Origin of the sequence: Mesorhizobium sp. M0571 (assembly GCF_040320985.1) — a bacterium.
Taxonomy (GTDB): domain Bacteria; phylum Pseudomonadota; class Alphaproteobacteria; order Rhizobiales; family Rhizobiaceae; genus Mesorhizobium.
This window is the reverse complement of sequence record NZ_JAMYQT010000034.1, coordinates 1-53,175: the sequence shown is the minus strand read 5'-3', so window position 1 is coordinate 53,175 and position 53,175 is coordinate 1. Positions and strand designations below refer to the sequence as shown.

The following is a 53,175-nucleotide window of genomic DNA, read 5'->3' as shown; positions in this document are numbered from 1 at the left end:
GATCTCGGCGGGAAAGCGGTGGCGTTTGTAGCTGATGAGCGCGTCATTCATGGACCGGCGTCTACCCCAGCGACTCCTCACAAGAAGTTACCGTGACATCGCCTCCTTCGGCACACCTAGCCCTAAAGCAAAATAGTACAGTACAAACACACCAGCCCCGGTAAATAGCAACAGGATCATGATGCTTCCGGAAAGAGCGATTACCCTGCTAGTACTTCCCACCAACACTGTCGCCATCAGGGGCTTTCCATCTGAGCCTACTTTTGGAATCTTGTTGCCCATGGCGTCCTTTTCCATCACGGACAAAGAATCTTCCTCAGAAAGAGCTTCCCCAAGAGAAAATGTGGATTCTGAGACGGCCCGGCGAACATATCCAAAGCCCATCAACGCGAACAAGAAGACGGCGCCGATAACACCGTAGACAAGCCAGATGTTTGGTGCTGGAACCGGTACATCTTGGGCAAGAGCTGTCTCTGAACCTTGCAACAAAGCCACAAACGAACAAACCACAGCAGTAAGCTGCCGCATTCACCGCCCCCCGACAATATTTCTTCGCAGCTGAACCGTACACTGGGGTGGCTACAATAGCAACCCCCATGCAGCAGCTATAGTTTCTTCGACCTTCGCTATTGCGTTGTCTGACCTTCCTCGAATAGGTTTGCTTGATAGAGACGACATAGACGGGGGGCGTCATGGAATCGGGCTTTGTCTCAATCGATGCGTTTCAATTTCTTGATGTTCGCGCGCCTAGGCCGGATCGCGATAGTCGCCACCAATATGTTGTAGACCGGCGGATATTGGGTTTTCCGGAAACTTCCTTCGAGACAGTTCTGAAGGGATTGGCCCAGGCGAAGCCTGCCACCTATCAAGTTGACCAGGTGGCTGCGGCCAGTCTGCCGAACCTCGCGCGAAACGTGATGAACTTGAGCGGGGGATATCTGGATGCCGTTAATGAATACGAGGAAATACTGTTATCCAAACAGACATCTCCCGAGATGGTTCTGGCGAAATTCAATGCTTTCCTCACCGCACATAAGGGGGCGGCGAATGACGCTAACTATTTAATTACGCCTGCCTCCAAGGCTTGGGATTTGTATCTGGCGTCGGCAATCCTATCGATATATGGAACAGTGACCGACCCCACCTTCCTCAGTACAGTTTCATCCGCACTGCGTATCGCAGCAGCGATTTTCGCCCTTCAAAAACAGGCGGATGATCCGCCAAATCTAGCCGCATTTGCTGTCGCATCAATTGCGATAGGGACGGACCTCATTGACACGAACCACATACGCAGTCTGAAGCCAATCGCCCCGCTACCGGCCGGGGATACCTCCGCTCGCGAACTGCAAAACAGCTTGCTCGGAAAGCTGCTGGCCGCCGAGTTGGCGCTCAAGGAGCTCAGGCGAGCTTTGATAGACGGAATCGCGATAATCGTGGCGGCCCCGGCTCCTATAGCGCCGGTCCCTGCGGCACCATTGCCGGGAGGCATCGCCATAGTGCCGGCTGGTGACGTCGCGATGTCCAAGACCGCCAAGTTTGATACAGCGACCATTCCGAACACGTCGCTCAGCCCGTCCACCAGGGCGCTATTGGTTTCGGACTTTAGCGCGGTCCAGGGCGCAAACAATGTAGAGAACGTGGATATTGTCCGGACGATCGCCAAGCTGGACCAGCGTGTGATCGATATCGGGCGCACGACGTTCGGCTTGGGAAGCGTCGACGCTATTGGCACCATAAGCAGCCAGATGAATATTCTCGCGGAGGAACTGGCAAGGTCGGGAAATATACCGACAGCGAAGATTGCAACATTGCCGCTGGCACTAGCGCCTCCAAATTTCGCGCGCCCAGGCGGAATCGGATCGCTTGCCGTCAATGCCAACGTTCGCCCCCTGGGTGTCGGAGACCTGAAAACCGTAAAGCAGAATTTGCTTCGTTATGAAGCTGGCGAGGTGGGGCACGTTGAAAATGTCCTTCAGGGGCAGCAGAAAGAACGGTTACACTCTGTAAAGCAGAAAACAGAAGAAACGATAACATACGAACAGGAAAAGTCTGTATCTACTGAAAAAGACCTTCAGACAACTGATCGATTCGAAATGAAGGATGAGTCGTCCTCGGCAATATCTGACAAACGCCAGAACGAAGCCGGCGTCACTGTATCCGCGTCATACGGCGCGGTTTCTATTTCCGCTAACACCAAATTTTCGGACAGTTCGTCTCACGAACAGAGCAGTAAGATATCCAGAACTTTTGCCAGAGAAGTTGTCAACAGGTCTGTCGAAAAGGTCCAGCAACGCGTTCGTGAGGAGAGAATACGGAAGACAACTTTGGAGATCGAGGAGACGAATCGCCACACTCTTTCTGCTCAAAATAAAAATGTAGTTGGGGTATATCGCTGGATTGACAAGTGCTATGGGGCCCAGGTCAATGTTTATGGCAAACGACTTATGCTAGAGTTTCTTGTGCCAGAACCTGCAGCACTTTATCTTTATAGCCAGACAATCAAGTCAACCGATCCAAACGCCGTGCTTGAACCTGAGCCCCTGATAATCAAGTCCAATCAAATCACCCGGTCGAATTACACGGGTATTGCGAGCAAGTACGGTGCTGAGGTCGAGAACCCTCCTCCATCGATACAATTGGCAAGATTTGCGACGCGAACAAATGCAGATACTGCCAAAACGGCTCTTACCCTGGCTGACGGTTGGATTGCGACTTATGCCGGCCCAGGCGCCACTTGGTTGGGTACGGCGGGCAGCAGTCTTTACGTGCACATTGGGGACGAGATCTGGGACTCGAACGACGCGAATTGGCCGATGCGATCCCTGTCTTATGCCTCGAGTGGTGAAATTCCGCTCATGGTCACCCCCTTCCGCGCCACCACCTATAATGTCAATGCGACAGTGGTGTCGGTTCCCAGCGATTTCCTGTTCGAGCAGTGGCAACTGAGCACCTACAAGGCGATCTTGGAGGCTTACCGCTTACGCGTCTCTGAGTATCAGGATTATTTGCGGTCGCGGCGCCCCTCAGAGACGGTGATGACTTTGAAGCCCGACAAAGAGGCACGGGACATCGAGCGGCGTGAACTTCAGCGCGCCTCGATTGAAATATTGACGCTGCAGCACTTTGCCGGAATGGGAGCGGTAGTAAATAATCCGTCGACTGACTGGCCGGAGATCGACTACGCGGCTGCTCGCAACCAAGGCGACTATGCGCTCTTCTTTCAACAGAGCTTCGAGTGGGAGCAGATGACGTATGTTTTTTATCCATACTTCTGGGCTCGCCAAAGCGAATGGAAACAAAAACTCTCAGCGGACGGCGGTGACGCCTTGTTCTCGAGGTTCCTGAATGCCGGCTTTGCGAGGGTGGTATTGCCGGTTCGTCCGGCCCACGAAGGGGACGTGCTGTATTATCTGGAGACTGGGGTTCGTTGGGGCGGAACCGAGCCTCCCATACTCGGCGAACCAAAGTTTGTTAACATAATCGACGAGATCAAAGAGAGCTTAGATGCGCCCGATTCAGGTGTACCTGACGGTGATCCATGGCAATTCAAAATACCGACCTCCCTGGTGATACTCGATGAGAACGGCAAACTGCCTGAATGGCCCGTGGCGTTTCCTGCCTCGAAAGTCTTCGTACCGTCCGATGAAACTTGTAGTGGCGTCCCGTACAACGCGGCGCAGTGGCCAAACGCCGCTCCGATTGCCGACGCCATTCGAAAGTTGGGTTACGCTATACCTCAGACGGGAGACCCGGAAAAGCACTTAAAGGAGTCGAAATCCATCCTTCGCGCAATGCAAGTCCGGTTCAATCAGCTGGGTGCAGAACCTCTCTTGGGTCGCCCCCTTAAGATAGATGGAATCGTCGGACCTTGCACCCTGCGGGCACTCACCCACTTTGACGCGATGCGCAGCGCGGGTTCGTGGCCAGGCGTCTGAGCTGGGCAAGGTGATCACATGCGGAGGCACACAATTTGTGTTGGGGTGGATTACGAATTTGGGGGAGCGCCGTTTGCAGAGTTTGCCGGGAAACGGCGTGAAGGGATCCTGGCGGGAAAGAAGCGTGGCGAAGACCTCGTCATAGATGTCTTTGATGTGCGGAAAGGAACGCGACAGACCACTGAAGTTCGATGGTCAAATGGAAAATATGCAGTTGTAAACTCAGACCCAAAGAAGATTTTCGCTCCGGTTTCTAGAAAATCGTACCGATCGGAGCAGACAAAGGACCCAGTGACAGGTCTCTTAAAAACCCATTATTACTTTCTCGACGGCCAGCCGGACGTGATGTCGATCGTAGACATCTACAAACACATATATGCCATTGCGGACAAAAATCCTGGCACGCTTCAGGAGGTCAGCATATTTTCGCATGGCTGGCATGGCGGCCCCATACTTGTTAACAGCTTCGATGACCTTAGGGAGGATGCGAACGATCCGTCGCGGCAGTCAGGAATACGCGATCCCGACGACAAAGATGGCCGGGCTGGCAAGGACTTCATCAGCCCTACGATGTCGCCAACACAAGCCAAGCTGTTTGCAAAGGCTTTTACAACAACGGGCTATTTTTGGATTTGGGGGTGTAATTTTCCGAATGCAGTGAATAAATTTCTGTCGAAAGTAGAGCGATCTTATTCGAGTATTAAGGAAACAGATGTGGTCAAACTGTCGAATTTGACCAAAGAGGAGATTGAGGCAACAGTTCAACTGTCGTCGTATCTTGAATTTGATCCGCAAAATCTGATTAAAACAAGGAGCTTAAAAATTCCGTTCCCTGTTCTAAAAAAATCACTTTGGGCAATTTTGGCGCAATCTTATCCCTTTCGCTTGGCGGCTGCGACTGGGGTGACAGGAATTGGCGCTTTGGTGGGCACTTATGCAGAATACTACCAGGGCGATCCGCCGATTATGGCAGTGAGTTCTAGGACATGGAAACATGTGGAGTTTTACAAGAAGTATTTGAATATAGAGGTAGATGCGGAAGGTCGACGTTACGGCATTTACTCATCGAGTATGCTCAATTCGTTCTAGTGCATCGATGACCTGAGACCCTGAACTTCCTCCAGATTTGGTAGAGTCCGTCGACCAAGGAGACGGACGATGCGACCCTCACGGTTCACGAAAGAACAGATCATCGGAATGCTGAAGGACAGGAGGCCGGTGCGAAGACGCCGGATGTCTGCCGCAATAACGGCATCTCGGCAGCGACTTTCTATAGGTTCAAAGCGAAGTTCGGCTGCATGAGGTGTCGGACGCACGTCGCCTGAAGGCTCTAGAGGACGAGAACTTCCGGCTGAACAAGCTGCTTGCCGAGCAGTTGCTGGACAACGCGATCCTGAAGGATGTCGCCGCAAAAAAACGGTGACATCCGATGGGAAGCGGAAGGCGGTGGTTCATGCCTGCGAGGTGCATGGGCGAGCCAGCGTCGGGCGTGCCAGGCCTTCAAGATCGACCGTTCGACGGTGCGCTATACCCAACCGTGCGGACGATGAACCGTTGCGCGAGGCGATGAAGGCCGTCGCAGCGGAGCGACGGCAATTCGGCTACTCGCTACGATGGTGGATGGCGTGGTGTCGAGCGCGTTCGTCATGGACGTTGCTCCTTGGCCATCACCCGGGCGACGGCGTCGTAGAAGGCCAGCGGGCGCTGAGCGACCCTGTCGCCCGAGCCATGAAGAATGACCTCGTCGTTCCTCAGTCTTTGTCGGCGCTTGTGGACGTGGATGTTGCGATGACCCGGCTCGACATGACGCTGGTGCCGGCCTTCGAGAATAGGATGGGCGGCAATCAGTGCGCCGTCCTCGAAGATGCGCAACTCTTCGGCCAGCGTGTGTACCTCGACGACACGGCGCCTGGTGGCGTCGGGCACGCTGTAGAAATTGCCGCCGACGCTGACCATGCCCTCCCGGCTGATACGTCGCTCGAGCTTTAGGACCGATCGGAACGGAGCCAAAGGCAGCGGCCGCAGCGCGGCCCGCTCCTCGGCGAAAGCTTCGTTGACAACACGCCTTGTGGTGGCGTGAACCCTCGGGTTTGCGACCGTGTCCAGCCAATGACGCAACTGGGCGTTCAGGTCTTCGAGATTGCGAAAGGACCGGGCCAGGAAGAAGTCCTCGCGAATGTAGCGGAACGGCCGCTCGACCTTGCCTTTCGTTTTGGCGCGGTAAGGCCGACACGCCTTGGGATGGAAACCATAGTGGCGGGCAAGATCGACGAGGGCACGGTTATAGACGATGCCGCTGGTATCGCCTTCGCCGATCACAGCCGTCTTCATACGGTCGTAAAGCACTTCGCGAGGAGCGCCGCCCAGCGCCTCGAAAGCCCCAGCATGGCAGCGCAAGACAGTCGGCAGATCCTGGTGGACGACGAAGCGTGCCCAGATAAGGCGACTGAAGCCAAGCACCATGGAGAATAGCCAGACGATTCTCGGCGTGGTCGGCTCATCGGTAAAGACGACATTGAACTGGGCGAAGTCGACCTGCGCCTGCTCGCCGGGCGGGGTCTCGAAGCGAACCTCGTATCCACGCTCCGCCCGCGGCAGGACGGACGTCGCGCAGGAAGTCGGTGACGGCCGTGTAGCCGCCGCCATAGCCGAGGTCCTTCAGTTCCCGGAAAAGCCGGCTGCCGGTGAGTCCGGGATATCGCGTGACGCGTTCGCGAAGATAGGCCGTGAAGGGATCGATCACCGCCTGACGCGGCTTGCGTGGTCCGTAGGCCGGAGCCTCGAGCCCGCGCGCAATGTATTTGCGCACCGTCTTGCGGTCGATCCCGCTCTCCCTGGCGATCGCCGACACCGACAGGCCCTGCCGATGCAAATCCAGTATCATCATCATCTCCCCGATCTTGATCACCGAAATCCCTCTCCCGACCATCAGGAGAAGCATCAACGATTACGCGCCGCCGGTCTCCCGGAGCGCGCTCCGGAAGACCGGCGGCAGCGCTATACTGGGGAAGATTCAAACAGCACTTCTGGGGAGTATTGAGCTGGCATCGACAAGGGGCTCTACCGCTGCTCGGGTTTCATCTTCAGGCTGCGACGCAAGATCGCCTCGGACGGCCCTGGGCCGATGACTCTGAAATTTCGCAGCGGCGACTGGCTGAAGGCGGGTGCCCAGTCATTCCAGGCGAGGTCGGGCGGCGGAATCAAGTTCGAGGAAGATGTCAAGGCGCGCCCGGCTGCGGGCGGTCTTCAGTTCATCCCCCTGTTCAGCCGATCGGCCGACATGAAGACGGACCAGGCGCCTACAACTGTCGGCGAATGCCTCACTTGCTACAAAGAATTGGGGCCGGACACATTCCCCGATCCCTCCGTGGATCTGGCGCTCGTCCGCGGTTTCGAGGCCGCGAGGAGGTTTTTGAAGGCGCGGAACTGCGGCTGTCCGACGGGGTCGACGGCGAATGCGCGTTCATCCTGTGGTCCCGCTCGGGCGGCGATCCCGAGGAGACGGTCGCGGCCGAGTTCAGCGCCCGCTACGAATTCAAGGGTAAGGGCCGGTCGGCCAATGTCGCCGCCCGAGCCTGGAGCGCGTTCGCCGCGCTCTGCGCAAACGGCGATTGGGCCGACCCGTCGGCAAGCACGAAGAGACGTCCTTCGTCGACGAAGAAGCCTGAGGACATCGGGCGAGCCGGTCACCGCTCACCAGTCGCAGAAGCTCTGGTTGTTCTTTACAGGAACGGAACTCGAGTTCTGCAGAACGTCCAGCAGGAAACCCAAATCCGAGACCGTACGACTTTCCTCGACCTCGCAATCGGCGAGCGGAGTTGAAGCGTTGGTTCGTCTCTTCGTCGCCGTCACGGATGGATCCTGGTTCGATATGTTCGGAGCGTCCGCACCGGAAACGTCAGCAAGATTTCCGCTGATCTCGGCATAGATGAGCGAAGCAGAGCCGGCTTTTACACCATTCCTCGCGTTTACGGAGCTTGCCAAGCTCAAGGACCTGACCTGGCGCCTGGAATGCGCGTCACCATCAGCCCGCCCTCGGGTTGCGGTCGTCTCTGAAAGGCCTTTCGGCGATGAACGAGGCGTGCTCGTCGGGGTCGTCTCGGCAGCCGAGCTGTCGCGCTATCTTGCCCAGGTGGGCAACGACCTTTGGAAGACTCCTTTCGTCCTCGTCGGGCGCGAGCGTGTGCTCGCCCGCCCTGCACTCGCCAAACGCGAAGCGGCGGCCGGCTCCGGCCGGAGCATCGATGGTCTGCAAGGTCCTCTGTTCCAAGTCGATCTAACCGAGATCGTAATGCATGAAGCTGACGAGCCAAATGCCGTCGTCGATCTCCTTGATTCCCAGCCTCTGACCGGCGAGCACGGTCGAGACGTTGATCTTCTTCCTGTGCATGCAGATGCGGCCGCAAGCGGTAACCAGGATGTCGCGGTCGTGGAAGGGGTATTCCAGTTCCGGCAGGCCGTCGTAGGCTCTTGAGGACGGCGTGTAGAGCTCGGCCGGGGTGCGCATGGCGAGCGCCTCGTGTGGCCTTTCCTCATTGAATTCGCTGATGAAAGCGTCGAACCTCGCCTGCTGCTGGAGAATGTTCATGCCGGGCGGCCTGGTCGTCTCTTTCTTTGCCTGGTCGTCTCTTTCTTTAAGGTCAGATGCATGCGCTCGTGGCGGCCGTTCTGTTGCGGGTTGCCCGGCTGGATGCGCTCGATGACGATGCCGAGCCTGAGCCAGAACACCGACAGGCGCGAGAGATTGTAGAGGCCGTTAGGCGAAGCGAAAGGGAGCCCGTTGTCGGAGCGGATGGCGGCGGGCAGGCCGCGCTCCCTGAACAGCCGCACGAAGGCCTCGATGACCGGCGTCTCCTTTGTCGATTCAAGCGCTTCGCAGGCGAGCACATAGCGCGAGATCTGGTCGGTGACCGTCAGGGGGTAACAGTAGCTACCGTTGCCGAGCCTGAACTCCCCCTTGAAGTCGGTGCACCACAGATCGTTAGGGGCGGCGGCTTGCGACAATGGCGTGCCCACGGCCTTGCTCGCCCGGTTCCTCTTGCGGGCCTGGCTCACAAGGCCGTGACGGTCGAGCACGGCATGCACGGTGCTTTTGGCCGGGATACGCACATCACCGGCGAGCTTCCTGACCAGCAAGTCCCTGATCTTGCGAGCGCCCCAATGCGGCTTCTCGCGCTTGGTCTCGACGATCAGCCGCTCGATCTGCTCGGGCAACTGGTTGGCGTACCTCACCGGCCGCCGCGAGCGGTCGCAAAGCGCCTCCAGCCCTTCCTCCCTATAGCGGTTGAAGATCTTGTAGCCAGTCTTGCGCGAAATCCCGAAATCCCGGCACACATCGCTCATGCCTTCTCCCTCGAGAAGGCGGGCAACGAAACGTAGACGTTCCTCCATCACCGAACACTCTCTCCACGGCATCAACACCTCCGGCCAAAAGCCAAAAGTGTTACCCATGTGTCCGGTACAAAACGTCACCTATGTCTCCGGCCGCGCATCTCCGACTATGGCCCCGTCCCCTGTACCGTAGGCTTCCATTATCCTGGCATCGAAACGCGTCGTCAGCGGTGGACCGCGGTGGTATCGGCATCGGCGGCTTGGCGCTTGCGCTCGCCATCGCAATCCTAGTTGGTCGGGACCTGGGGCAGCCGATGCTCGGTCTCGCCCAGGCGGCAGCAGGCGTCGAAGCACTCGATTTCGCCGGCGCCTGGCACGCTGCCGTGAGGTCCTGTGTGGGAGATCAATCAGGCGGCCGGAGCCGAGCGCATGGCCGAAGGCCTTGGCTGGGTTTGAGACCTACCTGCCGAACACTGGTACGCCGCCGGTCCAGGCTTCCCAGCTTAGCTGTGGGCTGGCGGTTCTGCTCTAAGCAGGGCGATACAAGGACGCAACGTAGCTTTTATCGCTATCGGATAGGCCGAAACCCGGGTGTGTCTCCTTGCCCTGAAGGAACAAGCCTTCCGGAAACGTATAGTTCATAATAGAAAATGGATCATACGGACGAGACCCCGGGTACGTCGCCTTCCCAAGTACATTCCTAAAAATTACCTCTGTCGACCATCCGGCTGTCGTTTTATAGTAATCCAATACCGCAGCCTCATTAAAAATAGTGCCAGCCGAAGGATTCTGAAATTCGTGGGCCAGACCGAGGGTGTGTCCAAATTCGTGTAGGGCTACTTGCGTTGCAATATTAGAGTCTTGCGTTTCTGCGAGAGTCCCATAGTTGAGAGTCGGCTGGTCTATCCGTATGCCCAGAGCATCGGTCCCAATGTATGACCAAGACCCTGGTTCTTTAAATGAGATTCTGACTTCTGCTTCGTTTGACTCGACCTCAGTGATTTTCAAGTTAACGTTCTGCTTCCATTGGTCAATCGCAGCCCTGACAATCACCTTGTCCTTCTCTGCGCCGTCGAGAAAGTGGAACCCCACTGTCGATCCATTCGCCCATAGTTTGCCGCGAGCAGCATTGATCCCGCGTTCTTCTCTCCCCTCTTTTGCCGCAACCGCTTCGCCGGGACCAAGCTTGGGAAACTCGTTCACGAGCCCTATGGCGAGCTCTTTCTGCCCGCGGATGAAGATGATTAGTTGTTTTACTTCGCTTACATTCTTCTGTGTCTCATCCCTATGAACAATGATCTCTTTCTCCAAACTTTCGACCCGCTTAAAAGTAGTTTCGATGTCGACTAACTTTTGATCAAGAGCTAATTTAGATTTTTCAATCTCAAGGAGTGCTTCCTGACTCGCAATTTTAGCTTCGGCAGATTTCTCGCTCGCGTCCTTTATATCTACGGCATACAAATACACGCCAACAAGTACAAAAACAGCCAGCACTGCGCCGACGAACTTTGAGAATCGGATAAGGCCTTTATCCATAACAAAGACGGTGGTACCGGAAGGATCCGGAGTCGAATCGAACGACGTTTGACAGTGGGGGCACTTGCGGGCCCCGGCCTTGAAGTCTTCCATGCAATAGGGGCAATTTGGCATCGTGGGCTCAAAAGAAGTGGCAGTCCGACATCCCCTGATGGTCGGCTTGTTGAGCTAGGCCGATATTGCCCAGGTGATGGAACGCGCTGACAATAGCAGACGCCGGGGCCCCCCGATAGCCATGGGTGCGTCACGTCACCGGATCCGCCTTCGTTCGGACGGCGGAAAGGAGCGCTGCGCATTCGCCGATGCCGAGTCGACGCCTACGAATGCGGATATGTCTCCAATCATCTGCCTTCTCCTGTTCAAACGGGCAGCTACTATGCTCGCCCTGTTCTGGCGCTCGAAGGCGCAACTCCCCACGGGGCGTCGGTCGCAGCCAATCCATCGGGGCACTCGGCCCCTCTAGGCGCTCACCGCGCTGGATCACCAGGTGCCTCCCGACAAATCGGCCCGCGGGCTCACCATAGACGCACCGCAGGGAGCATCATGATTGGAACAGGGATCACCCGCCCGAAGTCGAAGCCGAGGGTCGGCGCCGATCCGCGTATGCGAATCCGCGTCGATCCTGCACGGAGCGCGGCCCTGGCGGCGCGGAGCAAGGACGGAGAGACCGATTTTCTCCTTGTAGGAGACCTTTGCACAGAAGCCGAACGATGATTCTGTTGCGGTGGTCGAAGCAGGGAGATTCGGGATGGCGGATCGTGTTTTGGGTCAGTTGAGTCTGGCGGACGGTCTGGCGGACGGTCTGGCGGCACCGGACGAGACGATTTTCGACTTGGTATCGAAGGAACTGAATTGGGCGCCGATCCGAACATTGCTGGGTCAGCGCAGCGGTCCCGGCTCGGGCAACACCAGCTATCCGGCGGAACCGCTGGTGCGCCGTCTTTTGCTGGGCATGTGGCATGGGCTGAGCGATCCGGCGCTTGAAGCCGGTCTATCGCAAAGCTCCGTTCGGCAATCTCACGCTCAGTGCCGATATCGAAAAGGAGATCAGTGCCAGCCGTCGACGCGGCTGGCGACATCGGAAAGGGAGGATGCACTTATGAGGGCAAGAAACCGAAGGCTCATAAGGACAAGCGAAATACCAGCGTTCATTGATGAGGTGATCAAGGCGGGCTGCGATATCTGCGCTGTCGGCCACGATAAATACGTCATCGGGGACGCCGACCTATCACCGAGTGAATTGAAATGTGCGTTGCCGGAGCTGAAGCGGATCGAACAGACCTACGGCGATCGAGATTTCTTGATACGAGAGATCTCCGCCTATTTACGCTCGATTGGCCGCTATCTCGAGGTTGGTTCGTCAGCGAAGCACTGGTCGGAGAATGCGAAAACTCGCCAATGATCGCGCGGGGAAATGGGCCGGATGCGGTGACCTTGCCCCTCTGATCTAATCCGGTTTGAAGTTCGTTCTGGCCCATCGAGAGGACCAGGACATGAAACGTAGCCGCCTCTCTGAAGAGCAGATCATCGGAATTTTGAAGGAACACGAGGCCGGGGTGTCGGTTGCCGATCTGTGCCGCAAGCACGGGGTCAGCGACGCCTCGATCTACAACTGGAAGGCCCGCTTCGGCGGGATGGATATCTCCGAGGCTCGGCGACTTAAGGCGCTGGAGGACGAGAACACGCGGCTAAAGCGGCTTCTGGCCGACGCGATGCTCGACAATGCCGCGTTGAAGGATCTTGTGGGAAAGAAATGGTGACGCCCGCGGCCAAGCGGAAAGCTGTCGCTCGCCTGAAGGAAGGCTTCGGGATGAGCGAACGGCGGGCGTGTAAAGCCATCGGCTGTTGCCGCATGACGGTTCGCTACGAGACCAGCAGACCGGACGACCGCGAGGTTCGCGAGCGGATGAAGGCGATCGCGCAGGAGCGTCGCCGGTTCGGCTACCGGCGTCTTCTCGTGATGCTGAGGCGGGAGGGCCTGGTCGTGAACCACAAGAAGCTGTTCCGGCTCTATCGGGAGGAGAGGCTCGCCGTTCGCCGCCGTGGCGGCCGCAAACGGGCGATCGGGACCAGGGCGCCGATGCTGGTGCCGCTGAGGCCCGACGAGCGCTGGTCGCTCGACTTCGTATCGGACCAACTCACCGACGGGCGCCGCTTCCGCATCATGGCCGTCGTCGACGACTGCACGAGAGAGTGCCTGGCACTCATCGTTGATACGTCTCTCTCGGGCATGCGACACAAGCGAAATCCTCGACCTGATCGCCGCCCAGATGAAGGTCATCGAGATCGCCCGGTTCAAGAAATCCTGTCGCTGCTGCGAAAAGATGGTGCAGTTGCCCGCGCCCAGCCGCCCGATACCAGGCAGCATGGCTGGCGCCGGCCTTCTGGCTTACATCCTGGTCTCGAAGTTCGACGATCACCTGCCATTGTATCGCCTGAACGAAATCTTCGCCCGCATGGGTGCCGACATCCCCGACAGTACGCTGGTCGATTGGTGCGGTCGCGCAATGCAGGTGCTTCAGCCCCTGATCGAGCGGATCGGAACCGTGATCATGGCCAGCGACCTTCTCCATGCTGACGATACCCCGATCCGGGTGCTGGATCGCTCCATGCAGGACAAAGGGCTGGGGAAAGGCGTAAAGAAAGGCAGGATCTGGACATATGTCCGCGATCAACGCCCGTGGGCGGGCGGCGCTCCGCCTGGCGCGGTCTACTACTTTGCTCCGGACTGGAAGGAAGACCACGTCCTCCGCCACCTCAGGCAGACAAGCGGCATTCTCCAAGCTGACGGCTACAAAGGCTATGGCAAGCTTTATGAGCCTGGAGCCGATGGAACATCCCGCTTCCGAGAAGCGGCATGCTGGGCGCATTGGCGACGCGACTTCCATGATATCTGGACCTCGAACAAATCCGAGATCGCACGCGAGGCTCTCGACCGTATCGGTGCGCTTTATGACATCGAGCACGGCATTGCGGGTCAGCCTGCCGATACCCGCCTTGCCGCACGTCAGAAGCATAGCAAACCAAAGATCGGAGCATTCCGTGTCTGGATCGAAACGCAACTGACCCGCATTCCGGGCAAGAGCGATTTGGCAAAAGCCTTCCGTTATGGCCTGAGCCGCTGGCCATCATTCTGCCTGTTCCTCGAAGACGGCCGCGTCGCCATGGACAACAATGCCGCCGAGCGAGCCCTGCGCCCGATTGGCATCTCGGGGTCATTCTGCCCATGTTGGGCAGGAGGTCGAGGTCCATTACCGTTGGCACCCGTATTTCGGACGTCGGCTTCGCTGCGAGAACAGCGAAGAGCGCGCCAACGGCCGGATCATTCATCTCGTCGTCGCGCCCGGCCATGTCATTACCGCTCCGGCCTGGGTGATCGATCCCGTGGCTTGCGCGGCGATGGATTTGGGCTCCCCGCGCGTATCGCTTGCCGCGCTGCTTGAGCTTCACAAGCTCTTGATCGAACGCCGTTTCCGGCGAGGCTCTCCGGATGATTTCACCATCGCGGAGGCGCAACATGAGAAGCCTGCTACCCCCGACACGATCTCTCGTGGTCGTTCGCCAACTCAGCTTGCCGCTCGACTCGCAGAAGCTGAACGGGCTGAGTTCAGCGCAACGGACCATAGTGATCGCCCGGCTCGCCAACGTATTGATGGCCGCCGCCGGCGTGGCAACGGAGGAGGAGAGCTGCGATGACGAGCGGTAATCTGATTCCGACTGCCGTCCTCAAGCGCAAGGCCGTCGTCTATGTGCGTCAGTCCACTCAGGCGCAGGTTCAGCTCAACCTTGAGAGCCAGCGTCGGCAATATGAGCTTGTCGACGTCGCGCGGCGCTGGGGATTCCGCAAAGTAGAGGTGATCGACGAGGATCTGGGACGAACCGCAAGCGGGGCTGTGGAACGTCCCGGTTTCGAGCGCCTGGTCGACGATCTGTGCACCGGCCATGTGGGCGCCGTGCTTTGCCTGGAGGCGTCCCGCCTGTCGCGCAACGGGCCGGACTGGCATCGGCTGCTAGAGTTGTGCGGCGAAGTCGATGCACGCGTGATCGATCTGGACGGAGTCTACGATCCGGGGTTGCCGAACGACCGCCTGCTGCTCGGTATGAAGGGCAGCATCAGCGAGTTCGAGCTCGGCGTGCTGCGTGCCCGCATGTACGAGGCCGCCCGCGCCAAGGCACAGCGCGGGGAACTGCGCATCTCCGTGCCCTTCGGCTATGTCTGGCACCGCGATTACGGTCTCGGGTTCGATCCCGACATGCGCCTGCAGGAGACCATTCGCCTGATATTCGCGCGCTTCCGCGAACTCGGCAGTGCGCGCCAGGTCCTGATCTCGATGATCGACGATGGCGTGCATTTTCCCAGACCCTCCGACGGCAAGAAGATGGTGTCCTTCGACTGGGTTCCGATCCGCTACCGCAACGTGATCTCGATCCTGAAGAACCCATTCTACGCCGGCGCCTATGTCTATGGTAAGAGCGAGAAGCGCACTGAGATCGTCGATGGCCGCGTTCGCAAGAGCTATGGCCATTACAAGCCGGCTAGCGAGTGGGCGGTGGTGCTCAAGGACCATCACGAAGGCTACATCGGATGGAGCGAGTACGAACGGAACCAGGAACTGCTCGCGGCCAACGCTTATGGCAAAGCCGGCGGCGTCAAGTCGGGCCGCGGCGGTCGCGCGCTGCTCCCGGGTCTCATCTCTTGTGGTCGATGCGGGCGAAGACTGGTTGTCATGTATGCCGGACGCGGCCAAGGTTATCCGGTATATCGCTGCGAGCGCGGCAACCTCATGATGGCACAGGCGCGATGCATGTCGTTCAACGGCTTTCGCACCGACGCGGCGGTGACCCGCGAAGCGCTGGAGGCGGTTGCGCCGATGGCGATCGAAGCGGCGTTGGAGGCTGAACGGATGCAGCTGGAGAGCGAGGCCAGGCGCCGGCAGATGATCGAGCTGGACCTGCAGCAGGCGCGCTACGAGGCATCGCTCGCCGAGCGCCGCTATGCGGCCTGCGACCCGGAGAACCGGCTTATTGCGGCCCAGCTCGAGAGGAGTTGGGAAGCCACGCTCAGGCGCGTGGCGACCTGCGAGGCCCGGCTGAGCGAAGTCCAGCGTGTGGACCCTGTCGACGGGGTTCCGGACTTCACGGGCCTCGCCCACGATCTCAAGGCCACCTGGAATGCGCCGGGTGTCGACATGCGCTGTCGTCAGCAACTGCTGCGCGCGCTCATCAAGGACATCGTGGCGGATGTCGATGACGATGCGCGCGACGTGATCTTGACCATCCACTGGCATGGAGGCCAGCACTCGCGGGTACGGGTTCGCAAGCCCAAATCCGGAGAGCATGGCCAGCGTACGCCTGAGGAGGCTCTGGCGATCATGCGATCCATGGCAACCCGGTGGTCGGATGCCGAAATCGCTGCCACACTCAACCGCATGGGCATGCAGACCGGTCAGGGGAAAGACCTGGACCGCGCGTCGCGTCCAATCGTTGCGCACGGTGCACAAGATCAGCGGCTATCGCTCGTCCGACAAGAATGGCGAGTGGCTCACTATGTCGGATGCGGCCGCGAAGCTCGGCGTGTCGCACGTCAAAATCCGCCGGTTCATCAGGGATGGCCTCTTACCCGCCGAGCAGGTCATGCGCGGCGCGCCCTACCAGATCCGCGCCAGCGACCTCGAAGACGAACGGATCAAGGCCGAACTGGCGCGCAATACTCCGCGTCGCATCCACGACGACAACCAGGAATCGCTGTTTTCCGCCATTTGAAAAGGAGGTGCATAATGAATCAGTCTTCGCAATTACCCGAAAGAACAGCCTCTTCGCAGGCAGCGACGGCGGCGGACGGACATGGGCCACCATCGCCACGCTGCTGACCACCGCCAAGATGAACCAGGTCGATCCGCACGCCTGGCTCACCCAGACCCTCGAGCGCATCGCCAACGGCTGGCCAAACAGCGATATCGAGGCGCTCATGCCTTGGAACTACCAGCGCTAAACGGCATCAGCTACGCGCTTACATCTGGTCGGCGGACTCAGCGAACTGATAACGACTCTGATCGAACTAGGCCCGGAAGGGGAAGAAGTCATCGCCAAGTACAGCCGCAGACGGCAGTCCCGAAGCGCAGCACATAATTTAGACGGATTGAGCTTCGCCCCACACGGGTTCCTCGAATACCTCGAACGGATTGCTGCAGGGGAAGCCACGCTGGAAGACTTGCATGGCATTCGGATACAGTTGGATTCCACCGAAGAGTCAATTGAATTCCATCTCGACCAACTTAGCGCCTATCGCGAAAAGCTGCGGGAGGCGCGAGGCATGGTAGCTTCTGAAAAACTCGACACCATCATGTATGATCGGTTTGGCAAGGACCGGCTGCGACAAATGCTCTCCGAGCTTGCCCAAACTGAGGACAACACAGACCCGAGATCGGATGCGACAGTAGCTCGGGCAAAGGAAATATTGGCTGCCGTGAAGCAGCTGAATATTCAAATCGCCGAGCTCCACGACATGATCTTGGAGCCGATCCAGCAGGCAGATTGATACCCTTGTCACGCACCTTTGGAAATGGCTTCACGCGGACATCCGCCAGGCTAGGTGCAGGTCGAGTTGCGTGTCATCTTGCTGGCTATCTTATGGGACAATCGGTGATCGACGCCCCAAAATGTCCCGGATTACGGGCAGATACCTTTGCACCTGTTCCCGATCGCTATTCTTTTCATCCTCGTCGAGCTGGTCGTAGGGAAGTGCAATCAATCGTTCCCACTGGGCCACCAAATTGGGCGGTATCAACAAGCTTCCGTCAGTCTGCATGGAGCACTTAGAATGCATATATCTTTGCCAGTGCGACCATCGATCGTGCTCGATCGCGGCCAGTTTTTCAAAAATAGACGACAGCTGGGCGTCGATATCATCCTTGTTCATCGTTAAATCCTTGCTCGCTTCTTACTGCCGGGTCACTTCTTCTTCCACCTAACAGGTCTAGGCCCGTTCGGTCGTGGGCGAGAAACATGCGAACCAAAGCATTCGTTTTATACAATAATGCGGACCCTTCCTTCGCACAGAGGGTAGCCCACATGCTCAGAGTGGACGGCTCGGACAAGTATCTGGATGCGGTGACGATGCCACATCGAGGATGGTCCGGAACGGCGACCGGCTGATGGCGCGAATGAGCGAGTGTCAGCAAACTCGCGGCCGCATTTACCCACACCAAGGATTCGTGGATCTGAGGAGATCGGCGTGGGGTTGGAGAAGGGATGAGGTTGCGGGCCGGCGCTTTTTCCGACCTCACTGCAAACAAGTATTTGGACTCGGTCAATATTCGGGAGCCGTTGCCGCTTCCGGATCCGGAATCGGCATAGCGTCGAAACTCTTGGTGCCCGGTTGCTTGGTGCTCGTTTTGCATTCCTTGCTGTCAGTCGAAGAGTCTTGGAGGATCGCCCCGGCGTTTGTAGGCGGCACGAACATAACCGCCCCATTGATCGAGCAGGGCGCGGCACTCCTGACCGTTGATGAAAGACGGACCATCCGCGAGACTAAACTCTGGCAGGTATAGGCCGGTTACGCCACGCTCCAAAACGCCCTCGGCTAGAACTCCTTCTTCCTTAAGGATCAGAATGGGCAATCCCAATTGAAAAGCCATCGCAGGCTCAATCTGGCAATATGGACTTGTGAACCAGACGTTGCGGTCGTCCCGTTCTGCGAAGCCCGGTAAATCGGCTGAAGGATACTTCTTCACTGCCGATGCGTGAGTACGCCGAAAAGCGACCGAAACTAGGCCGCAGCAATGAGTTAGCAGCCGTCGAATTCCTACAAGCGGAGCATCGTAGTCGTAGCTACTGCTGGCCGGTCCCATCGTAATGGGATCAAAACCGCGTTTCATCAGTTCGTCAGTGAATTGCGCAACGAAGCGTTCCTGAGTCGCAAGATGCGGTGTAGGTCGGCTGACGAAAACGGGGACTTTCACTAGTCGCCTCCAAACCAGTCGCGCATATTCGCAACTTACTGCGCTAGCACCTAAAGTAGCCATGCCGAGTCGCGCACGAAGATCCGATCGAGGTTCGCATCCAGGACCAGTCCAACCCTGGTCTTGCATGGTAGCACTGTGACACCGATGCTTGCTCCCTCCTCCAGTGCCTGCAAATGGCTCACCCAAACTTCAAATCTGGTCATTAACCACGAGGCGCCGGTAATGCTCGCCGAGAATGGTCAGCCTACAGGATTTGCCTTCGATTGCAGCATGGAACATATGCGGCGCGCCGACCGGCACCACCAAGTTCACGCGATTGAGCTTCTGAAGAATGGCGAACCGGCTTGTATTCTCCGCTACTGGATCGACCTCCACCCCGCTGATCGGCCTATAGGGCTCGAACGTGGGGTCGAGCTCGAAGTGGTGGTGGGCGCTGGGAAACAGTGTTGCGATCGCCCTCAGATCCTCGAGGGCGATCGGCGGAGTAACTTGACGAAGTGATACGAAGCTGTTGACGTTTGTGCGGAAGATCGGGCGCTGACGTCCCCAAGACCCGAGCGACTGATCAATGTGCGCGTAAACGCTTCCCGGCGTAATCTCCCCGACCAGATTGGCGGCGGCGCCCTCGAGAGCGTCAACGAGCAGGTTCGTGAACACTCCGCCTTCGTCGGTCTCGTGGGCGTACTGTTTTTCCGTCGACGCGGTGAAGATCGTGAGCCCGTAGGTCAGCTCGGCAAAGCGTGGATCATTCTCAGAAGAGCCTGCAATGCCCGAGTGGCAGCTGTCGAGCAGGATTATCTTGTTGGCGACTTTGGAATCGTTGGCAAGTTTGAGGATCTCTCCCATCGGCAAGCCGTCGTCGCCTGTCGCCGTATCCTCCTCCTTAAGGGCTTTCCGGGTGACGATGTCGTTGGGACCGGTGCCGGTCAGAATCTTAGTCTGGAAATTTTTGGAGGTGTCGCCGTTACGGTCGAGCGCCGCCTTCACTTTGTGGGCGTCGTCGACACACCCCGATAGCTGGCCCAAGTCTTCATAATAGTCGATCCCTACTATAAGCGCTTTCCTGCCCTTTCCCACGATCAGAGCCCATCAATAAAGTTTGCTATAGTCTCCCAGCCCCATGCCTTGGTGGTCACGCCGACTGCCGACGTCCTGTCGTCTGAATAGGACCAGATTCCGAGGACGGGGACACCCTCCTCCCGCGCGCAAGCGATCTCCCACTTCTGGCCCGAACTTGAAAGTGAGTTCTTGCTAATTAGTGCGATCACACCATGGGACCGCCGGATACGCGTGCGCACCTTCGCCTTCCAGTCCTCGGTGTAGGCCTCCTTCACCGACATATCGATGTATTCAAATGGCGAGTCCGTATGGAGCGATTGACCCTTGAGTAGATCTCTCGCACGCTCGTCCTCGATCGCGAACGCGACGAAGATCACCTTTTTATCCGCCATGCTAAAAATTCCCGCACTCCCGATAATAACACCCACAGATCATGCGCAGATCGCTGGATCAAGGGCCACTGTATTCATGCAGACTAAATGCGGGCATTTCCGAGCTCCGTCATCGGTTCGGTGCTGGGCTAAGGCGATGCAACAATGATTAGTTGTCAGCAAATATATTAATCGAAAGGGCTCCCGGCAGGCCGGGCGGGGAATGAAACCGGTACCTGTATCGCTCCGCGACCCTTTGCGTCATCCAGGGCTTCGTCCAATCCGTGACGTAGTTGAAGTAGAGATCCTTCGTTCCTTCCGGCCCGAAATGCAGGAAGCGCGCGATTGATTGCGGATTGGGATGGCCATGAAGGTTCCCGTTTGTCGAGATCGCCATCCGTCGACAGTCGAGCATGTCGATCAGTCGATTTGAGGTGTTCTTGGCACTCCCGTGATGCGATGCCTTAATAAGATCGACCCGATAGCGCCCCCCTTCGGCAGCCGCGAGCGGCTCAAGCGAGGACGCGAGCAGGTCCGGATGCGCGTCGCCAGCGAACAGAACTCGACGACCGCCCCACTCTGCGACGAAAGCAATGCTCGTCCCGTTCGGCAACTCTTTGTCGGTGGGACCAGGCGCAACCAAGTCCTCAACGACTAGCGGATCCGGCACCGGCGGCCGCTTCGCCGCCCTGCGTATCCCGCCGCGTCGGCGCAGGTCTTCCTGCCGTCTCCAATCCTCCCATCTGCCACCAAGCGCGGTGAGATGGGCCTCGTCGGGCGACAGCATTGTCAGCCGCAGTCCGGCCACGTCGATCTCGCCGGGCGCGGACTCGATCTTTGCAACCCCGTCGGAAAACGGTTCGTTGACCGGCCAACCGAGCGTGGAAAGCGCTACGGAGTAGGCGTCGCCCTGCTTCATGCTGCGGGTACGGATCGAACCCATCTCCCGACGGCCATTGTACCAGACCTGCTGCGGCGCAATCGGGCGCCTAACGTCCTTGAGATACGCCAATGCGCCCTCGATATGGTCGCCGTCGATGTGCGTCAGGACGTATAGCTCTAGTCTCTCGCCGGCGTCGGCGATCCGGGCGAGGTGGCTGCGAAGATGGTGATAGGCTCCAGCCCGGCCACCATCGACGACCATGTGGTTGAGCAGGCCGTGATCTCCCCAAGAGAGGAGCAGGCAGTCACCATCGCCGGCGGGCAACAGATTAAGGCAGAACGTCGCCAAATAGAAACTCCTCAGGGACCCGGACGGTCCCGGTGATCAGTGCTTACGGTTGACGCCAGAGACGACAGGTCTTCCTTGCGTATCGAAGGATGCGGCTCAGTTCCTGGGCTCCAGATCTGAACTGTCATCTTCGAATTTTCTGAGTACGCCACTTACACGCCGATGCTATCTGAATGTAATTTTTAGAGCTTTCCACTACCCCTATCGTTATTCGTACTGAACGAACGACAGCTTTCTGGATCGCAGAACACGACGAGGAAACTCCGGCGAACGCGCAGAGCAGTTGGTACGCCTTGAACGACAGGTTCGCGTAAGGTGTCGCCGATTGCCCCCAGTTGGCTAAGGAGATCGGTCGGACACATTGACGGGACGATAATCAGGCACCCGGGATTTTCGATCGTAGACCGACGGGTGTATCTGCACGTCGTCTGGTATGCATCGTGGTTCACCACGGGGTATATACCAGCCTAAAAGCGACCGCCGTTTCCATTCCCGCCATTTGACACTTTTGGGAAGGAGTTCAAGGATCCACCACGCCCAATTGAGCGAATTGTGCGACTTGCCGGTCGCATCGGGCGCGACATAGATGTGTCTGCCGTCGGTCAAGGTAGTCCCTTCAACGAGATGCTGGTACATTGAGCCATCTATCAGCAGGCCCTGAGCAGCGGCCTCATCGGCAAGCCAGGCCAAAGGGAATTTCGAAAGCCCGCTTTCAGCCTCGGGGTAGCCTCCGCCAATATCGGAATGCACGCCGGCAAACGCCATTTGCACTGTGTCTTGCTGATCGTTGCTTGGTGGATTGGCAAAGGGCACCGGCGCGTACTTTTGTCCCGGCTCCCACCGGTTCAACCGAAATAACCGCCGTCGCTCGTCGATTGCCACTGCTTGTCGAAAACAGCGCACGCCAGGATTGGTGCGTGTGTAGGGCAAAGTGCGCAGGCTGGGCAGATAGAACCGGTCGGGGCGCGGCACGATCATGGATGCCACCGTGTCCCATACTCCGAGAAAATGGATAGGGGCTCGGCGCGTGCTCATGATGCGTGCAAAATCCCACACAAGGCGCAGGTTGTTGTCTTGGCGCGCCCGCTTGTAGGCCGTCAGGCCATAGGAGGCGACGTTAAGCTGCTCTGGTCTGAGCAGGCCAATTGCGTAGATCAAACCGGCCACAGCACGTACCGTATAGGAGCCTCGGCTGAACCCAAAAAAGAACAGCTTGTCGCCGTGTTCATAGCGCTGACAGACGAAACGGTAGGCGTCCATAATGTTCTCGTCCAAGCCGTAGCCTGTCGCCAGACCGAAAACCCCCTTTGCATTCTGAAAAAACGAGCTCCAGTCACTGCTCAGCCCGATCGTACCCACCCCAGGATTGTAGTAGACAACCTGCTGTGCGTTCTGTTGTGCAATTCGAAACAGCTTGAGAACATTGGAAAGATTGCCCTCGACCTCGTTTCCCGTTCCATCACAGAAGACAACGATGTTCTTGTTCATCGACCCTCGACCTCCCCCTTGACTTCCCAAAGCTCCCCAGAACCGATCAACATGTTACTTGCGGAAGATGACAGATCGTCGAGAACGCGTAGCTCAGCAGCATAGTAGCAATGGCGTTTAGCTTTTGCCTATCAAAACGCAAGTTCGTACAGGAATTATTTTATGCGATTGTTGCCTCGGCTGCGGCAACAACACATTCAGATTTCATCTGCAATGCCGATGAACGTGGCGCCGCACGCAAGGAAGCGCGTGCTGCAAGCATGAGCGTATCGATCTGCTTGATGCGCATCGACCTCGTCGGCGTCGCTGCAGCGGCGCGGCATCGTGCAATCTCACTTTTCGTGAGACGCGGTTGCAGCACGATCAAGACCTTCGACGCGGAGGCAGGCAGCTTTTCTACCGCCTTTAGGAAGCCCTCGCGATTGGGCTGTTTGACGCCGTCGTGCCAGACGGCGGCGCCAATCTTTTTCGCCTTTCCCCGGGTGAGTTCATGAAGCAGCAGACGTCGATCGAGATGGCGGATGTTTTTGACCGCTTGCGAAACGACAATCTCGTAGTCGGCCGGTGCTGCCTCCCGATTGGCGGCCTTTGATCCTGAGCCCTTGATGTGAACGAGGCTGATGACTTTTGCTTCGGGATCGATATGGATGAAATCAGCCAGTTCCATCGATCCGTCATCGCTTGCAAGCCAGCCCTTGGGATTGCCGTCAGGTCCCAGAAACATCTTTTCGCACACATAGGCAAACAGCGAATTGTCGCCGTCGACCGCGATGCGTGTGGGGAGCGGTTCAGCCTTGCTGAATGTAGGCTTCTCGGTGTCGACGGCATAGCCGGCGAAGGTCTGAAAGCTCCAGCCAAACGGCTGGTCCGTATAGCCGCCCGCATAGCAATGGCCCTGCGCAATTGCATGGCCGCTCTCCTAGTAGATCTTGACCTTGTCGATATCGGTGAGGAAGCTGGTACCCTCATCCCGCGCGGCGTCTTGCCCAGGCTCTTCATCAATCCACGCGTGCTCGATCGTGACGTCCCCACCAGCGAGGGTTACGGAGAGTTCCATCAGGCCAAGCCGCTGGCCTCCCAGACTGGGTTCAACGGTAAGGGACAGGCCATCTGTGTGCTTCACCACATAGGTTGCATCGAACGCCCAACGGCGCGCTGCTTCGCGATCCGCGTCTGAAATTTCATCCTCGGAAAGAAGCTCCGCAGGTATGACCGAGATCGCGTATGCGTGCTCGACGCCGGCAGCGCTGTCAATCGCTTGTGATAGTGAGGCAAACGGGTCGACAGCGCGCTTGCCCTGTGTCGCATGGGCGATGACCGCGGCCAGCTCGGCCTTGAAGGATCGCCAATTGCTCGACCGTCTGACCCAGATGCGCGCTCCACCAGATGCAGCTCCCACCACGGGAGGTTTCTTCTCGGCAGTCTTCAAACCCGGGACATCCGGAATCGTGCGTGCCGCTGAATAATAATAGGTCTGATCACCGATTGGATCGATCGCGTACTCCAGCGTCGGTCCTGTGAGTGCCTTGGTGTCCGCTTTGGAGGATGTCGGCGTGTGGATCCCGTTCAGCCAGATTGCCTTTGCTTCAGGTCCCACAAATGCGGCAATCGCGGCGCGCGGCATGCGCCTTGCCACTTTGAGGTCTTTGACAATCCGTTCGCGCATCGCGCTGTCGGAAGCGCAGATGGCGAGGCTCTTCCCTTTTGCTGCGACGACCACCAGGTGGTGCACAACGTCTTCGAGGTCAACTGCGGCCAACCAAGGTGGCGCTCCTGCTTCACGGTAGACCAAAGCCTGAAAGTAAAGCCCGTCATCCTCCTCAAGGGTAGTTGTTGCGACAATGCGCCGTTTGCGCGCCGTCGATCGTCCTGCGTGTTCGGAAACGGCGCGGATGACCTCCCTGACAAGGCGCTCGTTTTCCAGATCGCCTGTCGCCTCCAGCAGCACAGGCGCCAAATAAGGCAGCAGATCATCCAGCTTGATTGTTTTGGCCAATCAGGAACTCCCTTTAGTCTAGCGTCGCAGCCGACGGCGACGACAGTTCATCAAGTTTATGGTCCTGGGTCACGGATGTTTCCGGGTCCCATAGAGAACGCCCTGACGCGTGTAGAACCCCTGTCGACAATGGATTCCTTAGCTCTCATGAGAGCCGACGTTATCGAGACACTCGAACGAGAAATTCGGATCGACGAGCGGTTCCTGGACTGGTTCGGATGCGCCAGCGCGACGGAGTTTACAAGCCCCTCAAAAACCCCTCGGCTGGCTCGATCGTGATGTCCACGAAACCATTGCCGGTGAGGCGTGCCTCGAGATCGGTTCGCAAAGGCTGCGGTCGATCCAGCCAACGCGCTTCGTAGTCGTCATAGTTGGGAAGCTGCGCGAGCTGATCGGTGCTGAGCGCGGTACTGTATTTCTTGGTGTTGCTGACGCGCTTGCCGATCTCCAGGAGCAGTGTGGAGCGCGGAATCACTGGGTAGAAGGTACGCTCGGTCGAGACGACTGCCTTGGCGACGGGCTTGGCGTTGTCTTTGGGAAGCGGAAGAATGGCGTTAAGGATGGTGGCGGGTTCGGTAAGCTTACCGTCTTCCTTGCTGTTCCAGGGCGTTGCGTTGATGCTGCCGTGGTGGCCGATCTTGAGGAAATCGACTGGCGTCTCAAGTTCGGGCTTGTGCAGCTTCCAGGCCGTGTTCCAGGCAAAGTTCTTCTTCTTGTCGCGATAGGCTGAATTCCATTCGGCGTCACCGACAAAGAGAAGCCGGCGGCCGCGCCATTCGACAAGCAGCATGACGCTGGTGTTGTTGACGACCTCGCCCTCCTCCTCGGCAAAAGCAAAGGCGCCCGACATCATGCGCGATTGCAGGCGCGTGAAATCCGAGCCGCTGATGTTTGCGGGAGCCGGCCCGGTTTTCCGCGCCTTCGCCTTGCCCTTCAGCAGGCCGGTCGAAGCGGAGAAGCCATGCAGGATGTCCTCGGCGGCATCCCCAAGATAGTAGGTGTCGATATCGAACTCGGGACCCAGCACCTTGAAGGTTGCCCCCGACAGCGTCGCTGGTTGCAGCTGGGCAGGCTTCATATCCGCGTGTACGTAGAGCGGCGTGATGCCGTTCTGTTTCGGGAGTACCTTGCGCAATGCGTCCACGGCGCCGTCATTGGCGATGCTGTAGCGCGCCGCAATGTCTGCCAGCTCCGGGCTCAGCGCCAGATTGCGGGCGGCGATGCCGCGCATGGCCGTTGCCGCCATGTCATGCAGCTGATGCGCGAACTTGGCTTGCGGATGATCGCGATTCATCGCGACGCTCATCCAGAGGTTCTCGATACGAATGTCGGTGAACCAGGCCGGATCGAAGCCCTTGATGTGGTCTTCATGTTCGTGGCTGACGACCAGAAGGTCGAGGCGCTTTCCGCTGCCCTCGATAGGCAATTCACCCTTGAGGTGATCGAGTGCCACCTTCAATTCCGCGGCGCTGCCTTTTTTTCCGCAATCGATGAGGATGTGGAAATCATCGATCTTGCCGCCCTTTTTACGGGCTTTTGGGATGCGGATGTAGATGCAATCGCCAACGCCGACATTGTAAGCACGGATCAGGAGCTGACCTGCCATGGCCGCTCTCCCATCTCCTCGTCCTTGTCGCTGCGAATGCCGATATGCGGAGAGAGGCTGAAGCGGACGGTTCCATCTCCTCTTTCGGCGGTCAACGGCGCGATCGACTTCTCCAGCAACCCCGCGGCGCCACCGGCAACGCCGTCGCCGATGCGGCCAGCTGCGATGCGCGCCGCGAGCGCATCCAGGAAAGCTTCGCGGCGCACTATCCCGCGCTTGACCTCGTCGTCCTCGCCCTCGCGTGTGCGGGAGCCCTTGATGAGCGGAAGGGTGCCGGGTTTACGTGCCCACGCCAGTTTGTTGCCATCGATGTCGAGAGCCAAAGTGCCGCCGCAAAGCAGGCTGGTCACCGCGCCGGCATAACGGCCGAACCGGGCACCTTTGAGCACCACATCCTCGCGCCATATGTACTGCAGAAGAACCTGCCTGGGCAGACGGCGGCCCGAGAGCGTTAGCTTCTGCGCGGTCGAAAGGTCGGTAACGATCACATCAGCGGCGAAAGGAATGAAGAGATCACGGCGATTGTCGTCAAGGAAGCGATAGGCGTTGGCGCGTGAGGTCGCGATGCTCAGGGGATCGTGGAAGACGGACACGTTCAGACGCGCGAACACGGCAGTGGGTTTTTTCTGCTCGGCCGCCATCACCTCGCTTAAAAGGCCGCGTTCGACGAAAACCTCGATCATCATGTTTCGGTAGCCGTCAGGGTCTGTCGGATTGGCGATCTGCTCGGCGCGCAGGACCGCCAGTGCATAGTCCTCGAACGTCACGTCGACCGGCGGCAGCAGATCAAGCGGCTGGACGGCCATGCACTGCATGCGGCGGATTGTGGACCAAAGCGCCTTCTTCGCCGATTCGCGTCTTACTTTCATGTAGTAGGCCGTCAGACGGCGAATGATGTCGAACATCGCGCCGGTCAACACCTGTGACATATAATGCTGGCGTTGGTCGTCCTTGACGTCCTTGTATTTGAGGGTGTTGAGCGCGCTGCGAAGATAGTCCTGATCGCCAATGTTGCGGCCGAACTCCTCGGCCAGGCTACCGAGTGGATTGTCCTTGTCGAGGTCGCCGCCGGTGGCTTTGGCAATCTGCGAGCGGAATGCGGTGTTGCGGAAGGCGATCAGGATCGCCGAAAGATCGCCCAGGAACTCGTGGAATGCGGCGGTCTCCGCAAAGACGGATTCATGATAGTGAGGCCGAATGCCGTCGAGCACGGCATGGCCGAATTCGTGATTGACAATGTCGGCCGACAGGCAAGTGTGAATGCGCTTGCGCTCGCCGTCCTTGCCGCTATCGAAATAGTAAAACTGCAGCGATTTGCTATCGCGGTCATAAAAGGCGTTTTCACCGTATCCGGCGTGCGGCACGACGATAAGCCGGTTGCCTTCGAATCCCCAGTCAATGCGACGACCCAGGCCAAAGCCAGCTTCAAAGAAGTCGAGAGCATTCTGCAACGTTGCCCAGACGTTCATTTGCCGGAATTGCGGGGAGTCGAGATTGCGCCGATCGAGAACTTTGCCCTTGGTATCGACAAACTTGCCGAGGTCACCATGCCAGCGCGCTGCAGGCGCCAGAGTTTCGGTGCCGCTGTCATAGTCAACGACGGCAAATCGGGCGCTTGTCGGCCCATCGGTGAGACCGGGCTCCCACGGCACGTCGAACTCCTGGTCGAAATTGTAGGCCTTGTTGGAATTGGTGACGAAAGGATCCTGGAAGTAAACGTCGAAAGGGATGCGAACCTTGAGGTCCGCCTGCGTGTCACGACCCAGAAACTGCCGCGCCGCATAGAGTTCGGCCCGCGCTCTCTCGATTGCGGCTCTCGCCTGCTTTCCGGTGTCCAATGCTGATGCGTTGCGCGACTTTGCCGGCACAGGATCATCCATAGTGTTATGGTGAATGATTGAGCCAAACTATTATAGAGCTCAATTAATGCAAGTGCTAATTTATGATAACTTTGCCGTTTCTGGCGATTTTCAATCGCGTCTCGTAAAAACTCGGACTCAATTCGGTTGTCGTGTTGACGAGGCAAAGGTGGAAGCCGCGGTTTACAGCTGTGTAGCGCTCAATCAGTCCATTGGGGTGGACGGCGCAGCCGAACCATTCGGCCCCAGAGCGCCTTTTTTGCCGACCACCATGTCGGGTATTTTGATTCACCGATGTGGGAACGGGCCCGCCGAATGACTGAGACGAGGCGCTAACCTGCCGCGCCGCCCTCTCTCGGGAAGGGGCCAAACGGACGACATCCGGTTCGCCAACACGATGGTCAGTCAGGTACGATGATGAGCGAAGTGGTTCAACTCCATGGTGGTCGAGATGAATAAAGGGCTTTCGTCGACGCGGGCGCTTTCATTCTGACCCTCCGACCTTAAGCTGTATGGGACAAAACCCACTACAAGGCTCGGTCGAACCGGCAGATGCAGTAAAATATCGGTTGTCATTGGGGACACGACTGTAATACCTAGTCCGATTACACTACACCGGAACGAGATGTCGTAACAGGAGTCGGGCTGAAATGGCAAAGACAAAGGTTTTTATGAGCTTCGACTACGACCATGATGAGTCGCTGAAGATCCTTCTTGTAGGGCAGGCAAAGCTCGAGGATAGCCCCTTTGAACTGGCCGATTGGTCCATCAAAGAGGCGATCGATGAGAACTGGAAAAAGCATGCCAGGACCCGGATCAAATCTGTTGATGTCGTTTGTGTAATCTGTGGCAAAAATACGGATACAGCTACTGGGGTGAGCGCTGAGTTGAGCATAGCTCAGGAGGAAGGGGTGTCATATTTTCTCCTCGCGGGCTACTCGGCAGGCGGCAATGTTAAGCCCAAGTCGGCCAAATCGACCGACCAAATGTACAACTGGACTTGGCCTAATCTGACGACCCTAATCGGGGGAGGTCGGTGAAGCGCGCTCTTGTCATCGGCGTTGACGACTATGGCGGGGCCGACAATGACCTTGAAGGATGCGTTGCCGACGCCATAGCCGTTACGGAGAAACTTCAGACCCATGGGAATGGGGATCCGAATTTCGATGTCATCACATATACCAGCAATGACATGGATGTGACGACAGAACTCCTCGATGAAGGCGTCAAGAAGTTGTTTCAAGGAAAGGCTGAAACAGCCGTACTGTATTTTGCCGGCCATGGGTTACTCGAGCCCGAAACAAACCGGGGCTATCTAGTAAGCCACGATCATAAGAAAGGAGCCTTAGGGCTATCCCTTGCTGATGTGATCGGAATGGCCAACGGTGCGCACCAAGAGATCGACTCCACTGTCATCATCCTTGACTGCTGCCATGCGGGGTTCTTAGGCGAACTTTCGGGGCTAGCGAATAAGGACGTTTCACTGATTGGCAAAGGCGTGACTATTCTCGCCGCTGCAGACCGCAACCAGTCCGCTGCTGAGTTTGACGGGCATGGACTGTTCACAGGCATTGTGCTTGATGGCCTTAGCGGCAGTGCTTCAGATGTGCTCGGACGCATCACACCGGCCTCACTCTATTCGCTGGTTGATCAGACGCTAGGAGGCTGGGAGCAGCGCCCCGTCTACAAGGCGAATGTGCAACGCTTCATCACACTGCGACAGGTCCCGCCGAAGGTAGCGCCAGAGGTACTAAGGAAACTCAAGGACTATTTCCCAACGGCAGGGTATGTCTTCCCCGTCGACCCCAGCTTTGAGCGGGACCGCGGGGAGTTTGCAGACGCGTATAAGGACATCCCTGTCGACGAAATAAACTTTGCGATCTTCCGAGAAATGCAGGCCTTCTATAAGGTTAACTTGGTTGCGCCCGTGGACCAGCCTTATCCGTGGCAAGCAGCCATGCACAGCACTGGCTTTCGATTGACGGCCCAAGGCGCGCACTACCGAAGGCTAGCAGAGAACAAACGATTCTAGGTTACTTGATTGCACCGGCCAAACTCCGCCCTCTGCAGATTGCTTATCTCTGATTGCTATTCTGTCCCGTCAGCAAATCTTTTGAAGATGTACTTTGGGCCGTTGGGGACCTTGGACTGGTCGAAGTTTGGCTTCGAGTGAAAGCGGTTATCCCCTATGAGATATGCCAGCAAAGGCGGTGGGTTGCGAACGCAGTGATTAGAAATTTTCTAGATCCAGGATCTGTCTGAGCAGCAATATTCTGAGGCTATGTCCGAAAATAAAATTCCGATATTCTGTGTGTCACTCTGGAAATGAACTAAAATCATGCTCAATGATTCGCCTTTTCAGCATAACCATTATTAGATGCGAGAGCGCATTTAGAAAGTACAGCTTAACTTTGTACGAAATTGCGACATGACCCTGTTCGTTACCTGGCGCGGCACTCTTGATTTCCCCGCGCTTCCAGAGCGGGGCCTGAAGGTCGGCGGCAACCGCATCGTTCAGCGCGTCTTCGGCGGCGCAACCACCAAAGCTCGAATCTCGCCCTCTCAGATCAACGGGCACGATCTCATCACCACGGACTCGGTCATCCGTACCGCGAGATTCTCCTTCGCCGAAAGGGGGCGCGCCGAATATCCATGCCGCTGCCTGTGGTCGTGGCACTAAGCGTCGACGACCTCGATAACCTTCCTGAGACCTTTGAAATCCAAAGGGATTCCCTAGGCGAATGGCGACCTATGCCGACACGCCGGAAAAGGTTCTGCAGTCATGGATCAATAGGTTCGATTTTCGAACCGAGGACGAGGAGAACGACCTTCCGGGTGTGAATCGGCGTGCAAAATTGACCCCATAAGCCGGGGAATCGGCGTCCAATTTTGACCCCCCTGATGCTTTGATTTGCGACCATCAGCTCGTCGTGGCGAGCGGATGGTGTGGGGATGAAGTCGGTGGATACGATTGCCCGGGTTCGGCGCGCATTCCATGTGCAGGGATGGTCGCTCAAGCGGATTTGCCGCGAACTGCATGTGTCGCGGAACACCGTCCGCAAGATTCTCAGATCCAATGAGACATCGTTGTCCTACGAACGAGAGCGGCAGCCCAAGCCGAAGATCGGTCCGTGGCAGGATCAGCTTGACGGGTTTTTGAATGGCAACCGTGGCAAGGCGGCGCGCGAACAACTGACACTGATCCGGATTTACGAAGAGCTTTGCAGTCTCGGCTACGAGGGTGGCTATGACGCCGTCCGCCGCTACGCGAAGAGTTGGGCGAAGGCGCAGGGGTCGGCGACGGCAGACGCCTATGTGCCGCTGTTCTTCGCGCCGGGCGAGGCCTACCAGTTCGACTGGAGCCACGAGATCGTCCTGATCAACGGCGTGACGGTGACCGTGAAGGTCGCCCATGTCCGGCTCTGCCACAGCCGCATGATGTTCGTCAGGGCCTATCCGCAGGAGACGCAGGCGATGGTGTTCGACGCGCACGACCGGGCCTTTGCCTTCTTCGGTGGCGCCTGCACGCGCGGCATCTACGACAACATGAAGACGGCGGTGGAAACGATCTTTGTTGGCAAGGACCGCCAATACAATCGCCGCCTCCTGCAGATGTGTAGCCATTATCTGGTGCAGCCGGTCGCCTGCACGCCAGCGTCGGGCTGGGAGAAGGGTCAGGTCGAGAACCAGGTCGGGCTGGTGCGTGAGCGCTTCTTCACGCCCAGGCTGCGCTTCAAGACCTATGAGGAGCTGAACGCCTGGCTGCAGGACAAGTGCGTCGCCTACGCCAAGGCGCACCGTCACGTCGAGCAACCGGAACGAACGATCTGGAACGTGTTCGAGGAAGAGCGCGGCAAACTGGTCGAGTATCGCGGCCCCTTCGACGGATTCCACACGGTGCCGGCCTCGGTGTCGAAGACCTGCACGGTTCGCTTCGACAGCAACAAATACTCGGTCCTGTCGACGGCCGTCGGCCGCCCGGTCGAGATCCATGCCTATGCCGACAGGATCGTCATCCGCCAGGACGGCGTGGTCGTCGCCGAACATGCCCGCTCCTTCGGGCGGAACGAGACGGTCTACGATCCCTGGCATTACGTGCCACAATAACGCAGAGATACAATGAGAGTTTTGATAGTTCTCACATCGCACGATCAATTGGGAAATACCGGCCGGCAGACCGGCTTCTGGCTTGAAGAACTAGCCGCGCCTTACTGCGTGTTGAAGGACGCTGGCGGAAGATCCAGCTCGCCTCCCTAGCAGCGGTCAGCCGACGCTCAAGGAGGGGGAGTGCGGCTTAATCGCGCGGCGGATAGCGACCCTGGACTTTGAATCAACCGGAATTCAACGCCAAGCCTATTTTAGCAGATGCTTTATTATTGATTCCAGGATACAGTCACTCCCGTCTCCTTTTATTTGCGGGCAACGACCAATGTCATTCTGCAAAGCATACGGGCGCCACTTGTTACGGATGGTGACAGTACCGTTCGTCGCAGTTATTGCGCTCTTCCTTTGCATCCAATTGGGGACGGCGGCCGATTTACCTCAGAGGATGAGGCTCCCGGAAGGCCGTTACTGGCTGTCAGGCGGTGGTGGGGGTGGAGGACCTCCCGGATACACCTCCCTGGGCATGGTTGGCGGCGGGGGCCATGGCTACAGTATGCCGGCGTACTGTATCGATCGAGGCAGGGACGCTCCCCTGTCCTCTTCGCAGTTGACCGCATTCAGCGGCGATATCCAGGTCAAGAAGTATCACAATGGGCAGCTGGTCGCCGTGAAGTCGGTGTCCGAGGCCGTCGCCGGAGCACAACCCTGGATCACTGTGCCTCTGTCATGATATTTTTCCGATCGGCCACCGATCTTTTTTACAACCAATCGCCCGCTCGGAGATCCCAGCGCCGACGGTTATGCAAGGATGAGACGTTGCACATTGCCAGTCCATCGCCTTGAATCGTGATATCGCTATCTTCGTCTGACTCCGCACCAGCAGTGATCGGAGCCACAGTGAGCGGCAGCGTCTCGGGGATGGTATCTCGATGCTCGGACACGGACCGCAGGATTGTCTTGCCCGACGGCTGGTAGATTGCGAACAGTCCCCCGCCATCCCCAGTGCTCATCCACGCCGACCCAAAAGCGCATCCCATTGTGCTCGACAATCCAGAAGTCTTTGACGAGGCGCTCGGCGTCCAACGTTTCCATGCTTTGCGCCGAAAGGATCGTGCGCAGCACGTGCGCAGTATTCATTGCGCCGCAATCCAGAAAGACGGACTCGTAGTTTGCATAGGCGATGCGGCCTCTTGGCGAGCGGCGTTCGCCCTCTCCTCTGCCCCCGCCGCCAGGTGGCTTGCCGAATCCGCCTTCGCGTCCCGACAATTCTTGATGCATTAATTCCTTATGCATTTGCGGTGCTTGCTCGCTAACCTGCGGTGCCAGCTGCTGTTGGTAGCTTGCGGCAGCCGAAAGCGAATTGACCCGTACCGGGGAGGGAGCGTCCGCGCGAATCCGCTGCGGGCTCGCAAGCACCAAGGTCGAAGAGCTCGCACCGGGAACAGTGCCGAAGGCAATGGCTGGCCACTCGCGACGACCAAACCTTTGGATTTGGCGCCTGTCATATGCCGAACCTGCTCGTTATATGCGTCGCGCGCCAGCCTGCGAATTGGTCCTCTTTTAGCCCTTTGCTTCGAAAGGCTGCCCTTCGCCTCAACGACAACGACACTTCCCGGCGGAAATCCATGCCCCTCAGCCGGATCGTAAGCGAAGTCGGGGATTTTCCGGGATTTCTGCTTGCCGGTCTGCCTCAGACTAAGCTCGCGTGCGTTTGCTGACCAGTAAAAGCCCATGCGTTGCATGATAAGGTCCGCTACCGCCGTTCCGACTTGCGCGGCCAATGATGTTCGTTGTTCGTCCGCCTCGATATCGATCTCATTTGTAAACAGGAATTCCTCATCTGCCGCATTGACGTACAAATTCAGGTGCGCTGCCATGTGAGAACCCTTCACGTGCAACCATTCTAGCCGCTTCTCAGCGGACCAAAGTTGCATCGCTGACTGGTGAGAGGTCGTTCGCGCAAGGGACAGGCAAAGATCCTCGAACGTGAACGAAATTGGGTTCGGTTCATGGCGCCCTCCGATCGTCGCATCTGCTGCGCTCTATAGGCTTGGGGTAAAATCTGCTGGCAGTCGCCGTCTTAGCTCCGCACTCCCTCACCTCTCGGGCCCTTTGGGCGTCAGTGCCGATCGGGGCTTGCGTGGTTCAGAGGTCGGGAATCGTGGGCTTTTGTGATCAGATATGTCGCATGGCTTGCGACCAGAAGCGCGGTGAATGTCTCGCCAAGTTCCGGCAAGGAGGTGAACACCGAGCCCTTCGCGCCGATCAACTGGGCGGCGCTGATTGTCGTCATTGCCACGAGTATGGAGAAGAACCCGAGTACCAACGTGGCGGTGATGACAACGTTCTGCAGACGCGACACATCCACCGTGTCGGCATTGGCCACCTCTTCTCCCATGAAGATGTCGGCAATCGATGCCAGACTGGGCGACGTACGTTTGTCCAAGCCCGCCGACTCGGCGCCGAAAAACGGAGTCCCGCGCTTCCTCAAGTCACCATCGGCGCCACGGATGGCGAGGTCGGCTTTGTTCGCGCCAGCATCCTTCGTGCTCAAGATGAGCGCGGAGAGCATTGGTGAGACAGCGGCAATGCCAAGCGCGGCGGCGACTGAAGCTGGCATCGCTGGAAAGGCTCCGAACGTTGCGATCCCGAGCGCACTTCCTCCCGCAGATACCGCTGCGGCACCGACTATTCCCGCGAATCCAACGTTGAACAATGCAAATGTGGCGTAGCCGGCAAGTGCGACCGCGGTCCAAAGCGTCACCTGCGCTCGTGCGAGCGACACGCGGTTTCGCGTGTCGATCCAAACGCCCGCAACACGCTGCTTGGTTCCAAGTCCAAGCGCGACCGTGAGCCCCGCTATGCCACAAACCAGCATCAGGAACGGGACGAGGACAGATGCCGATCCCGCGGCCGAAGTCACTCCAGTCAGGTAGGCAGAGGCATCATTGAGAAACTGGAAAAGGCCGGCCTTCCAGCTGTGCCGCTGTCCGACATTGATCGCGGCGCGCCAGATCGTGTTGCATCCGGCCCTAGACGGAGCCATCGGGCAGGTGCCCGCATCAGCGAGAACGGATGAGGCCTGGAAAAAGTCGTAGCGCTGCTCATTGTTCCTCGGTGGCAGCTCGTTATTCTTCAACAGCTTGCCGCAGACAGCCGACTGGGCTCCGCCGGGGAAAGCCTTGTAGTCGGCTGCGCATGCCTCAGCGATCGCAGAAAGCAACTCGTATTGGCTGCTGGGACTGCTTGTCACGAGCAGGTTGCGGGCGTCGCTCATCGACCGGCCGGTCCAGATCGACAATGCCCCACCGAGTAAGAAGACCAGCGCAGCGGCGATGCCAATCGTCCATGCAAACTTGCTAAAAGGGTTTCCGGTTTCTGCCTCGGGTATTCCGCTGCCAGTCAGCGCCGAGGCAAATGGCAACTGCTCTTCGGCTGGGACCTTGTCAGTTTCGAACAAACGATAGATTCGCCCATCGGACCCCTTGCCCGAGATGAAGTCACCGCTGCTGGTAACATCTGGATCGGTTATCCAGCTAACCGCACCGGGCAAAGGCGGATCGAGACGAGGGCTGCCGGTAACGGTGACTTCCCACAAAGCGGCGCGGGCGGGCAGCGGCGAACCACTCCATGTCCCTGCCTCAACCGCATCCGCCGTTGCGACCATGCTTTGATAGCGTGCTGCGTCACTCGAACCAATGCGTGGAGGAGGCAATCTGCTCAGTTGGTTGTCTAGGCCACGCTTCTTCGCGACCGCTGCGAGCTTGGCGGTCACGGCCTCTAGTCTTGCCAGAGCTACGTTGGAGCCATCCTTTGGAGCTATCCTGCTGGTTTCGCCCCATACAACTGCGAGCACATCCGTATCAGCCATTCGCCCCAGCCGCAGCCTTACCGAGCCGAATCCACAACATGAACCCGCCACGGCAGTAAGCCGCTCGCCCCTTCGCTCCTAGAATTATATTAGCTTACATCTTGGATTTAATTGTAGCAAGCGGCTTAGTGATATGATCTACTGCTAACATAAAGTTACTGGCGTGCCAGACTGAGAGGTGTGGCGGGCGTCATTCAACTGTATTGGACCGCAAGTGCGAACTATGCGGCTGGTATACTGCGCGAAAATCGAGGGGCTCCGTCGTTGATGCCATCATCGTTACGGATCGCGAGAACACTTCGCCCCCGAGATTTGAGCCCTGTTGGCACCGTAAAGACACTCGGGGCGCGGGATGTCGGCATAGCTTGAGGGGTCAGCGAATAGAATAGATGGTGGTCAGCCAAAGCAACAGGCGAAGGCAGCTTGGAGGCGGCCTACGTATGAAGATCGGCTAGATATCGTCGGAGGACAAAGTGCAAGAACGATCGCGTATTGCTTTGATCGCCGTGCGTATGGCGCCTGGTCCGCGGACGAGGGAGCCTCAGGCGATCGTCATTGGGACCAAGGCCCCGTGGACGCAGTCCTTGCCCGACGGAATGACGCGCAGATGGGATGCAGGTCAGGATTGGCGCTACGTGTGCTGTCCCCTCAGCAGCCTACGCGACCTGCTCAGAAAGAGAGCGGACGCAATCCCAGACCTATTCAACCCGTCGTCTAATCCATCGGCAGAATACGTGTCGGTTGACGTGCTGCAGAAGACGATGTTGCAAGCATCAGGTCTTCTAACACAGTTCGACCAAAAGGGCTTGACAGATCTAGGCTTCACCAAGGCCCTTCTCGACACCAACCTGACTATTTCGACCGACGGCGGCTCGACGTTGAAGCCTACACGACGTCAAACCGCCATTCCTTTGCGATACGTTGAGCGGATATTCTTCTTCTCGAACGAAGGCGGCCTGCCGATTGACGGCTCCGATCAGCCGATTGATCCGTTCGCAGCGCTGGACACAAGCCGTTTCGTTTCGCCGAAGGGGGGCATGTTCCCGCACGCCTTCGACGCGGATTCACCGAAGGATGATCAGTCTATCGGGTCGCGGCTCATTCTGTTTCCGGACTTCACGGATCCGGGTCGCCCCGGCGCACTTGCCGCGATCTCGGTCCATCTGGGCGTAAGCGTCGCGATCAACGGGCACCGAGTTAAAAGCAGCGCCGAAAAAAAGGCTGGGGACCGCTACGACGCTCGTATGCTGATGGATCTCGGCCTGATTGGCGGCGCAGCCCGCGATCCGATGAAGAACCTGTGGGTCGTCAAAGATGGCACTCAAGTTCCGCAGCCTGCGCGTGGCCTGCGGTTCGACCGGATACGCTTGCGCTGTACCGTGGCGCCCTATCTGAGCGGAGTTGAAATTTCGCGTTCCGCTGCGGTCGTGGTCAATTCCAGCGACCTTCTCGAGTTTGCGCGCAATGGCAGTGCGAAACGAGGAAAAGTCGACATCAACACAGCCGATCCCGAGATCTTTCGCATTCACCATGTTCCAGCACTGGCGGCTCTGGGATTGCCAGACAAGGGGATATTGGCGAGCCGCGAATTCGGCTTTCGTGCGCTTCGGTTCAGGGAAAGCGATGACAATCCACTCGTCGACGACCGCGTCGATAAAATTGGATGGCGGTTCGAACTTTGGGCGTCCGACTATAGCAAAAGCTTCCTGGGTACCACAGCCGCCAAAGCGGTCGTGCCTACGGGTGTGGATGCCGCAATAACGGACAAGTTGACCCTCTTTGCCGAAGAGCAACGCGTTAATGACATAGGCTTGCATCTTGAGGCTGATCGCACGTCGCGGACTATCATAACCGCGCGGCTTGGCACCGGAGATGCGGTCACTGCCGACGACCTAGCGGTCACCAAGAGTGTGCTTGCCACCTTGGATGATTGCATAAACAGACTGCACGTCGGCTTGAAGTGGGCCGTGGACGGCCGTCCGCTCAGCATGCTGCCTCGACTGAACGCCGATAAGCCTGGCATTCCGTGGCATGTAGTCGGAGCAGTGACTAATCAGACACCGAGCACGCGCCCCCTGTTCGATATCCAGACCGATCGACAAGCCGGCGCTCGCAGCAAGATCGTCCTGACAACGTTCGAACCGCGCATGCTCTTCGACATGTGGGCGGGAGCGTCATCCTCTCCGATCGCTGCGGTCAGCGCTAAGGCAACGTTCGCACGGCTCGCTCTCGACGACCGGTCCTATCCTCGCTACCGCGTCGAGATGCTTGCCGCGCAGCGCCTCGACGGCAATGCCATGCAACGCATCGCGAGCACGGCTGCTCCCTCCTACCAACCGGCGGTAGCGGCTGATGAGCCTGCCAACGTGGCGCTCGGCTTGCGGATGGCAATTGACATCAAGGAGCTTTTGGGAACCGTGCCGCCCACTTGGAAACCCGGCACTCCAGAACAACGTAACCTTACGCCCCGGATCATGCTCGGGGCGCTGGAGATCACGCTCGCGGAAGCATTCGACGCATCCAAGGATCTCACCAGCACGGGTCTCATCGTTCTGCGTCCGTTGCCCGAGGATCGTGGGGCCGATCCGGCCCAAGTATCCACCGGCATTGACGCAGTTCTTCGATTGCCTGTTGTGTCGGTGGCGCCTGCCGGCGAGGACGAACTGCAAGGCACGGCGGGCATGAGCGCAAGCGCGCGCCGTCGCCCACTTGAACAAGATCGCCCGGATCCCGACGCACCGCTGCTGCTTCCGTTGTCGAAATCCAGTTCAGATAAAACAATTAGCCTGACGCTGACGGCGCAGGAAGTATCGACGCGCGACAGCGACCACACGATCGGACTTTCATTGCGTGCCGTGAAAGAGGAGGAGGAAAAGGCCGACCGACGTCCAGCGCTCACCGCATCCGGGATGGCTTCGGCAACGGTGGCACTAGCGCCTTTTCGACCGCGTGTGCTCGTCATCGAGCCCAAGCCCTTCCGCGTGGCAGCAGTGGACTACGACGACATAAGCGGCCTCGCCACGCCAGAAAACAACGAGGTAGCTGTCTGGAACGCGTCGGGCGAAGGTGGCCTGTCGTGGCGCGTTCGCGACGACGGACAAATCGTCGATCTTCTGCTGCCTCCACAGGTCGTCGGCGAGGCGATGGAGAAGAACCGGTCCGACCTCACCGGCCAACCAAAGGATATCGAGCCGGGCAAACCCGCCGCCGCGCGCTTTGGTTCGCTCACGGTTCTCAAGATCGACCCTACCTTTGCCGAAACACGCTTCCGGGAACCCGGCTGGAACCTGCGTCGCATTATGGGCTTTGCGCTCCAGCGCAGCCCCGGCGCGCGTTTGCTCGACCTGCGGTTGGAACTTCTCTACGGCCTGCTCGCGCGTCTGCGCGCAGACGACGTATGGATCAGCGAAATAGCCGGCGCGTTTGGTGAACCGCCCGCTCCTCTAGCGGACGTTTTTGAAGCCGACCACATGCGCCGATATGCCGGCTTGGTTAATGCGGTGTTGAGTGCCGAACAGCGGCGCTTTGCCGTGGAAAAACTATGGCGCGAGCGTCCAGACGACGATCTGAGCCTTGAGGACGGCGTCTCGTTTCAAATCCGCCGGCGCACCATCGGTGACGATGGAACATTGCGTGGACCGGTTACGCCTTTGCGTTGGCCAACGCCTGGAGGTGTCCCAGCAGACCCTGGGGGGTTGATCGAACCGGATATCCTGCAGAAGACGTTTTCCGCCAGCGACCATGATGAGGAGTCATTTCCGGGTGGTCTGTCATGGGCATTTGAGAGCCCGAATATCCTGATGCGGGTCTACGAAAGGCCGCGCTCCGACGGCGGCAGTCTGCGCGGTGTACACCTGACCGCACTGGGCGGTTACGGCTCGCAACGCGCCCTGTTCGACGAGCGTAAGTCAATTGTGGAAACTGAGACGACGCTGGGTCGCATACAGCGATATCGTCTTGAACGCGTCGGTCGCATCGCATGCCTGTGGCATCCCGCCAAGCACGTCGTCGTTTACGAAAGGACGGTCGTTCCGCCCGCGCAGTTCTACAACCGGCCGCCGATAGGTCGTCGCCAGGACGAGCATTTAGGGCGCGCCATTCCGCGCAAGGTCGAAGAGTACATAGAAATTATGAAGCCGCAGCGCCGTTACCCAGAGGACGAGAGTTCCTTGCGCGCTTGCGGCTGCGTTGTGGGGGCCGAATTCAAGTCGATCAAAATCCGTGTGGATAGCTCATGGGGCAGCGATGTTCGCCGTGAAGGCTGGCAAATCCCCCTCTGGAGCGCGACCTTCCGCGGCTTGCGCGCTGATCCAAACAATCCCGATGACCCGGCCAATCTTTATCCCAAGCCGCAAGTGCGTCTGACGCTTGCGTGCGAAGGTGACAAGGAGGTCCCGCACGAGATCGCTGAACCGGAGAAGCTTTATTTCTATACCTCCGTCGTGAACGGTGAGGACGATAAGACTGACTTGTGGCAGCCGGTGCGCGACGTCGATTTCTGCGATCTTCCGGCCCCGGTCACGGCCCAACTGCGTACTGAGAGCGCCGACTTAACCGACGCCATGCTGCCTCCGGAGCCCGAACACATCCCCGGCTTTGAGCGTTTCACCATTGGACTGGTGCCTTCGAAGGAGGCGGTCAAGCTTACGCACGGGCGTGTCCCGAACGGCCCGGTTGCGGCGCTTCGCAACGTGACCATCGCGCGTGCTGTTGGACATGACGTCGCGGTTGTAGCCCCGATACAGGACTTCGGGCGCGAACTCGCCGCGAAAGCCGCCAACGTTCGAGCGGAAATCGATCGCCGCGTGGGCCAGGTGCTGGGCGAGCTCGAAAAACTTGACCGCGATACGGACCCCGATCAGCTAAAAGCCCAGGCTAGAAAGCTGCTGGACGACGCATTGGCTAAGGTCGGTGCTGACAAGCTCGAAGCGGCTATCAAGAACACACAAGACTTGACGAAGTTTAGCGGTATCAAAATGCCAGACTCGATCTGTGCTGGCCTAACAGCAAAGTTACGCGAGCAGGTTGAGGGTCAACTTAGTCGCCTTGTGATCATCGGCGGCGACATTGTCGACAAGTCGGCGACCGCGATCGCCGAACGCCTCGATGCCGCGGCAGGCATTGCCGGCACTGAGATTGGGCGCGTGACCGGTGTCTTGGACCGAGCCGAGGCCATCGCTCGTCAGTTGAGGCGTGATCAGGTCCTTGCCGGTACGGCCGAAGCAAGAAAAGAGGCGCTTGACGCAGCCAAGGCAGCGACGGACGCCGTCGTCGCAACGGTAAAGGACATTCGCGACAACGCCGAAGCCTCGATCGCCAAGCGAATCGATATTGCCAAAAGCCAGCTGACGAGCTTGGATCAAGATCTCAAAGCCGATCTGCTCGAACTGCGCAATCGCACACACGCCGATCTCAACGCGGCGCGACTTCTCCTCGAAGGCGGCCTCGACAGCGAGCGAGACAATCTCAAGGCGGCCGTCAACGAATGCTTCACGGCGGTCGATACTGCGCTAAAGGCGCTAAAACATGCAGGCGCGGCCCTGGATGCCGACGCCATAAAGTTCGCAAAAGAGGCACAGGCGCTGATTGCAACGCACCAGCGCAAGGTGCGCGAAGCCATTGGACGGCTCAATGGATCGGGCACTCCCGCAACGGCCAGAAGAATACTACAAGCTCTCGATCTTGGTCTCTCCACGACTGCAGCGGCGGTGCAACCGATCGCTGAGGGAACAGAGGGAGCCTCAATAAAGGCAGAATGGCTCGCCAATCTTGAGCACGCCAGAAGCAAGATTTCCGCGTTGAAGGACGCGATCCTGGCTCGGATCGGCCAGGTGGATGACGGCGGAGCGATCGACCGCCTGACATACACGCTCGAAGGGATTCTCGACGCCGCCCTAGCGCAGGTAGACAAGCTGCTTCCGGTCACCGCAAAGATCACCGAAATCAATGCCAAGCTGGATACGATCCAGCCGATGCTTCGCCGGATCGTCGACAACGCCTTGAAGCCGATCGAAACCGCGCTGACAAAATTGAATGCGGACCTTGATGCGGCTGTGCCAGCCAATCCTATACCCAAAGGAATCATCGATGACGCAGACGACCTGGCAAAGCAGGCACAACAAGCGATTGCCTCCGTCGAAGCCAATCTGGCCGACGTTGCCGAGACCATCGAGCGGACACGAACAGATCTGGCGAACAAGATCGAGATTGCAGCGGCGGCACTGAAGGTAGGATTCGACAACCTGGCCACGACGGTCCGGCAGCAGGTGGCCGGGTTGACAGACGAACTGTCGAAATCCTGCGATGCGCTCGAGGGGTTCGTGCGGGAACTCTTTTCCGGGGCCACTGCCATCGCCGATCAACTCAACAAATGGATTGGCGATACATTCGATATAGAGGGCTACAAGGAACAGCTGAACAACGAGCTCGACAAAGCGCTCAAAGGGACGGCCGATACCATCGCAGAGATCAAGGCAGCCGCCGCACAGGCGGCTGCTAGGGTTACCGCCGAAGCGGAGGCTCGCGCCCGCCAACTCGCCGGTACGATACAGGAAACCGTGCGCGATATAACGGGCGGCGCCGATCTTGCCGACCTCACCAGACGTGCAGACGGCTTCTATCAAAAGGGGGACAACGCACTACGGGCACTACGCGCGCTTGGTGATCCGCCAAAGACCGACAGTTTGGGTTTCAACCGCCCCGAGGTTGCGTACGTTTTCGGCGAAGCAAAGAAGCTAGGGGTCGATATGACGCCGACGTTGGCGCTGGTGAACCGGGCAGCCGATCAAGTCGCAGCGGTTGACCAGGCCGGCAAGGCGGTCGGGCAGTTGCTTGACAGCTTCGGCGTCCGCCTGCCGATGAATGAAATCGCAGACCAGCTGATTCCGGAGAAGCTCAAGGGCCTTTCAGTATCGGATCTACTTCCAGATATGGGGGGCATCGACTTCAAGGGCTTGCTGCAGCGGGTTGGCTTTCCGGATCTCGATGACTCTAACGCAGTCAAGATCCGTCACGGCTTTGACAAGACGACCATGCGCGCTTGGATGGAGGCCGATCTCAACGTGCCGTTTGGAGAATCGGTGCCTCTGCTCAGCATCGGGCCGGTCGAAATCATGGTCGATACAGCGAAGTTTAATTCGCAGGCACGGTTGTCGGCCGGCAGCGATGGAACTGAGCGAAAGATGAACGGGCGAATCTTCGGTGACTGGCGTGTCGTGTGCGCTGGCCAATCGATTTTGACGTTCCGTCAAACTGGCCTTTATTTCGATGAGAGTGGCAAGATCGATTTTCGCATCCAGCCGGATCGGGTTGAGATCGCCGAAGCGTTGAAGTTCGTGACCGATCTCATGGCGGCCACCGGCCAGGCTGGAGGCATCCGTATAGAGCCATTCGTTCGCGGCGGCATTCCATCCGGTGTCGCAGCAACACTCGACCTGGTTCTGCCGCCGATCCAAACCGGCGCCTTCGGCATCTCCGATCTATCGCTACACGTTTTATTCGGCGTTGCAGCGCTTCCCCGCTTCGAAATCGTATCCGAGCTCTCGGTCGGAACACGCTTGGCGCCATTCGCGCTGAACGTGTGGATCCTCAACGGCGGGGGGTATCTGACACAAAGCCTGTCCTATCTTCCGACCTCCAAGCCGCATCCGTTGATGCGGTATACGCTCGACATCGGCATCGTTGTCGGATTGGGAATCGGCTTCTCTTTCGGCGTCGTGTCAGGTGGCGTTTGGGTTCAGGTCGGTTGTTCAGTAGCATTTACCTGGATAACCGGCTCGGGGAGCACGACTGCGATGCGCGTGTTCCTGTTGGTGCGCGGTAACGTCGACGTTGCCGGGCTTATCACTGCATCGATCCTGCTGCTTTTCGAAGTCACCTATGATGGCGATAGTATGATCGGCGCGGGAACGTTGTCGATCCGCGTGAAAATCAGCTGTTTCTACACGCTCTCAGTCGCCCAGCACGTCGAATATGTCTTCGCCGGGGAAAAGAAGGGCGGCGAGGATGGTTACTCAGACTCATACTGTTGAGCGCGGCGAAGGCGAGCGGAGGGGAAGGCAATGGCGCGAACGCTGATGATCAACATCCAGGTCGATCGGCTGCCGGACGTCGATCCCGGGGGTAAGACGTGGTGCCAACTGGGGCTGCGTGTGAGTGCTGCGATCGCTCCGGATGCGATGGATCCAACGCTCCCGTCGGACAAACTTCTGGTCCAGCCGTGGCTCTGGCGCGCCAAACGTGGTGACGCGGACGGCACGTGGAAAGTCCACGAGAAAACAAACTGGACGCTCTGGCAGGTTAAAGAGGGCTCGGACCCGCTCAAGATCGATGAAGCCAATTGGAAGATTGCCGTTGCCGATCCGGCGACATTCGACCCTGAAGTCGACAATAACGATCCGGACACGAAAGCGGCGTACCCCAAAGTCCGAACATTTCACGCCCGCGTGAATGGCGAAATCGATGCGATCGTCAACGGGGTTGGCGTGCGAGCATTGGAGGTTCCGGGATCTGACGGCGTCGTCAGTGAGCGCACCGTATTCGGGTTGATCGAGAGCCTGACCGGTCTTCCGGACCCTGTGCCCGCCGGAATGCAGCTATGGACCGCGGTTTCGATCGACCAAACGGCCGTCACGATTGCTGAGACCGATCGCTTTCTCGCAGCGCCCTCGTTCGCAACGCCGATAGACATCGCCTACTCGGTCGATATGGGGAGTCTTCCAGGAGCTCCGGCGATCGACATGCCTTGGGAGATATCTTACGCATCCGACCCTGTCGCGATGTCACCTGCCGCAAAAGGACGGGTTCAGCCCAGCTTGCCAATGACCATGCTGCAGATCGCGGCAGACGACACGCAGCGACTGATCGACCTATCGGCATTGCTAGTTCGCCAAGGCGATGGCCCCGCTTTCGAAACCACCGACTGGAATACCACCCTGCCCTTGCGCATCGCCGAAACGATTGATCCCGCCGCACGTGCGATGGCGGTGCTCGACAAAATCATTCGGGAAACCGTTGCGAGCGACTCTGCGACGCGCGAGGCGCTTCGCGCTGACATCCTGCCGATAGAGCCGGATCCTGCTACCGATTACCTGCGCGAGGCGCTTGCGGCCCTTTGCGAGCCCGTGCTTGCGCCGCGCGCGCGCAGTTCGCGGCCTACTGCTGCGCCAGCGGCCGCTTCGCTGGAAAGAATGGCGCTGGGCAACCCTGCCTTGTGGCCGACGGTCGCGCCCTTGCTGTTTGCGCAAGCTGCTCAAGAAACTGATGCCAACCTGGCACAGACGCCGCAGCACTTTGTCGTCAGCCATGCACGGATTGCCGATGCAGCCGGGATCGTGCCAGGCCGCGCCGATGACCTTGCCGACGACGCCGCAAGAACGATCGATAGCGAACAGACTTTTCGAGAATGGATCGTGCACCACTGGACCAGTGGTGCCGGCACAAGTGTCGCCGATACGAACTTCAATTTTCGGGGAACCGCAACGCGCTTCTACCTTAAGGGTGACGAAGTATCGCGTGATGTGAGTGCTACAGGCGTGGTCAATTTTTCCGGCATTTCCGGACTTGGTGAGACCCCAATTGTCATCCCGCTGAAACTTGGTGCGCTCGAAACATTGCCCGCCGTGGTGACGTTTACGCTCGGAGTGCCTGGGGCATCAGCGACTGTTCCGACAGTCGTGTTCAAACTCACACTCGATCCCGGCCAAACCCAATTGTCCATCGAGGGGGTCGCTCCAGAAACGATAGCTCAGACTTTCGTGGGAGGGCGGCTTTCAGTCGGCATAACCAGGCCCCAGGATGCCGGGCCGCTCATGCTCGATCTCAAATATGAGGATGCTGGCGGATGGCTTTTGCAGATCAAGCCGATCGACAAGACAGCAGCTCTTGGTGCCGGCCGGCTTGGGCTGTTGGTGAATTCCACTGCCAAGATTGAAGCCGCCCTTGATCTGAGCAGCGTTTCGATTGCTTCGCTGCAGGGAGCGGCTAGCAGCCTGGGCAAAGGTCAAGCGATCCGCAGCGCGTTGTCACTAGCCTATGCAGGCCCTTGCCTCGCAGGGTTGATGGGTGGCTGGGCGCCGATAGAAGGGACGAAAGTTGACCCTGCGGCGGTGAAGCGCCTGGCGCTACGCGAGCGATTGATCAAGACCATCAGCGAGTATGCGCCGGAAACCTTCGACGGCGCGTTCGCCCTTGCGGCGCAAGCTCCCAAGCGTCAGGCCGACGAGGCCATTCGGATCGCTTCGGATGTTCTCAGCAAGGCGGCAACAGATCTCGAAAAGGATAAGGCGCAGCAGCAGGTCGACAGGCTGAAGCGAAGACTCGACCGAGTCATTAAAGCTAATGCAGATCTGGCAAAATTGTGGGAGTCCATTCGGGATGCAGCCAAGGCGGACGCAATGCGACTCGCCAGCGAAATCGTTCCGATTGTGGACGACCGAATTGCTGAACATGTCACACAGGATGCACCTCCCCTGACCTTTGTGGTCGACCAACTGCAGGATTTCGATGAATCGGTAGATCTGTGGACCCGCCTGGCGGGCCTCGGCATTCTGATCGGCCGTCGAGGCGGACCAAGCGACGATCCTGACGAGTGGTGGAGCCTGAACGTCGCGACCTTGCATATCTCGCGTGTCGACAAGACGACGCAGCAGCGCGACGCGCTTGGCCAGGACAACGCTGTTCCGGTCAACGACAAAGGAAGCTGGCCGACAGATTGGCCGGTGCGGGCACGCGTCGACCCCGTGCCACTTGTTGTTAGCGAAATTAGCGGCGTTCGCAGCGCAGTAATCAGCTATCAAAGCCAGTCTATCGTTGCCGAGATCCAGAACCGGCCACAGCTTGACCCGCGCGGTCAGGCACGAGCAGTCGCAAGGCGGCCCGAGGCCTACCTCTTTCCTGTCGTCAAAGAATTTCCCAAGCTTCCGCCGCTGACATTCGGGCGAACCTACGACCTGGTTCCCTACCTGATCGGACATGGAGGTGTAAAACCACCACTGTTGCGCAGTGACATCGAGGTGCCGACGAGTTCCTTCCCTTACGCTGGGACCGCAAGCGGATCGGTCAAGATCGCGAATGCTTCAATCGCAGCGCCTGGCGGACAAAGAGTTATCCGCTCCAAGACCTATCTTCGCACCGTTCCGATCGGTGCTCCGCGCGTATCGCCGCTGAGCGTTTGGCCGGGCCTGTTCGACGGGGTTGCACCGCTCGCGGCTGAGTTGCCGGCCGAGCCTGCGCCCATCACCTTGCGCGACAAGCTTCCGGCACGGTTTTTTCTCGACAAAGGCCAGACCCGCGGCACGCTCAACAGTCCGCCCGACATTCTTGATGATGCGGGAATGCCGGTAGAAATCACGGGCATTCGAATTGAGATCGGCTCCATCGACCTCAAGAATGTTGATTCAAAGCTCACCGTAAAGGTTGAAGAAATTGACCCATCCAAAGGGGCGGTCTCGTTGCTGACGCTGGAGGTGACCATTGATGAGCTTGCTGCGGTATTTTCCTCTGAAGTCGCTGGCTTGCGGATCGATGTAGTTGGCGACAAAGCTGAGGTGTTTGCACTTAACTCGCGCGCTCATTTCTTTTGCGAAGATGAACCGGACGCAAAGCCAGCCACACTTGCCAAGTCCCCGGTCGTCAATGGGCTCGTGTCACAGTGGCAGTCGTTTGCTATCGTCATCGAAGTCGATGGCGCGGATTTCGACGCTGAACCACCATCAGTCCGGTGGGGCGCGCTGCGTCCCAAATCAAAATTGCCCTTCCAGCTCCACGGCGACCGGCCTAGCTTCCCGCCAGAGCTGCTGTCGTCGAACCGCGACATCGCAATCCTCGATGGCATAAGGCGCGCCAAGGGCCGCGCCGGCCCCGACGCTGCCCTAATAAAGGTCCGCCGACCGGCGACCACCCTTGCGACATACGATCGATGGGTAAACGGGCCGCTGAGCAAATACGGTAACGCAGATGAGAAAACGATCCGTGCTGCGTTGAACGCAGCCGCATCCCGCGCCACAGGGAAAATGGAACGGGGAAAGGACAGGGCTCTCGATGATCCGATCGTCGAGGCGCTTGTGTTCGAGGTCGTTCGCCTGTTTCCGCAGCGCAGCGTCGACCAGCCTGCGGTAATCCTGAAAACGGTGTCCGGGCCAGACGCCATTTTAGGCCTTGATCGTCACGGCGACGATATCGCCTCGGTCACGATCAAGCTTGATGAGCAGCGCGGCCCTCTGAACGGAGCGGCTAAGTTCTTTTCGGATACCAGTGGTACGCGGCTCGAGCTTGCTTCAGGTTGCGTCTATGAGTTGCGCTTCTATGGTGCGGCTAGGCCGCAACAGCCACTGTTTGCACCAGCAAATGTGTTGACGCTCGATCGCTTCGCGCCGGCTGCCGCCGCGAGCTGGCGGGATGTGGACATTGATGGCAAGCGTTGGCATCTCGGCCCACCACTGATCCGCATCGTCGAGGTCGCCAGCGAGGTCATGCCGGAGCTTTACATCAACCAAGACCCGCCAGGCGACATCAAACCGCCGGTGCCAATGGCCTTCTCGATCGATCTGCTCCGGCCACCCACGGTGATACGTGAACGCGCCACAATCCGGCTGGAGCCCGATTTCATGCCGTTGCCGCGAGGCGTACCAGTCAGCGCTGGCGACGAGATCAAACTCAAATACGCCGCACTGCGCTATGTGGATCGTATTGCCCTCTTGGAACAGCGCTGGAGCTGGCGAGGACGTCCACACGCGGAAATCCCGGTAAATCGGATCGAGGCGTTCGGTGAGAACCGCGAGATCGATGAGGGCGCGAAATTTGTCGACATGGCGTTCGCCGGGCGCTCCGATGACGATATCGGCACTATCCACGAAATGCGGATCACGCGTGCGCATGCTTACCGTGGGCGTTCGACTTTCGAGTCCGCGGCGGTCGACAAAGCGCCGACGGCGCTTGAGCGCGATCTGGACTACCGCGGCGGTGCCAATTTGTGGCGCTTCGCGCTCCGGGCAAAGAGTCGCTATGCCTCGATGAGGCCGAATGATCCCGTGCTTATCCGCTTCTCTCACAAACGCACCGACTTACCCAATACACGCTGGTGGCCCTTTATCGTTCCCGACCGAGCACCTCCTGGCTCCAATAATCGCAAACCCGTAAGGCCCGGCCTGGCACTTGTGATACCGCTCACCGAACCGTTGATGACGGCTGGCTCGGTGCCGCCATTGCTCGCCCTGTTTAACGAAGCCATGTTCCCGCTGTTCAACGCCGGCGATGGCATTGAGTCGGTCGTCGAGGTTGCGCGTCATCCGTTCATCGGCGCCGAACGGATTGGCAAGACTTTGAAAGACTTCACCACCGAATTCAAAACCAAATGGGAAGCCGTCGTCAAAGCACGGCAGGATGCTGGTTCTGCCGAATCCGCACTGGACTTCTTGCGGACGATCGATGCCGATCCGCAGCCTGATGATTTGACAAACGCGCAGACGGCGCTTGACCAAGCTATGGAGAACGCAAGGATCGGTGAAGATGCTTATACCAAAACTCACGCGATCGCTGTGGCCTGGGGCTACGCAGAGCACCTGGGCAGTGTTGTGGAGCAGGTGACAAAGACGCGCGACGAGCAGCAAAAAACGCTCGATGCGGAAAAGCAGAAGCCTGTTAACGAGCAGGATCAGGCCAAGATTAAGGCCCTGGGGGAGGAAATCAAAAGGCTAGATGACCGTCTTGTCCAACTGGCGGACGAGATCACAATCGCCAAGGACGAGGCGACATATCTCGAGGCGAACCCCACGCCAGCCGGCGACGCGCTGAGGACTGGCAGCCCCTTCGTAAAGTACTGGCCTGAGTTCGCTCCTGATCCGATCCGCACCGGCGCTGGAGCGACCGGTGAGCCGCTCGCGCTGCGCTGCGACGGACCGGTGGGCTACACGTTCGATCTCGAGACCGAAGCCGGCCGATTTGATCATACCGGTTTCCTGATCACACCGGTCGCCGATAGGGTGCGGCCCTGGTCACTGGTGAAACTGCGGTTTCGTCGTTTGGAAGCCCCCGAACTGCTGGTTGGCCGTGACAACCGGTCAGTTCTGGAAACGGTCACGCTGGCTGGAACATTCGTGATGTTCCGGCTGGCCTCCGATCGTCCGAACCCGCCTGACTTCCCAATAACCGTCCATGAAGGTCTGGCTTTCGACGTGGACGAACTAACACCGGGGGTGCCGATAGCGGTGCGCTTCTCGTTCGACGATCCTGAGGTGAAAGAGCAGGATGGCGTGTCAGTTCCCGCAGACTTCGTGCTGATCACGGCCACCGTAGAGGTCACGGACCGCCTTCTGCTGACCATAAGGGCGTCAACCAAGCTTGGCAGCGCGGAGCAATGGCAAGTGAGCTTCGAGACTGGGGGTACGGTGCAGATGCGCATCGTGATTTCGCAACGCCCGAAACCGGATGGCGACGACAACTACCGGCCAGCCGGCGACGTCTCGGTCCGCATTCGCATCCTGCGCGACACAGCGACGGACGCCTTGCAGGGCCCCCACGAAGACGCCTGGCTTTCGGTCATCTGCATGCCGCTGAATGCTCGCGACGAAATCAAGCATGATGCCGACGTCTTACTGCGAGTGCGTAGCGACGCGGCGTCCACCCCTGTCGTGGTTCGCCCGGTTCGCCTTTCTGACTTCACACCTGGAGTGTGGTGTCAGTTCGCGGCAGTAATGTCGCGAGTGGTTGTGGACGCCGAGATCCAGAGTTCTGACCGGTCGCGCGCCGTTCGGCAGGCGATGTCGGTAAGCAAGCTGACGGCCAGCGCGGATGCCAGTGGCAAGACACTCACCATTGGCATCACCGGATTGCGAAGCAATGAAGTACTGAAGACCTTGGCTTTGACAGCTGAAGGTGAACCGGACAATAGCAAGACAAGTGATAGGTCCGGTGACGCCCAGGTTGAGGAACGGCTCTACGCGGTCGTGACCCGTTACATATACGATGCATTCGACCGGTTGCGCGAGCGCCCGGTGGCGGTGCACCAGCTGTCAAACGTTCCCGCCGCGCCGGCACTGGGAGAGGTTACTTGGTCGGCCGACACTTCTGGCAGCCCCTATGCGCAAGGCAGTGGGCGTGTGCGCATCTTGCGCATCTTGCGTGGTCGCGCGAGCAGCGACAAAGGCTTCGAGCCCGTCATTCGCGAGTTTCCCGAAGGATTTTTCGGAACTGATATTGAAAGCCAGACGACCGACGAACCTCTCGACGCGGCTGGTCAAGTCCTCGGCATCTCCCCGCCGATTGAGTGGTCAGCGGCTTGAGCTTGGTACCTATTAGCACTGAGACTGGAGGGTAAGATGGGAAAGAAGTTGCAGCTGACATTTGATGATGGGCCACTTCCGAGGAATGACGCGCTTGTTCCGATCTTGAATGAGGTCAAAGGCCGAAAGGTCGTTGCAGGATTCTTTGTGCTCGGGCAGGAAGTGGATCAGAGACCCGACGCAGCCAAGGAAATCATCAAGGCGGGGCATGTCCTAGGGAACCATTCGTGGGATCATCTGGAGCCAAAGACTTCAGACTATACCGACGACGAGATCGTGAAAGAGTTCCAAGATTGCCACGACACCGTTGCGAACAAAGTTGGCGTAACCATGATGCACTGGCGAGCGCCTCGCCTGGATTTGGATGGGGGGAGGCTGCCCAGACTTCTTAGCGGTTCGGGTAAGCTCTATTCACTCAGCCATTGCGACATCGCGGCGGATAGCAAAGATAGTCAAGGAAAGACAACGGCTGCAGGCATGTTGGACGCCATTAGAGCTGACCTAGCAAAGTTTGGTGGAACTCAGGGCAGGTTGTTGTTTCACGTAAAAAAAGAGACTGCAGCGGCGCTGAAGGATGTTTTAGACGGGCTTGTTAAGGACGGGCATACGTTCGTAGACTTTGGACAAGCTGCAATCCTCATAGCGTGAGTGCTCTCAGCGAAAGGGACCCTGATCCGAGTGGAAGCGGCATGGTTTGGATGTGCTCGCAGAAGAGCGGCCGCGATGAAAAGCGTGTGGCAGATCGCCTTCACGAGCTTAGTCTTCCGGAAATGCTCGATGCTAATTGCCATCGAACATTGACGATATAAATGTGCTTGGTGTTATGTTGGTGATGCGGTCAGGTACGAAAAGACTTGGTATCGTATTCGCCACAGCCGCAACAAAGCTAACGCAATCGTTGACTAAAAGTCTGTAGGTTTGCCCCGTCTCGTATTGGCTCTGTACGGCCTGGGCGGCAGCGAATATGTCACTGTTGACCAGCACAATTATCTCTTTGGCTATTCTCTCTCTAGAATCATCAAATACCTTTCCGGTTGTGCCTCCTATTGTCAGATCATAGGCGTCGCCACCGACAGGATAGAAGCCCGCGCCCTTACGGTTGGTCCGTAGATGCTGCGGGTCGCTATAGTACCACACTATGAAAGCATGATCGTAGTCATTGCCTGATGAATCGCGCGCCGCAAATGAAATCGCGTACTCTCCGACTTCCGAGGAGTTGCGCTTGTCGACTATCTTGGGCTGACCCATCTCTTGCCTCTTTGTGAATAACATAGCGTGTTGCGCAGTTCATACGTTCCGCGAACCTGACGTCCTGGACGTTTGCGATGCTCACCCAAATGATAATCTGGATTTTATCATGTTACAAAGCCCCTAAATCGTTGACTCTATCTAGGGTCTCAAGGCTAGGGCGGCGTGGGTGCAGCCGCCCCTCGTAGAACAATTGTAAGCGTCACGAGCACCGCACGACTGTCCTTGCTTGACAGAGGCAGGATTCAGATGCGGGCCGCTTTGACCCGCTTGGGCATGAAGTACGAGCGGATGGCGA

Annotated in this window: 28 protein-coding genes and 9 pseudogenes; 18 read left to right on the top strand and 19 right to left on the bottom strand. The window is 58.3% G+C overall.

The features are described 5' to 3' along the window. Positions 1-87 precede the first annotated feature (87 nt). The gene (locus NKI85_RS28090; RefSeq protein ID WP_352779307.1) at positions 88-528 is read right to left on the bottom strand and encodes a hypothetical protein; all 441 of its coding nucleotides are present in this window, start codon (positions 526-528) and stop codon (positions 88-90) included. A 164-nt stretch (positions 529-692) separates the two neighbouring features. Between NKI85_RS28090 and NKI85_RS28085 the strand changes: the two genes are divergently transcribed. Beyond that, on the top strand, positions 693-3,935 hold the full coding sequence (locus NKI85_RS28085; RefSeq protein ID WP_352779304.1) for a hypothetical protein: 3,243 nt from the start codon (positions 693-695) through the stop codon (positions 3,933-3,935). Between the two features lie 18 nt (positions 3,936-3,953). Beyond that, complete coding sequence (locus NKI85_RS28080) at positions 3,954-5,024, top strand: hypothetical protein (RefSeq protein ID WP_352779301.1); 1,071 nt, start codon at positions 3,954-3,956, stop codon at positions 5,022-5,024. Positions 5,025-5,579: 555 nt separating this feature from the next. Here NKI85_RS28080 and istA (NKI85_RS28075) read toward each other — a convergent pair. The 5 genes and pseudogenes from istA (NKI85_RS28075) to NKI85_RS28055 form a co-directional block, all read right to left on the bottom strand. After that, positions 5,580-6,843, bottom strand: a pseudogene (gene istA, locus NKI85_RS28075) (IS21 family transposase). 785 nt (positions 6,844-7,628) lie between these two features. Next, positions 7,629-7,925, bottom strand: a complete 297-nt coding sequence (locus NKI85_RS28070) for a hypothetical protein (RefSeq protein ID WP_352779298.1) — start codon at positions 7,923-7,925, stop codon at positions 7,629-7,631. Between the two features lie 34 nt (positions 7,926-7,959). Beyond that, a complete protein-coding gene (locus NKI85_RS28065; RefSeq protein WP_352779295.1) occupies positions 7,960-8,190 on the bottom strand; it encodes a hypothetical protein in 231 nt (76 codons plus the stop codon). A 21-nt stretch (positions 8,191-8,211) separates the two neighbouring features. Continuing rightward, a pseudogene (locus tag NKI85_RS28060) lies at positions 8,212-9,350 on the bottom strand (helix-turn-helix domain-containing protein). Positions 9,351-9,794: 444 nt separating this feature from the next. Further along, positions 9,795-10,895 carry a M12 family metallopeptidase gene (locus tag NKI85_RS28055; protein WP_352779292.1) on the bottom strand — a complete coding sequence of 367 codons (1,101 nt, stop codon included), beginning with the start codon at positions 10,893-10,895 and terminating at the stop codon, positions 9,795-9,797. A gap of 655 nt (positions 10,896-11,550) precedes the next feature. On the opposite strand from NKI85_RS28055, the pseudogene NKI85_RS37995 reads away from it, so the two are divergent. The 8 genes and pseudogenes from NKI85_RS37995 to NKI85_RS28020 all read left to right on the top strand — a co-directional run. After that, positions 11,551-11,790 (top strand): annotated as a pseudogene (locus tag NKI85_RS37995) (transposase); the annotation flags it as partial. A 111-nt stretch (positions 11,791-11,901) separates the two neighbouring features. Beyond that, positions 11,902-12,204: a Y4lK-related protein gene (locus NKI85_RS28050; protein WP_352779310.1), complete on the top strand. Its 303-nt coding sequence runs from the start codon at positions 11,902-11,904 to the stop codon at positions 12,202-12,204. 91 nt (positions 12,205-12,295) lie between these two features. Next, positions 12,296-13,047: pseudogene (locus tag NKI85_RS28045) on the top strand (IS3 family transposase); the annotation flags it as partial. Beyond that, positions 13,037-14,011: pseudogene (gene tnpC / locus NKI85_RS28040) on the top strand (IS66 family transposase); the annotation flags it as partial. The pseudogenes NKI85_RS28045 and tnpC, both read left to right, overlap by 11 nt. A 308-nt stretch (positions 14,012-14,319) precedes the next feature. Next, the gene (locus tag NKI85_RS28035; protein ID WP_352779289.1) at positions 14,320-14,508 is read left to right on the top strand and encodes a hypothetical protein; all 189 of its coding nucleotides are present in this window, start codon (positions 14,320-14,322) and stop codon (positions 14,506-14,508) included. Beyond that, positions 14,495-16,565: pseudogene (locus NKI85_RS28030) on the top strand (recombinase family protein). The gene NKI85_RS28035 and the pseudogene NKI85_RS28030 overlap by 14 nt, the downstream one beginning before the upstream one ends. Before the next feature lie 28 nt (positions 16,566-16,593). Beyond that, positions 16,594-16,794: pseudogene (locus tag NKI85_RS28025) on the top strand (transposase domain-containing protein); the annotation flags it as partial. A gap of 147 nt (positions 16,795-16,941) precedes the next feature. Beyond that, positions 16,942-17,340: a hypothetical protein gene (locus NKI85_RS28020; protein WP_352779286.1), complete on the top strand. Its 399-nt coding sequence runs from the start codon at positions 16,942-16,944 to the stop codon at positions 17,338-17,340. A gap of 90 nt (positions 17,341-17,430) precedes the next feature. Here NKI85_RS28020 and NKI85_RS28015 read toward each other — a convergent pair whose 3' ends face one another. From NKI85_RS28015 to NKI85_RS27970, 10 genes are all read right to left on the bottom strand, one after another. Next, entirely contained in the window at positions 17,431-17,721 is a 291-nt protein-coding gene (locus tag NKI85_RS28015; RefSeq protein WP_352779283.1) for a hypothetical protein, read from the bottom strand. A gap of 490 nt (positions 17,722-18,211) precedes the next feature. After that, positions 18,212-18,763 (bottom strand): hypothetical protein, encoded by a 552-nt coding sequence (locus NKI85_RS28010; RefSeq protein ID WP_352779280.1) that lies wholly within the window; start codon positions 18,761-18,763, stop codon positions 18,212-18,214. 192 nt (positions 18,764-18,955) lie between these two features. Next, positions 18,956-19,753, bottom strand: coding sequence for a caspase family protein (locus tag NKI85_RS28005; RefSeq protein ID WP_502900733.1), 798 nt, complete (start codon positions 19,751-19,753; stop codon positions 18,956-18,958). A 92-nt stretch (positions 19,754-19,845) separates the two neighbouring features. Then, positions 19,846-20,217 (bottom strand): TIR domain-containing protein, encoded by a 372-nt coding sequence (locus NKI85_RS28000; RefSeq protein ID WP_352779274.1) that lies wholly within the window; start codon positions 20,215-20,217, stop codon positions 19,846-19,848. Positions 20,218-20,365: 148 nt separating this feature from the next. Beyond that, entirely contained in the window at positions 20,366-21,427 is a 1,062-nt protein-coding gene (locus NKI85_RS27995; RefSeq protein ID WP_352779271.1) for a ComEC/Rec2 family competence protein, read from the bottom strand. Between the two features lie 339 nt (positions 21,428-21,766). Then, a complete protein-coding gene (locus NKI85_RS27990; protein WP_352779268.1) occupies positions 21,767-22,915 on the bottom strand; it encodes a T6SS phospholipase effector Tle1-like catalytic domain-containing protein in 1,149 nt (382 codons plus the stop codon). Between the two features lie 160 nt (positions 22,916-23,075). Further along, the gene (locus NKI85_RS27985; RefSeq protein WP_352779266.1) at positions 23,076-23,582 is read right to left on the bottom strand and encodes a hypothetical protein; all 507 of its coding nucleotides are present in this window, start codon (positions 23,580-23,582) and stop codon (positions 23,076-23,078) included. 252 nt (positions 23,583-23,834) lie between these two features. Further along, the gene (locus NKI85_RS27980) at positions 23,835-24,911 is read right to left on the bottom strand and encodes a hypothetical protein (protein WP_352779263.1); all 1,077 of its coding nucleotides are present in this window, start codon (positions 24,909-24,911) and stop codon (positions 23,835-23,837) included. Positions 24,912-25,149: 238 nt separating this feature from the next. Then, positions 25,150-26,517, bottom strand: a complete 1,368-nt coding sequence (locus NKI85_RS27975) for a ComEC/Rec2 family competence protein (RefSeq protein ID WP_352779261.1) — start codon at positions 26,515-26,517, stop codon at positions 25,150-25,152. Then, positions 26,499-28,385, bottom strand: coding sequence for a gluzincin family metallopeptidase (locus NKI85_RS27970; protein ID WP_352779258.1), 1,887 nt, complete (start codon positions 28,383-28,385; stop codon positions 26,499-26,501). The genes NKI85_RS27975 and NKI85_RS27970 overlap by 19 nt, the downstream gene beginning before the upstream one ends. Positions 28,386-29,026: 641 nt before the next feature. Here NKI85_RS27970 and NKI85_RS27965 point away from each other — a divergent pair. From NKI85_RS27965 to NKI85_RS27945, 5 genes and pseudogenes are all read left to right on the top strand, one after another. Next, positions 29,027-29,416, top strand: a complete 390-nt coding sequence (locus tag NKI85_RS27965) for a TIR domain-containing protein (RefSeq protein ID WP_352779255.1) — start codon at positions 29,027-29,029, stop codon at positions 29,414-29,416. Next, entirely contained in the window at positions 29,413-30,408 is a 996-nt protein-coding gene (locus tag NKI85_RS27960; protein ID WP_352779252.1) for a caspase family protein, read from the top strand. Before NKI85_RS27965 ends, NKI85_RS27960 begins: the two co-directional genes overlap by 4 nt. Positions 30,409-30,804: 396 nt before the next feature. Next, positions 30,805-31,056, top strand: coding sequence for a hypothetical protein (locus tag NKI85_RS27955; protein WP_352779250.1), 252 nt, complete (start codon positions 30,805-30,807; stop codon positions 31,054-31,056). A 272-nt stretch (positions 31,057-31,328) separates the two neighbouring features. Beyond that, a pseudogene (gene istA / locus NKI85_RS27950) lies at positions 31,329-32,477 on the top strand (IS21 family transposase); the annotation flags it as partial. An 18-nt stretch (positions 32,478-32,495) separates the two neighbouring features. Continuing rightward, positions 32,496-32,609, top strand: a pseudogene (locus NKI85_RS27945) (type 1 glutamine amidotransferase domain-containing protein); the annotation flags it as partial. Between the two features lie 1,148 nt (positions 32,610-33,757). On the opposite strand, the gene NKI85_RS27940 reads toward NKI85_RS27945, so the two are convergent. Both NKI85_RS27940 and NKI85_RS27935 read right to left on the bottom strand, forming a co-directional pair. After that, positions 33,758-34,357, bottom strand: coding sequence for a hypothetical protein (locus NKI85_RS27940; RefSeq protein ID WP_352779247.1), 600 nt, complete (start codon positions 34,355-34,357; stop codon positions 33,758-33,760). Between the two features lie 242 nt (positions 34,358-34,599). Then, positions 34,600-36,351: a hypothetical protein gene (locus NKI85_RS27935; protein ID WP_352779244.1), complete on the bottom strand. Its 1,752-nt coding sequence runs from the start codon at positions 36,349-36,351 to the stop codon at positions 34,600-34,602. A 734-nt stretch (positions 36,352-37,085) separates the two neighbouring features. Here NKI85_RS27935 and NKI85_RS27930 point away from each other — a divergent pair. From NKI85_RS27930 to NKI85_RS27920, 3 genes are read left to right on the top strand one after another with little or no spacing between them, the layout of a single operon-like run. Beyond that, on the top strand, positions 37,086-44,381 hold the full coding sequence (locus NKI85_RS27930; protein ID WP_352779241.1) for a coiled-coil domain-containing protein: 7,296 nt from the start codon (positions 37,086-37,088) through the stop codon (positions 44,379-44,381). 30 nt (positions 44,382-44,411) lie between these two features. Then, entirely contained in the window at positions 44,412-51,629 is a 7,218-nt protein-coding gene (locus NKI85_RS27925) for a hypothetical protein (RefSeq protein ID WP_352779238.1), read from the top strand. 36 nt (positions 51,630-51,665) lie between these two features. Further along, the gene (locus tag NKI85_RS27920) at positions 51,666-52,277 is read left to right on the top strand and encodes a polysaccharide deacetylase family protein (protein WP_352779235.1); all 612 of its coding nucleotides are present in this window, start codon (positions 51,666-51,668) and stop codon (positions 52,275-52,277) included. Between the two features lie 132 nt (positions 52,278-52,409). Here NKI85_RS27920 and NKI85_RS27915 read toward each other — a convergent pair whose 3' ends face one another. Further along, on the bottom strand, positions 52,410-52,877 hold the full coding sequence (locus tag NKI85_RS27915; RefSeq protein WP_352779232.1) for a hypothetical protein: 468 nt from the start codon (positions 52,875-52,877) through the stop codon (positions 52,410-52,412). Positions 52,878-53,175 lie beyond the last annotated feature (298 nt).

Bases quoted from the DNA above. Each gene is read 5' to 3' on its own strand.
- NKI85_RS27935 (WP_352779244.1), bottom strand. From the start codon at position 36,351: ATGGCTGATACGGATGTGCTCGCAGTTGTATGGGGCGAAACCAGCAGG.
- NKI85_RS28085 (WP_352779304.1), top strand. From the start codon at position 693: ATGGAATCGGGCTTTGTCTCAATCGATGCGTTTCAATTTCTTGATGTT.
- NKI85_RS27975 (WP_352779261.1), bottom strand. From the start codon at position 26,517: ATGGCAGGTCAGCTCCTGATCCGTGCTTACAATGTCGGCGTTGGCGAT.
- NKI85_RS27920 (WP_352779235.1), top strand. From the start codon at position 51,666: ATGGGAAAGAAGTTGCAGCTGACATTTGATGATGGGCCACTTCCGAGG.
- NKI85_RS28050 (WP_352779310.1), top strand. From the start codon at position 11,902: ATGAGGGCAAGAAACCGAAGGCTCATAAGGACAAGCGAAATACCAGCG.
- NKI85_RS27985 (WP_352779266.1), bottom strand. From the start codon at position 23,582: ATGGAACTGGCTGATTTCATCCATATCGATCCCGAAGCAAAAGTCATC.
- NKI85_RS27955 (WP_352779250.1), top strand. From the start codon at position 30,805: ATGACCCTGTTCGTTACCTGGCGCGGCACTCTTGATTTCCCCGCGCTT.
- NKI85_RS28035 (WP_352779289.1), top strand. From the start codon at position 14,320: ATGAGAAGCCTGCTACCCCCGACACGATCTCTCGTGGTCGTTCGCCAA.
- NKI85_RS28000 (WP_352779274.1), bottom strand. From the start codon at position 20,217: ATGGCGGATAAAAAGGTGATCTTCGTCGCGTTCGCGATCGAGGACGAG.
- NKI85_RS27990 (WP_352779268.1), bottom strand. From the start codon at position 22,915: ATGAACAAGAACATCGTTGTCTTCTGTGATGGAACGGGAAACGAGGTC.
- NKI85_RS28090 (WP_352779307.1), bottom strand. From the start codon at position 528: ATGCGGCAGCTTACTGCTGTGGTTTGTTCGTTTGTGGCTTTGTTGCAA.
- NKI85_RS27940 (WP_352779247.1), bottom strand. From the start codon at position 34,357: ATGGCAGCGCACCTGAATTTGTACGTCAATGCGGCAGATGAGGAATTC.
- NKI85_RS27925 (WP_352779238.1), top strand. From the start codon at position 44,412: ATGGCGCGAACGCTGATGATCAACATCCAGGTCGATCGGCTGCCGGAC.
- NKI85_RS27915 (WP_352779232.1), bottom strand. From the start codon at position 52,877: ATGGGTCAGCCCAAGATAGTCGACAAGCGCAACTCCTCGGAAGTCGGA.
- NKI85_RS28015 (WP_352779283.1), bottom strand. From the start codon at position 17,721: ATGAACAAGGATGATATCGACGCCCAGCTGTCGTCTATTTTTGAAAAA.
- NKI85_RS28055 (WP_352779292.1), bottom strand. From the start codon at position 10,895: ATGGAAGACTTCAAGGCCGGGGCCCGCAAGTGCCCCCACTGTCAAACG.
- NKI85_RS27965 (WP_352779255.1), top strand. From the start codon at position 29,027: ATGGCAAAGACAAAGGTTTTTATGAGCTTCGACTACGACCATGATGAG.
- NKI85_RS28080 (WP_352779301.1), top strand. From the start codon at position 3,954: ATGCGGAGGCACACAATTTGTGTTGGGGTGGATTACGAATTTGGGGGA.